Origin of the sequence: Defluviicoccus vanus (genome assembly GCF_014672695.1) — a bacterium.
GTDB lineage: Bacteria > Pseudomonadota > Alphaproteobacteria > Rhodospirillales > Defluviicoccaceae > Defluviicoccus > Defluviicoccus vanus.
On record NZ_CP053923.1, the window covers coordinates 3,396,136 to 3,453,806 of the forward strand.

A 57,671-nucleotide genomic window follows, 5' to 3' on the forward strand; every position below is an offset into this window, starting at 1 on the left:
CCCTTGCCCTTACCGATCTGCTGCCGCAGGTGTCGGCACTGGCGCACGTGGGCATGCTGTTTGCCTTCGTCGTCGTCGCCCTGATCGCCGCCGTCTACGCGTGGCCGGCCCTGCGTCCGGTCAATCGGCAGGCGGCGATGCGCCGGCTCGACCGCGATGCCGCACCGGCGCAGCGGCCGCTCGCCGCCACCGAGGACCGTCTGGCAGCCGGGGAGGGCGACCCCCTCAGCGTCGCTTTGTGGGCGCGGCATCGGCAACGGATGGCCGCGGCGGCACGGCAACTCCGTGTCCGCTGGCCGGCGCCGGATATGGCCCGCCACGAACCATGGGGCATCCGCGCCTTCGTCGTGCTGCTTCTCGTCATCGGTGTTGCCGCTGCCGGCGGCGACTGGCAGCCGCGATTGCTGCGCGCGGTATCGCCGGCAATCTGGACCGCAGGGCCGCCAGTGAGCGTCGAACTCTGGATTGCTCCCCCGGCCTACACCCGCCGGCCGCCCATCTTCCTGCGTGCCAGTCGTGGTGGTGGTGACGATGCCGCCGCGGCAACGCCGTCGGCGCCATTCGCGGATCTGGCGGTGCCGGTGGGCAGCCGGCTGGAGGGCAGAGTTACCGGTACCGACTCCACGGTGCGGCTGCAACTTGGCGACAGGGAGTTCGAGTTTACGCCACTTGCCAATGAGGCGACGGCGCCGGCAAGCCAGCGGGTGGACGCGGTAATCGAGACCGGCGACCGCATTGTCGTGCGTGGTGGCTACCGGGAGCTTGCCGCTTGGCCCTTGCGGCTGATCGCCGATGCGCCGCCTACGGCGAGCTTCCTCGAGACGCCGGCGGTGAAGGGCAACGGCCTTCTCGCTCTNCGCCATCAGGCGACGGACGATTACGGCATCAGCGAGGTCAATGCGATCATCCGACCCGAGCCCGCGACGGATGATGGCGAACTGCGCCTGGCGTTGGCGCTGACCGAGCCCGGCGCAGCAGTGATCAATGGCCACGACCTGCAGGACCTGTCGGCACACCCCTTGGCCGGCCGGGCAGTGTCGATCCGGATCGAAGCGCGCGACGGGATCGGCCAGACCGGGCTTAGTGCGCCGGTGACGATGACGCTGCCGCAACGCACCTTCTCGCACCCAGTGGCGAAGGCGATCATTGCCGAGCGCAGTCGCCTTGAAGCTACGGACGACGCGACGCGTCAGATGGTGGCTGGCAACCTTGATCGCATCGCCGCCAACCGGGAGGCTTACGCCGGCGACGTGGTGGTGGCGCTTGGACTCGCCGTCGCCAGCGCTCGGCTGCAGCAGGATCACGCCGCCACCGCGGTGGCGTCGGTGCGGGCGCTGTTGTGGGATCTGGCGTTGCGTCTGGAGGATGGCGGCGTGCCGGCGGCGGAGCGGCGGCTACAGGCAGCGCGCGAACAACTGATGGAGGCGCTGCAACGGAATGCGCCGGCGGAAGAGCTCGCACGGCTGATGGACCAGCTGCGCGACGCACTCAACGACTATCTTGCCGAGGTGGCGGCGGAGATGGCGCAGCGTCAGCCGGCTGCCATGCCGATGCTGGGCGAGATGCAGCGGGCGGAGGATCTGCAGGCTCTGCTCGATCAGGCGGCGGAACTGGCGCGCACCGGTTCGCGCGAGGCGGCGCAGGCGCTCCTCGGCGAACTGCAGCGTATGCTCGACGGCATTCGTCTCGGGCTGCAGCAGGGACCAACCGGTGAACGGCTGGCGCAGGCGGCGAAAACGCTGGAGGCGCTGAAGGCAATGGCGGCGGAGCAGCAGGCGCTGCTCGATCGGATGTTCCAGCGTTTGCGCAGCCAGCAGACGGACCGTCGCGGCGGCCGGCGTGAGGGCAGCGCCAGCAGCAATGATGCCGATCTGCAGCTTCAGCGCGGCTTGCGCCAGCAACTGGGCGATCTGGCGGACGAGTTGCAGGCGCAACTGGGCGGCATTCCCGATGCGCTGGGCGCCGCCGATCAGGGCATGCGCGATGCCATCGGCGGCATGGCCGGCAACCGGATGCAGGCGGCGGTGGACGGCGGCGGCCGCGCCGTCGATGCGCTCAATCGCGCGCTCGATCAGGCGGGGCAATCGCTGGCACAGCAGTTGAGTGGTGTGGTCGGGATCGCGCCCGGCGGCCAGGGCGGCGGCGATCCCTTCGGTCGCGGCGGTGCCAACGGCCGCCGCGGTTTCGCTGCCGATACGGTGAAGATCCCCGAGCAGGCAGAGACGGAGCGGTGCAGNGACCTGCTACGCGAACTGCGCCGGCGCGCCGGCGAGCGCGACCGCTCCGGCGACGAACTCCGCTATATCGAGCGACTGCTGCGCCAGTTCTAGGCGCTTGATCCCGGGCTTTGATCGAGCCGGTTCAGCGTGACGCGTGGGGCCGGGTTGATCACGCCTCCGCCGCCGCGCGCGCGCTGCCGCCATGCCGCGTACATCGATAGCTATGCGGCCGGGGTAGGGGCGTCGTCGCGGCAGATCCAGCCGCCGCCGAGTAGGCGGTCGCCCTGGTAGAAGACGCACGCTTGGCCGGGGGCGACGGCAGCGAAGGGCGCATCGAGCGTCACCGTTGCCGTGGCATCGGCCGCATGCCGCAGCGTTGCCGGCACCGCTGCCATCGTCGAGCGCATCTTGACCTCAATGCGATCGGTGTCGCCGTCCGCCGCCGCAGTGCCGAGCCAGTTGACCTCGCGCAGGCGGAGGTGCTGGCGGGCGAGCGCAGCTTGCGGCCCGACGACGACGCGGCCGGCCTCCGGTTCCAGGCGGATGACGTAGAGCGGTTCCGCTGCAGCGATGCCTATGCCGCGCCGCTGGCCGACGGTAAACCGTCCGACGCCGCTGTGCCGGCCAAGCACCCGCGCGTTGACATCGACGATTTCGCCCGGCTGCATCGCTTCCGGCCGCAGGCGGGCAAGCAGCTCGGCGTAGTTGCCGGTGGGCACGAAGCAAATGTCCTGACTGTCGGGCTTGCCCGCCACCTTCAGCCCGTGGCGCAGGGCGATGGCGCGTGTTGCATCCTTGCTCAGTTCGCCCAGCGGGAAGCGCAGGTAAGCGAGCTGGGCGGCGGTGGTGGTGAACAGGAAATAGCTCTGGTCGCGGTGCAGATCGTGGCCGCGATAAAGGGCCGCGCCCCCGGCGTCCTCCTGGCGGCGGACGTAGTGGCCGGTGGCGAGTGCATCGGCACCCAGTTCGATCGCCGTCGCCAGCAAGTCGCGAAACTTTACCCGCTGATTACAACGTACGCAGGGGATTGGCGTTTCGCCTTGTTGGTAGGCATCGGCGAAGGCATCGATCACCTCGGAGCGGAAGCGCGCCTCGTAATCGAGAACGTAATGGGCAATGCCGAGCCGGTCGGCGACGCGCCGGGCGTCGTGGATGTCCTGGCCGGCGCAGCAGGCGCCCGGCTTCGCTACCGCCGCCCCGTGATCGTAGAGCTGCAGGGTGATGCCGATCACCTCGTAGCCCTGTTCTGTCAGCAGCGCTGCCGTTGCCGAACTGTCGACGCCGCCGGACATGGCGACGACGACGCGCGTTGCCGCCGGCGCCTTGGCGATGCCAAGGGAATTGAGCGACGACTGGGCGTGACCGGCGACCGGTGGCCACTGAAAAGTGAAGGGCGGCAAGGGAAATGGGCTCCAAAAGCTAGATGGCCACATTGTAACGTCGTTTACGGTTGGCTAGTTATAAGCTTGCGGCGACCTTACCACCATCGGCCGCTAGGTTATACGCAAGGCAGGCGAGGCAAGCACCCTGCCAGCCACGGCCGTTGCAGATCGGAGACACGCCTCGTCGTCGTAGGCAGCGTCAAACCTGATAGACTCATCATTCAAAAATGGAAGGCAGGTCAGCAGATGAAACTCAGCGCACGCAATGTGATCAAGGGCACGGTGGTCGACCTTAAGACCGGGCCGGTCGGCGCCATGGTGCACGTCGATGTGGGCGGCGGCACGATTATTACCTCGACGATTACCGCCGAGTCGGTGAGCGACCTGGGGCTTGCCGCGGGCAAGCAGGTCTCGGTCATCATCAAGTCGTCGTCGGTGATGCTGGCAGTCGACTAACGATATTAAAGGGTCTCGGGGGGATGGGATCAGCATTCGTCGGTAGCGGCGAGGCCCATCTCCCAGAATGCCGCCTCGAGCCGGGTGGCGTCGCGGAAGGCCTGTGTCAGTGCCGGCATCCGGCCAGGACCACCGCGCCGCGCCATCCCCTCGTCCATCTGCTGCACGTGGGCAGCTGCCAGTGCCTGGTAGTCAGGATCGGCGTAGGTCTCGATCCAGCTGCGGTAGGGATTGCCGACGAGGGCCGTTTTCGCGTCGCTCACCAGCCGATGGCCGATCTCGGCATAGCCGACGATGCAGGGCGCCAGCGCCACCTGCAGATCGAGCAGATCGCCGGCGAGGCCCCGCTCAAGGACGTAGCGGGTATAGGCCAGGGTGGGGCCCGCCTCCGCAGCCGCCGCCAGATCATCGCTGCCCAGGCCCCATTGGGCGCAATAATCCACGTGCAGTTGCATCTCCCGATCGACGATGGCCGAGAGCCCGGCGGCAGCGGCGCGGATCTCCGCCAGCGTCGCCGCCTTGAAGGCAGCAAGACCGTAGGCGCGGGCCAAGTGGACGAGGAACAGGTAGTCCTGGATCAGGTAGTGACGGAACGCCGGTTCCGGCAGACTGCCGTCGGCAATGGCGCTGATGAAGGGATGTTCGGTGTAGGCACACCAGTCATCGGCGCAAGCTTGGCGCAGGTGCGCAAAAAGAGAGGCGGCAGGCGGTGCGTCGGACATTCTGACCTCGTTCAGTCCTCCGACATCATGTTGCGGGTGCCGGCAGGAAGGGTAACGGTCAGGCCATCGAGCGAGTCGGTGATCCGAATCTGGCAGCCAAGGCGTGAAGTATGGGTGAGGCCGAAGGCCAGGTCCAGCATGTCTTCCTCCTCGTCAGTGGGTGGGTCGAGCAGGTCGTACCATTCCGGATCAATGATCACATGGCAGGTGGAGCAGGCGAGCGAACCTTCGCAGGCACCTTCCAGATCAATGCCGTGCCGGTGAGCGACTTCAAGGACCGATAGGCCCAGAGGTGCCTCAACCTCGGCACGTGTTTTGCCGTCGGGTGAAACGAACGTCATTTTCGGCATGAAGTATTGTTCTCCTGGTCGCAGCCGAATTCTCCGGCCCGGCTGATGCCGCATGACACGCGTTCGGTCAAGTCAGGCGATGCCTCCGGTCTTTGCCGGCAGTCGTTTGCCGGTGCGAGACCCGGCTTCGCTGCCGGAAATGCCTTATGCCAGCCATGCGGCTCAGGCTTGGCCGTTTCGCTGGTCGCTTGTTGGCAGGCGCCCCATTATGGGTGGGGCGATGGACTCAGACGTGGAACGACTCGCCGCAGCCGCAGCGGCCCTTTTCGTTCGGATTGCGGAAGACGAAGCCGGACTGCATCTGGCTTTCCTGGTAATCCATTTCGGTGCCGAAGATGAACATCGTCGCCTTCGGATCGATGAAGATCGTCGCACCGTCAACATCCATCACCTCATCCGCCGCCTCCCGTGCGTCGGCGAAATCGAGGGTATAGGACAGACCGGAACAGCCGCGCGAACTGACGCCGATCCGAAGTCCGGCGGCCGGGTTGGCACGGCCTGCAAGGATCGCCTTGATTCGGGTGACGGCAGCAGGGGTTACGGTGATCGGCGACGGTCGTCCACTCATCACACTTTGATCCTCAGTCTAGTCCATAGTCCATGTAGCTCACAACGTGCTCCCGGTGCCTATTCCACCGTACCCAGGCGGCGCCAGCCGTCGACCGACCGGCGTGCCTGTAGCCGGTTCACTTCGGCGGCAAGGCGTTCGATCGCATAGTCGACCTCCTCCTCCGTCGTGAAGCGGCCGAGACCGAGACGCAGGCTCGCGTGAGCGGCTTCATTGCTCAGCCCGAGCGCCCGCAGCACATACGACGACGGCTCGATCGACGCGGATGTGCACGCCGATCCGGAAGAAACCGCCAGGTCGCGTAGCCGCACCATCAGTTCCTCGCCGTCAACCCCGGGAAAACACAGATTGAGATTGCCGGCCAGGCGACGATCCGCATCTCCATTCAGATAAATGTGCTGCAGGCGCGCGACAAGGCCATTGAACAGCCGATCACGCAACTTCCTCAAACGGTGTGCCTCTTCCTCCATTGTTGACGCGGCCAGAACACAGGCACTGCCGAAGCCAACGCAGAGCGGCGTCGGCAAGGTGCCGGAGCGCAAACCTCGTTCCTGGCCGCCGCCACTCAGCAGCGGGGCGAGACGAACACGCGGGCGGCGGCGGACGTAAAGGGCACCGATCCCCTTTGGTCCGTACAGCTTGTGGGCGGAGATGCTGAGCAGGTCGATGTTCATCGCCGTCACGTCGAGGGGAATCTTGCCGACAGCCTGCGCCGCATCGGTGTGAAAATAGGCGCCCTTGGCGCGGCAGATGGCGCCGATCGCGGCCAGTGGCTGCAGCACGCCGATCTCGTTGTTCGCCGCCATGATCGTCACCAGCAGCGTCTGCTCGCTGACGGCTGCCTCCAGGCGATCCAAATCGATCAGTCCGTTTGCGGCCACCGGCAGGACGGTGACGGTGAAGCCGTCCTGTTCCAGCGCACGGCAACTCTCAAGGACGCACTTGTGCTCGGTAGCGCAGGTGACGATCTGCGACCGATCACCCTGGTGGAAGCGGGCGATACCCTTGATCGCCAGGTTGTTGGCTTCGGTGGCACCGGAGGTAAAGATGATTTCCTTGGCATCGGCGCCGATGATTTGTGCCACCTGTGCCCGCGCCGTCTCCACCACGGTCTCGGCGGCGGTGCCGAAAGCGTGGCTGCGGGAATGCGGGTTGCCGAAGATCTCGGTAAAGTAGGGCAGCATCACCTGAACGACGCGCGAATCCGTGGGGGTCGTCGCCTGGTAGTCCAGGTAGACGGGGGTGACCACGGCGTCGGCAGCGCGGCTGCGGTCGCGCTCGGGAACTTGGTTCGGGACGTGCGCGGGCATGTTCATCCGTTCGACCCAGGAGCGTCAGCTCAGCCGGAGATGGTGAGCGAAGACGGGGTGGGACACGTGTCCGGCGCTAGCCGCGGTTCCACCCTGCCAGAGCCCTCCCCGGAGCAGACTTCCCCGGAGTTCTCCAGCGAGTGGTGATGGATGGCCTTCCACGCGGCGACAAAGCGATCCACATCGTCGGCGGCAGTCGTCCACCCGAGGCTAACACGCACCGCTGTCCTAGCAAGATCCTCACCAACCCCCATCGCTCGCAGTACGTGACTGATCTCGATCTTGCCGGAGGAACAGGCCGCACCGGCACTGACGGCAATCCCGCGCAGGTCGAAGGCGATCACCTGCGTTTCCGCCGGCAGCCCGGGCGTTGCCAGGCAACTGGTGTTGGGCAGGCGCGCCGTATCGGCACCGAAGACGCGGGTGGTGGGTGATGCGGCGAGGATTTCGCTTTCGATGCGGTCACGCAGCGGGGCGAGACGGGCGGTATCGTCAAGCCGTGCCGCAGCGACGGCGGCGGCGCCGAAGCCGGCGATGCCGATCATGTTTTCCGTTCCCGCCCGGCGACGGCGTTCCTGACCACCACCGCGCAGGAGGGGTGCAAACGGGAGCGCCGGGTCGACGACCAGGGCGCCGACGCCGGGTGGGCCACCCAGCTTGTGCGCCGATAGCGACAGCATCTGCACCCCCAGTTCGTCTATCTTGATCGGCAGCTTGCCGGCGGCCTGTACCGCGTCGCAGTGGACGAACGCCCCCAGCCGTCGCGCCATCGCGGCAATCGCCGCCACCGGCTGTAGTGCGCCGGTTTCGTTGTTGGCGAGCATGACGGATACCAGCGCCGGCGGCGGAGCGGCGCGCAGGTGCATGTCCAGGGCGTCCATGTCGACGACGCCGGCGGCGGTTACCGGAATGCGGATAGCACCGGCCACCGCCTCGCCCACCGACGCATGTTCGATTGCCGAAACGAGGACCGCTGCCGGCCTGGTAGCGGTCAGCGCCAGCGTATTCGCCTCGGTGCCGCCGCTGGTGAAGATGACCCAGGCGGGATCAGTCTCCACCAGCAGCGCTACCTGTTCGCGCGCGTCCTCCACAAGGCTTCTGGCAAGGCGGCCGAAGCGGTGGACAGAAGACGGATTGCCGACGATGCCTAACGCACGATTGACCGCAGCGACCGCTGCGGGTCGCATGGGAGTGGTGGCATTGTGGTCGAGGTAGAGCGANNAGCGGGCATCGTTGCGCAGGCATCGGTTTGCCGGTCAGGGCTAACTGGCGTGCCGGCTAACGGCGACCTCAGCCTCGGCATGGGTCAATTCAGCGGGTGAGAGTTCACCGCGCGGCAGCTCGCTGCGGCCCATGGTAAAGAGCATCCGGCTTGAACCGAGCACGCGCCTCTGACAGACGTCGGCCAGGGATACCGCGGTGAGATAGAGGTAGATCTGGTTGCCAAGCTCTTCCCAAAGGTCGTGCGTCAGACAGCGGCCGCGGTGGGAGTGGCAGCCCTGGGGTGAGCCGGGGGTACAGCGGGTGGCTTTGATAGGCTCGTCAACAGCAAGAATAATATCGGCGATACGCATGTCTTCGGGATCGCGGGCAAGCATGTAGCCACCGCCCGGTCCGCGCACGCTCGAGACGAGACCGGCACGGCGCAGCCGCCCGAACAATTGCTCCAGATAAGATAGCGAGATTTCCTGACGTTCCGCCACTTCAGCGAGTGCAATCGGTTTACCGTTGCTATGGTGCGTCAAATCCGCCATCGCCATGACGGCATAACGCCCCTTTGTGCTTAGTTTCACTTTTCGTTCTCCCCTTCCCGCGATTGAGGCTCCTCAGCCGAACAATCGGCCATGCGCGACCGGTCCCGCCCGGCCTCGCCGACACTGTTTTCCCCTGATGTGATGGCCTCGTCCTCGTCCTCCTCTTCGGGAGCCCTTCTTTCCAGTTCTGCCAGTCGGCTGGTGATTGCGTCGAGCCGGTCGAGCAGGCAAGCAACTTGAGCGCGAAGGTTGTCGATTGATGTCACCACCGGATCGGGACAGCCGCCCGCCGGAGTGCCATAAGCGGAAAATCGGCCGGACTCGGCGCGATCGCGCGGCATCACCACATGGGCGGGAATGCCGACGGCGCTCACGCCGGGAGCCACGTCGCGGGTCACCACTGAATTGGCGCCAACACGTGCGCCTTCGCCGATGGTGATCGGTCCAAGAATCTGCGCGCCGGAACCGACGATGACGCCGGACTTGAGCGTTGGGTGGCGTTTCACCGATACTTGGCTGCGCGAATCCACCGCGGGTGAGATGCCGCCCAGGGTAACGCCCTGGTAAAGCGTCACGTCGTCTTCGATGTCGGTGGTCTCACCGATGACGACGCCGAAGCCGTGGTCGATGACGAATCGGCGGCCGATGGTTGCCCCAGGGTGAATTTCCACCCCGGTGAACAGCCGGGCGACATGGGAGACGAGGCGGGCGGGCAATCGCCAACCCCAGCACCAAAGCCTGTGGGCGAATCGATAAACATAAATCGCATGCAAGCCCGGGTAACACAGCACGATCTCGATTCGAGACCGAGCCGCTGGGTCACGGGCAATAAAGGCGTCGATGTCCTCGCTCAAGCGCTTGAAAAGCATTTTTTTATCGGTAAAGTTAAAGCCCTTTGAAGGCCGTCAACTGTTAGATGCAGATAGCCCGCCAAAAGTTCACGGAAACATCCAAGGTATATATGATGCCTGACTAATACGATCAAGTTTTTTGGTGCAATACGTCACAGCAAAGTGCGGTAATTGTCATATAGTGTGACGTCGCTGCGGCGGCGGGACAACAGAACACGAACAAAAAATGACAGAGGTCATCTTCAACGGAACCGAGGGTCGGCTCGAGGGACGCTATCATCACTCGAAGCAGTCCAATCCGCCGATCGCGCTCATCCTGCACCCGCATCCTTTGCAGGGCGGGACGATGAACAACCGCGTCGTCTTCGCGCTGTTTCAGGCCTATCAGCGGCGCGGGTTTTCCGTCCTGCGCTTCAATTTCCGCGGCGTCGGTCGGTCGCAAGGGCGCTTCGATGGCGGCCAAGGCGAACTGAGCGATGCTGCCGCGGCACTCGACTGGATGCAGAACGTCAATCCGAGTGCCTCGGGCTGTTGGATCGCCGGCTACTCCTTCGGGTCCTGGATCGGCATGCAACTGCTGATGCGCCGGCCGGAGATCGATGGCTTCATCGCCGTCGCCCCGCCTGCAGGTGCGCTCGATTTTTCCTTTCTGGCGCCCTGTCCCGCCTCCGGCCTGCTCGTTCACGGCAGTCGCGACGACATCTATTCAGCCGAAGCAGCGGAAAAACTGGCCAAGAAGCTCAGCCACCAGAANAACGTCGTGGTCGAATTCTCCCCGGTGGAAGGCGCCGATCACTCATTTTCCGATCATATGGCGCAGGTGGTTGCGGCCGCGGACAAGTATCTCGACCGGGTGCTGGCGCGCGTCGCCTAACGTTACGTTACCTGAGGTTAGGTCGGCTTGATTAGATCGTCTGACTGGCTGCGCGGTGCGGCCGGAACAGTCGGCCGCCGGTCGTCGGCTGCGGCACGCCGGTGGTGGTGGGCAGGCTGAGCGGCAGGCCCATCAGCGAACGGATGGCGAGAAAGGCAAACGCCTCCGCCTCCAGGTAATCGCCCCGCCAGCCGACGCTCTCCACCGCCGCGACCGGTGCTTCGACCGCCGCCGCAAACATCCGCATCAGCGTCGGGTTATGGCGGCCGCCACCGCAGACCAGCCATTGCCGCACCGGAGCGGGAAAAAAGGCCATTGCCGCGCGCAGCGACTGGGCGGTGAACGCACTCAAGGTGGCGGCACCGGCGGCGGCATCGATGCCGTGCAACGATTGCAGCACTGCGGCGAAGTCGTCGCGATCCAGTGACTTCGGCGGCCGTCGTGCGAAGTAGGGATGCTCCAGCCAGACGCGGAGCCGTTGCGCGTCGATGCGGCCGCGTCCCGCCAACTCGCCGTCGGCGTCGTAGGGCGCGCAGGTGGTCCGCAGTATCCAGTCGTCGAGCAGCGCGTTGCCCGGGCCAGTGTCGAAGGCAAGCACCTCCGGCACGTCGCCGGCGCTGATCCCAGGGCCGATCCGAGTGCCGATCCAGGTGACGTTGGCGACCCCGCCGACGTTGAGTACCGCGAGCGGCCGGTTGAGGTCACGCGCCAGCGCCAGGTGATAGAGCGGCGCCAGCGGCGCGCCTTCGCCGCCGGCCGCCACGTCGGCGGCGCGGAATTCGGCAATCACCGCCACACCCAGGGCATCGGCCAGCCGCTGGCCATCGCCGATCTGGATCGTTTGCCGTGCTCGCGGCTGGTGCAGCACCGTCTGCCCATGGAAGCCGACCACATCGATGGCGGAGGCAGCTATGCCGGCGGAGTCGAGCAGGGCGGTCACCGCGGCGCGGTGCAGGTCGGTCATCTCGTCAATCACCGGTGCGGCGTCGCCATCCGGCAGCCGACCAAGCAGGCGACGCAGGCGCTCACGGAAGGCCGGTGGATAGGGGATGGTCGCGGCAGCGCCACGATCGAGGATTCGCACACCGTCACTGACGAGGATCGCCGCGTCGATGCCATCGAGTGAGGTGCCGCTCATCAGCCCGATGGCTGTCAGCGGTCGCGTCGGTACGTTGTCGCCCTGCATCGGCCGCATCTCCCTTCTCGCCCGGCGGGCGTTGTTCCACCTTGTCGCTCCATGCTACATCGCCGGCACGGCGGTTGAAGCCTGCCGCGACACTCCCGCGCGAGGGCCCATGGACAGCGTCCGATCCGAATTTCTCCAAACCGTCATGGCGCGGGGCTACCTGCATCAATGCACCGATCTGAGTGCGCTCGATGCGGCCGCCGTCGCCGGACCGGTAACCGCCTACATCGGCTTCGACTGCACCGCGCCCAGCCTGCACGTGGGCAGTCTGGTGTCGATCATGTTGTTGCGCTGGCTGCAGAAAAGCGGTCACAAGCCGATCGTCCTGATGGGCGGCGGCACCACACGGATCGGCGACCCCTCCGGCCGTGACGAGTCGCGCAAGCTGTTGAGTGATGCCGACATCGCCGCAAATCTCGCCGGCATCCAGCGCATCTTCGCCCGTTTCCTGCAGTTCGGCGACGGGCCGCTGGATGCGGTGATGGTCAACAACGCCGACTGGCTCGACCAACTGGCCTACATTCCGTTCCTGCGTGACTACGGACGCCACTTCTCGGTCAACCGGATGCTCACCTTCGATTCGGTGAAACTGCGATTGGACCGCGAACAGCCGCTGTCGTTTCTCGAATTCAACTACATGGTCCTGCAGGCCTACGACTTCCTCGAACTGGCGCGCCGCCACGGCTGCCGGCTGCAGATGGGCGGCTCCGACCAGTGNGGGAATATCGTTGCCGGGGCCGAACTGGCGCGCCGGGTGGACGACCGGTCGCTGTTTGGGCTGACGACACCGCTGATGACCTCCGCCTCGGGGGCGAAAATGGGCAAGACCGCCGCCGGTGCGGTCTGGCTCAGCGCCGACATGCTGTCGCCGTACGACTATTGGCAGTTCTGGCGCAACACCGAGGACGCCGATGTGGGCCGCTTCCTGCGCCTGTTCACCGAACTGCCGCTGGCGGAGATCGAGCACCTGGAGCGGCTGGAGGGTGCTGAGATCAACGCCGCCAAGGCCATTCTCGCCAATGAGGCGACGCGGTTGTGCCATGGCGAAGAGGCCCGCGCCGCGGCGGAAGCGACGGCAAGGCAGACCTTCGCCGACCAGGGTGCCGGGGAGGCCCTGCCCACCATCGAGGTGGCGGCCGAGGAACTGCAGCGCGGCATTGCTGCCTACGAGCTGTTCCGCCGCGCCGGCCTTGCCGCCTCCAGCAGCGAGGCTCGCCGTCTGATCCGCGGTGGTGGTGGCCGCATCAACAATCAGCCGCTTGCCGATGAGACGCAGCTTGTGACGAAGGGCGACATCGATGCCGACGGCCGCATCAAACTTTCCGCCGGCAAGAAGCGGCACGCCCTCGTTCGCACCGCCTGACCTTCGCCGCTGTCGCGCGCGGCGGCGGATCAGCCGGCACGGCCGCTGCGGTGGTAGCGGATGATGAAGCCAATGATGACGACGACGATGGTGGTGGTGCTGATGATCAGGAACCAGCGCGCCGCGGGCGGCACCTTGGCATGACGCCCGCCTTGCGGCAGATAATCGAGATCGTGACTGGCCTTGGCGGGCAGCGACGCTTCACTGGCGTCAGCAAGCATCAGCGGCTGATCGTGGGCGGACGTAAGCACCGGCGAGCTGGCGAGCGCCCGCCCTGCGGAGCCAGCGACCGGCAGCCAGGCGGCAGTAAGCACCACGGTCGTGATCACGATCAGCACACAATGCAGCGCACGCATCCGCAACCCTTCAGTCCTCGTCACCCAACCGGTGCGGCGGTAGCACCGATGACAGCCTCTCTAACCGCTGATCCAGAGCCTGGCAAGCAGCCGCTTGACGCTACAACACCCTGGATGACCTTGCGTTTGCGCCATCGCCCGCGCTGGGGCCAGCCAAGCGGCACGCCGGTTCAGGGCGAGTTTGCGGGCAGCATCTGCAGAGTATTGTTTGTGGGACCGATCCAGCTCTGAATGAGTTCGAGAATATAGCGAATGAATGAGGGCAGCACGATGCTGTAGGGATTGACCTGCATCTTCGGATCATCGAGCTGTCCGCTAAGCTGGTAGGTGGCGGAAANAACACCACCGCCATCCTCTCCGCCGGTAAGCCAGCCGCCGATAAGCGGCAGATTTCCCAGCGCGTTGTTGGCCCAGAAGAAGGGAATGAGCGTTCCGCTCATCTCCACCGTGTTCTGATCGAGATCAACCGTGCCGCTGCCGGTCATGCCGAGCGTCGAGCCGGAGGCACGGGCACTGCGCAACTCGATGACGTTGTTGTTGATTGCAAATGAAGCGCGCAGCGACGTGAAGCCGATGCCGCGGCCTGAAAGCACGTCGCGTAGCCCGGTGATGGCGAGCAGGTCGAGCATACGGGCGAGCACGGGGGCCCTCACCAGATGGAACCGGTTGACCCGTAATTCCCCCGTAAGCTGTATATTGTCGGCCGAAACAATGCCGGTGGCGCTGCCGGTGAGCCGACCGCCGCGCATGTCGGGATAGATGCCGAAGGCGGCGAGCGTGCCACCGACGTCTTCGGCAGCGAACGAAATCGTACTGAGATCGCCCTCCGCTGGTCGCATATCGAGGCTGAAGGGTGCTCCATTCTCGGTAGCGCCGCGGGCGGTGGCGAACTGCCACTTGCCATCGGTATGCATAGCGTTGACGAGAAGTCCCCGCAGTGACTGGTCGCTGCCGATCCACGTTTGCTGCACGTCGGCGGAGATCAACAGGTTTGGAACCTTGGCGGCAGGTTGCGCCGCGTCACTCTTGGCGGAACTCTGACNTTCCCCCTCGAGGAACGGCGCAAGATCGAGCGACTTGCCGGAGAGCGTGATGTCCCAGCCCTTGCCGCCCATGTTATCGACCATCGCCGTCAGCTGCGAGCGGCCGAGGACGAAGGGATCGAGACGCAGACTCTCCAGTTGGCCTGCGTCGGTGAACAGTGCCCAACCCTGGACGTTGGCATCGCCGCCAGTGAGCCGGATGCTGCGCAACGCTTGCAGTTTGCCGCCGAAGAGCGCTGCCTGCACCTGCAACGAGGTGGCCTTGCCGGCGGGCTTCTGCCAGCTAATCTGGGGAATTGCCACCGCTGCATTGGTCAAGTCCAGGTTTGCCTCAACGGAGGCATTGCCGTCGTCGCGCTCCTTGTAGTGGAGGTCGGCGTCGAACCGTCCGCCATCCAGGTAGGGGCTGAGGTCGATCGTGCGCTCCAGTCCCTGGCGGACCGCGGCGACCGAAGCGTGGTCGGCACGAAAATCGATCCGCCGCTGCAGTGGAGTGGCCGGCCGGAAGTCCTCCACCCAATCGAGGACGCCACGTACGCCATTGATGGCGAGCGTTCCCACTGCTTCGAGGCTGCGCTCCGTCACCGCGAACCGCAGGTTGCCCTCGCTCAGGGAGATACCGATCGGTGGGGGCAGAGCAATACTTACCCCATTGGTGATCGCCGACACCGCCACCTTCATCTCATCCGCGTCCAAATCCTCCCGCAGCGGAAAGTTGAGATTGATCCGGGCCTCGAAGTGACCACCAGCCGCGTCGGGACGGAAACTCTCCGGGTCGAGAAAGTCGAGCGGAGCGGTTTCCAACAGCCGTACGAGATCGGAGGCCGCTCCTTGGACGTTAAAGTTGATGGCGATCGTCTGCTCGTCGGCATCGATGCCGGCGATGACGACGCTTCCGTCCGAAATCGTCATGCCCTCAACGAGGGCGTGCTGGATGTCGACGGTGAGCGTCTTGAGGTTGAGCCCGACGACCGCGCGAGCCTCACGGACCGCTGGCAGCGGCGGCAGATAGTCGACCACCGCGCCTTCGACCGGAATCGTCAGCTGCAATGCGGTTACTTCCGTGGCACCGTTGTTGGGACCGAAGGACATCTGCATCGTTGCCTGCTGAACGGTGCCGGCGACCAGATGCGTGTTGATCCATTCGTAGGCATCGGCAGCCATCTGCGGCGGCCAGTAGGCGCGCACCAGGGGCACGGTCAGATCCAGCATCTGCAGATCGAGGCGTCCGCTCGCCGCGCCGGGGAGGTTCGCGATCTCGGCATTCGCGCGCAGTCGGGGACCATTGAGGGCGATGTCGAGCATGGGGATCACCAGCCGGCCCTTGTCGTAGCTGGCCTGTGCGTCAATCGAACGCAGAGGAATCGACTGCTTGACCGGCGCCGGCAGCGACACCATCGCCGTTTCCGGCAGGCGCAGTTGCAGCGATTGCAGCGTCCAGCTTTCGACCGCGGGCTGCCCGGACACTTGCAGCGACAGCGATTGAATGGGGATCGTCTGCGCAGCATCGGCGATGCCAAAGTGTTTTGCCAGTGCCGGAGTGAGGGCAAACTGGCCGGTTTGACTGGCCGCCTCGACGGTGACGGTCTGCAGCGCGCCATCGGCGCCGATCACCGCTGTTGCGGTACCGCTCAGCGGCATGTCGATGAGCGCCAGCGGCGCAAGTGTCGCGGCCAGCGGCGCCATGGTGTTGGGGCGGATGCTATTGAACAGGAGCACGGCGTTGGTGATCGCAGTCGTCGTGTCGCTGCGGACGGCAAGCGTGGCACTCCCTGGCGTCTCTTGCTGGTCGAAGGTGATCGATGCATCCCCTTCGAGGCTGCTGCCGCGGCGCAAGAGGCCCAGCGTCGTGATCGTTCCCCGCCAGAGAACATCGTCGGGCGTGCGCGCGAGGGTGACCTCGGCATCATTGATGGAGAGGGCGTCAATGAAGCGGAGGGGACTGGTGTCGAGCAGCTGGGCGATGGTCGCCGGTTCTTCCAGCGGGACCTCGACGGGCGGCGCGTCGCTGGCGGCGGGCAGTTGGACCGCCAAGCGAATGCCGCTGGCGCTCAAGCGACTGGGAACGGGGGTGCCGCTGATGAGGGACGCAACACTGATGGAGCCGCTCAGAGCCGCCATGTGCAAAGCGAAACGACCGTCGGTGGCGTTGGCGTCCACGTTGCCTAGGGTCAGCACCGGACCCTCCGCCAAATCGCGCCAGACGAGGTCGGCCTGCTGCAACCGAATGTTCACCTCCGCGTTATGGGTGCTGATCGCCGACTGGACGTAGGGGATAAGCCACGCCAGATTAATTGGTCCGAAGGCCAGCCGCGCCGCGATCATTGCAATCACGAAGACGACAACGGTCAGCAGGGCGAACGTTGCCGACAGTAATCGGGAGAGCAGCTTCGGTCGCCGCCGACGCGGTGCGGTGGCGATTTTGTCGTTCGCCGCGTCCGTTACCCCGGAGTAAGCTGGGAGATCTGGTTCTTGAACGTCTTGCGTCACGGTCGATCAATGATGAGCATGGGGTTGGCGATTGATCCGCAGGCTATGCCCGCCAGCGCCGATGCCGAACGGGCTCGCGTTGGCATGGAGCGATGGCTGACGGCGATCGAAGTGGCAGGGGATGCGCCGGCTATGGCGCGTGCCCGGGCGTTTGCCAATGATCCTGATGCGATAAAGGTGCTGCATGCGCTGTTTGGCAACAGCTCATTCCTCACCTTTGTGGCTGAACGTGAACCGCTGCTGATGGAAGCGATCCTGCGGGGAGGCGCCGACGCCGCCGTTACCGCGGTGATGGCGGACGTCGCAGTGGCGACGCGTGACGCCATCGCCGGCACGACGCCCGTCGCATCGCTGCGGTTGGCGAAGCGGCGGCTAGCGCTGGCGACGGCCGTTGCCGATATCTGCAACCACTGGTGTCTCGATCGCGTCACGAATGTCCTTTCTGACTTTGCCGATGCCGCGGTTCACTGCGCGGCGACTTATCTGCTCGTCCAGGCAGCGGAAAAAGGCATTCTCGATGTTGCGGACCGTGCATGTCCCACACAGGACTCGGGCCTGATCATCCTCGGCATGGGCAAGCTGGGCGGTCGTGAGCTGAACTACTCCAGCGACATCGACATTGTCGTTTTTTACGACGCCGAGCGCATGCGAACCAATGATCCAGAGGGCCTGCAGCATAATATGTTGCGTCTGACACGCAACCTGGTGCGGTTGATGTCGGAACGGCGGGCGGAAGGCTATGTGTTTCGCACCGATCTGCGGCTGCGGCCCGATCCCGGGGCAACGCCGGCAGCGATCTCGGTGCTGGCGGCGGAAGAATATTACGGCAGCATCGGGCAGAACTGGGAACGCGCCGCCTTCATCAAGGCACGACCGATTGCCGGCGATTTGGCTGCCGGCCACCGTTTCCTCGCCTGGATGCGCCCGTTCATCTGGCGCAAGAATCTCGATTTTGCGGCGATCGCCGATATTCATTCGATCAAGCGGCAGATCAATGCGCATCGCGGCGGTACGAGCATCCGCCTCGCCGGCCATAACATCAAATTGGGCCGTGGTGGGATTCGCGAAATCGAATTCTTCGTCCAGACGCAGCAGCTGATCTGGGGTGGCCGGCTTCCCTCCCTGCGCCTGTCGCGCACCGTCGACGCGTTGAACGCCCTCGCCGAAGCCGGCAAGACTGACCACGATGTCGCTGAGCAACTGGCCGGCGCCTATCGCTATCTGCGGCGAATCGAGCACCGGCTGCAGATGATTAACGACGAGCAGACGCACGAGTTGCCGGAGGACGCGGAGAAGCTGCGCCAGTTCGCCATCTTTGCCGGCTACGCCAATACCGAAGCCTTCGGTAGCGAGATGCTGGCAACCCTTCGCCTCGTCGAGGGGTACTATGCGGAGCTGTTCGGCGACTCGCCGGCGCTGACCGCGGTCAACGGCGGTGCCGGCGGCAACCTTGTCTTCACCGGAGGCGAGGTCGATCCGGAGACGCTACGGACGCTGGAGCGGATCGGATTCAAGAACCCGCAGACGGTGGACGCGACGGTGCGCGGCTGGCACCACGGCCGTTATCGTGCCACCCACAGCAATCGTGCGCGCGAACTTCTCACCGAACTCATGCCGTTGCTGTTGAAGGAGATCGCCCACACTCCTGATGCCGATGCGACGTTGATGGCGTTCGATCGCTTCCTCGCCGGACTGCCGGCCGGGGTGCAGCTGTTCTCGATGTTTCACGCCAATCCCGAACTCCTGGCGCTTGTGGTCAAGATTCTCGGCTTCGGCCCGGGCATGGCCGATGTCCTTGCTGGCCGGCCGGCGGTGCTTGAGCGGGTGATCAGCGATCCCGATTTCTTTCGCCCGTTGCCGCATCTGGCCGACCTCGAGGCGGAACTGGGAGAGGGCCTCGACCGTGCCGGCGATTGGGAGGAGATGCTCGACTTCGGCCGCCGCTGGGCCAGCGAACGGCGGTTCCAGGTGGCGGTACAGCATTTGTTCGACCAGTGCGACATCGAGGCCGCGACCTCCGCCTGGAGCGATATTGCCGAAGGCAGCGTGCGCCAACTGACACCGCTGGTGGAAGCCGACTTCGCCCGCATCCACGGTCGGGTGCCCGGCTGCGATTTCGCCGTCGTCGCCATGGGCAAGCTGGGCAGTGGCGAAATGACCGTTCGCTCCGATCTGGACCTGATCTTCGTCTATTCGACACCGGCGGAAGGGGCTGTGTCCGATGGCGAGCGACCGCTGCCGGCGCCGCACTATTTTGCCCGCCTCAGCCAGCGGCTGATTGCCACCCTGACCGTGCCCACCGCCGAAGGCCGGATGTTCGAGGTGGACATGCGGTTGCGTCCCTCCGGCAATGCGGGACCGATCGCGGTCAGTGCCGAATCGTTCCGCCGCTATCAGCTGCACAGTGCCTGGACCTGGGAGCATATGGCGCTCACCCGTGCCCGGGTGGTGGCCGGACCACCGCGCCTGAAGGCAGAGATCGAGGACTACATTCGTCTCAGCCTGACCCGACGTCGTAACGAGCGCACCCTCGTTGCCGACGTGGCGGCGATGCGGGCGCGGATGGCCCGCGAGCACCGCGGCAGTTCGATCTGGGACGTCAAGTACGTCCGCGGCGGCTTGGTGGACGTGGCGTTCATTGCCCAGTATCTGCAACTGCTGCATGGGCATGGCCATCCCGAGGTATTGTCGCCATCCACCTGCGAGGCCATTCGCCGCCTGAACCAGGCGGGCCTGCTCAACGCCGCCATCGCCAATGACCTGATCGAGGGGCTTCGCTTGTGGCACGCGGTGCAGAGCAGGCTGCGTCTGGCCTTTGCCGCTCCAGTCGCCGTGCTCGGCGGCGAGGATGCGCCGAAGTCGCTGCAGTTGGCGGTCAAGGGACTCTGTGGCCTTGAATTTGCTGAACTGGTCGAGCAGATGGAGCAGCAGGCTTCCCGGATTCATCACTACTTTATCAGCTTGATCGAAGAACCGGCGNNGCGGCAATTGCCCTGGCGGTGAGAGGCTAAAGGCGTTAAGCCCGACAATAGCAGGCCGGCAACAGGAGGATTGTGATCGTCCATGAGCATCGCTGAAGGCGACACGGTGCCCGACTTCGCCTTGCCGACCGACGCNGGGGGGACCCTGACGGCGGCAGATCTATGCGGAGCCACCACGGTGCTTTACTTCTACCCGCGCGACGATACGTCCGGCTGCACCAAGCAGGCTGAGGCGTTCCGCGACGCCGGCGCCGCCTACGCCGCGGCCGGGGTCCGGGTGATTGGCGTTTCCCCCGACAGCGTGGCCAGTCACGATAAGTTCAAGGCCAAACACGGGCTTGGCTTTGCGCTCGTCTCCGATCCGGACAAGGTGCTGGCCCAGGCCTTCGGCGTTTGGGTGGAGAAGAGCATGTACGGACGCAAATATATGGGGATCGAGCGCTCCACCTTTCTCATCGATGCCGCTGGGGTGGTGCGCAAGGTCTGGCGCAAGGTGAAGGTCCCCGGGCACGCGGCCGCGGTGCTTGCTGCTGCCGGCGCTCTCGGCTGACACCAGCCGATGTTTGAGCCAATACCGGAGTTGATCCCCGGGCTTGATCTAATCTGCCGGAGCGGTGCAGAAGCACGTTTCAACAAGGAGAAACATCCATGAGCGAGCCCTCGATCGCGACCGACGACGTCGTTGCCGTACTCAATCAGATCCTTGAGGCGGAACTGGCGGGCGTCGTCCGCTATACCCACTATTCGCTTATGGTCTTCGGTTACGGCCGCATTCCCATCGTCAAGTGGCTGCGCGGTCAGGCGGACGAGTCCTTGCTGCACGCGCAGCAGGCGGGCGAGTACATCACCGCACTGGGCGGCCATCCGTCGCTCGGCATCGGCAAATTGCTCGAAAGCGAGAAGCACGATATCGGCGCCATCCTGCGCGAGGCGCTGGAGCACGAGCAGGCGGCGCTGGCTCTCTATCGCGAGCTGCTGAAATTAGTCGCCGATCGCGACATCATGCTCGAAGAATATGCGCGGACGATGATCGCCCAGGAGACGCTGCACTCGAGCGAAGTCAACAAGATGCTTCGCATGCCGGGTGATCTCGTCCCCTTCGCCATGTAAGGCCGCAATGGGAGCGCTCGCGATGTTGGCGCGTGTTCTTGCCGGGCGTGCCGGCTGCGCGTGCGGCACTCTGTTGGGCGACCAAGAGCGATGAGCTATCCCCGCCTTGCCGGTAAGCGCATTTTGGTGACTGAGGCCGATGCGTTCATGGGGCCGATGCTGTGCCAGGTGCTCGCCCGGCATGGTGCCGAGGTCATCGCCGATGCCGGGACCCTCGCCGATGATCCGCAGCGGCCGGCCGCCATCGTTGCCGCGGCGGGTACCATCGACGTCCTGGTTGCCAACCTCGCCATCCCGGCACCGAGCACACCGGCGGTCGAGGTGTCCGAGGCCGAGTGGCGGGCGACTTTCGCCGCCCTGGTCGATCCGCTGCCGCGGCTGGTTGGTGCCGTCCTGCCGCAGATGCTGGCACGCCGGTCGGGGAAGATCCTGCTCATGGGCAGTGCTTCGGCACTACGCGGAATGCGACGCGCCTCCACCTACAGCGCCGCTCGCGGTGCCCAGTTGGCCTATATCCAGGCCGTCGGCGTTGAGGTCGCGCCGTACAACGTTCAGGTCAACGCGATTGCGCAGAACTTCGTCGACAATCCCACCTACTTCCCGCCGGAGGTCCAGGCCGATCCGCGGTTTCAAGATCGCCTGCGCCGCGAGGTGCCGCTCGGCCGATTGGTGACAGCAGGCGAGGACGCGGAGTTTGCCGCCTTTCTGGCGAGCGATGCCGCCGACCATTTCGTTGGCCAGGTCTTCCCTGTCTGCGGCGGCTGGGTCGGCCGCTAAGGCGCGTGCGCGTAAGTATCCGGTCGGGCTGTGGTCGCTCGGGGCGACTGATTGCTGTACGCTCGGTGGACGCTGGGCTATGTTGCAGCGCAACGGGCGCTATGCCTTAAGTTCGACAAGAAAACGGTACGGCTGCACAGCCATGCTCATCCTGGCATTGCAAGTCTGGCAGGTGCTGCGGAAGGACTAGCCGAAATGAACGTCCAATCCGGGAACGGTGGCTCCAGTCGGGGGCGCTGCTGAGCATGGTGCTGGCGTTGCTGTTGGTGGGAAGCGTGGCGTTCGCTGCCGATGAACCCGTCCAGCCGCCTGACACCACGGCATCGGCGCCACAGGATGTGGACGGCAGTGGAAACGGTATCGGTGCGGCAACGCCGGCGGATACGCCCGCTGCCACGGCGGCGGATGACGAGGTGGAGCCCTATTACCCACCGTCACCGCCGAANNGGATTTACTGCCGACGTCGCCACAGGTCCTGATGCTGCCGTTTCCCTTCTACAACGAGAACTTCGGGGCTGCCGGCGGCCTCGTCTATGGCTTGAGCGGCTTTCCCGAACCGCAGTCCCGTGTCGTCGCCACCGTCTTCGGCGGTAGCCGTGGTTCGGCAATGATGTTCCTCGCCGGCCAGGATTTGCGGACCCCGTGGGCGGAACGCGTGTTCATCGATCCGATTTTCTCCGTTGGCTATTTCCAGGACGTCGAAGCCTTCGTCGACGGCAATCCCGGCTTCCCCGATCAGCGGGCCGGCAGCAACTCGTCTTCGAAGCACAACTACATCGACGGCAACGGCTGGGATTATTTCTGGCGCGCCCGCACCCGCTATTTGCTGCCGATCGGCAGCGGTCGCGACGTCATCATTCCCGACTACGAGGTCGAACGCGGCCTGCTAGTTTCCGGTGCTACCGGTGCCACGTCCTATAATCCCTTGGACAGTGGCCGCACCTTCCTGTCGATCCGCCCGTTCTATCGCAATCAGCAGGTTGACAGCCACGATATCGAGCAGGACGAGTTCCGCACCAACGGTCTCGATTTTTCGGCAATGTGGGACAACCGCGATTTTCCACCCAATCCATCGCAGGGTCAGAGCTTTCGCTTCGAGCTATCGCGCGACTTCGGTCTGTTCGACAGCGACTCGTCGTGGACGGTGCTGTCCGGTGAGGCCGACCAGTATTTCGATCTGGGCACCTCCGACTGGTTTCGCCAACAAGTGCTGGCGCTGAACTTCTGGACCGCCAGCTCGCCGACATGGCGGGAGAAGCCATCTGGCGCCATCGCTAATCGACCACCGCCCTATGCCGGCGCGACCCTCGGCGGTCTATGGCGGATGCGGGCATTTCCCTCGCAGCGGTTCAGCGATGAGTCGGCCATCTACTATGCTGCCGAACTGCGGATGATCCCCGACTGGAACCCGTTCGACAACTGGCCGGTGATTCAGGAGGTGCTGGGCGTGAGTTGGCTGCAGGCGGTGCCGTTCGTCGAGGTGGGTCGTGTTGCCCCGAGCTACAATCTGCAAACGCTGCACAGCAGCATGAAGTGGGATGCCGGCTTCGGCCTGCGCGCCATGGCGAAAGGCTTCATCATCCGTACTGATGCCGCCGGCAGTGACGAGGGCTTCTCCGTGCAGATGATGATCAGCCAGCCCTTCCAGTTCTGATCGTCACTGCCGCCGCGTCTCCGCCCGCTGGCGTGCGGAGCGGGGAAAGGCGCGATAAGGACGACGACGGTGTCACTGCTTGCGCTTGATGCGGCTGGTGAACACTTCAGTAAACGTCAGTTCCAGCAGGTCGCCCACCTTCAAACTGCGCAGACGCTGCTGCATCTCCGGTGTCTTGACTTCGATGGTCCGCGGCTGGCGGTCGGCACCCTGCACGGTGGTGGTATTGGCGGCAAGATCGATGGCGGTGATCTCGTTGACCAGTACCAGCTGCTGGCTCCAGGCTCCAGGCTCCTCCTTCGGCGCTACCCCGGCCTTCCTGGAGGCACCGAGCACCGCCGATCCGGGCGGCAGGACCCGCGCGGACACCGTCTGGCGGATGCCGATCAGCAGCGTGTCGCCCTGTCGGATGCGCGCCATGTCGACGTTCGGCGCCAGTTTCATGGTCGTCGTCTGCCCTTGCGCCGTGCGCAAGGTGAGCGTACGCGCGGTGGGGTCGATCGCCTCGATGACTGTTTCCAGTTCCCCTTGCTCTTCGGCGAGCACCTGGGACTCGCTCGCGGCAGGACTGGCGGCCGCTGCCGTCGATGCCGGCGTTCCAGCGCTGCCGTCGCCCGCGCACGCCGATAGCGTGAGCAGCAGGGCACCCGCGGTGATCAAACCCTTCAGGGAAGAGAGTGCGGCCTTCATCGGCTCTCCTTGCGCCGCTGAGAATCGCAGCCCAGCCGCTCATTTGCCAAGAATGTGGCGCCGCGGCGCCGCGAAACGATCCCCCGTCGTCGCTCTGGCGGTGGGAGAGCGCCCGCACAGTGACCCAATCCTGCCCAATTTACCAGTATGGTGCCGTTTTTCATTGCCCCAACGCGATGTCTTGTTGTGCTTGCACTGCGGGCAGCTGGCATCGGCATCTCGACGTTTCTCGATCCGCCGATCGCCTGAACGCGGGCATCGAGCGAGCGCAGCGCCGACGTTCGCTCCATCCGTTGCGACCCCGTCAGGCTGCCGAGTTCCGCGCAGAGCCTCCTGAACGATTTGACGTCCATGATCGCGCCTCCAGCCAAACGTTGCGCCAACCCCGCGCGCACCATTGCCTCCAGAACAAAGCAGAAACAATGCTGTTTCCAGGCATGGCCAAAATTTTTCGGCCGGATTCTGAGTCAGCGAGCACTCGCCACCTGCCGCATCAGCAACAGCGATTGGCTCATTTGGAGTGCGAATTTAGTTGCCTATCATGTGTAGTATTTCTACCTAATGGGATGGCCGGTTGAATTGACTCTCGTTTGCGGTCCGTGGTGGGCCAGTCCGGGCGGGGGCGAAATCTCGCGCGGGCGGGGTGCTGAGACTAAAGAGCCCGCGAACACGCAGCGTCGGCGTAGCCGAGGACGTCCGGTTGCGCCCGACGCCGGGCGCGTAAAGCGCACGAGATCATGAAGGGTGGGAGGTGCAATCATGATCGCCAACAATCCCAAATCGAATGATCGCGGCATCATCAATGTCGAGGACTTTGATCACGCTCATAATGAGCTCATCGACCTCTGCAAACGCATCGACTGGGCGTGTTCAAACGACACGACGGTTTTCGGCATTCGTGAGCGTATCCGCACGTTTCTCATGTACGCACGCTGGCATTTCGCCGAAGAGGAAACATGGATGCGAGCGATCCATTATCACGGGTTCGTTGATCATCAGGCTGACCACGCGCAGTTGCTGCAAGACGCCGCCGATTTCATCGATAGCTTCGGACCGGCGCTACGTCGACAGGATGGCTCGGCCGTCGCCTGCTACTTCCGATTCTGGCTCAACCGGCACATGAGCGAAAAGGACAAGCAACTGCGGGCGTTCATGGGCTCCACCGCCTGAGACGGTATCGGGCTGAGACGGCATCGGGCCTAGTTTACCCGCTGTCTAACGCTTTTTGCCGCTACCGCTGCTGCCGGTCAACTGCGAGACCGAGGGCAAGGGCGGCATGTTGCGGACGGCGATGACGGCTTGGTTGTAGGCGTCCATCAAGGCGGCGGTGGCCACCTTGCCCTCCGGGGTCTTGCCGTAGGCTCCAATCCCTCCAATGCCACCGACGCCGCCGGCGGCGCCGAAGAGGCCGGCACCGATGTCGATGTCACGTGCCGTCGCCGAGCCGTCGGCCGCCGCTACCTGCAGGCCGGAGCGATTGTCGACAATGGTCAATACGGCCTCCGCCGAGGTGAACTTCAAGGCGCCGGCGACCGCGCCGGCGATCAGGCCGCCCCAGCCGGGGATCGCGCCGAGGCCAGCGCCGGCACCGCCGCCACCGGTATTGCCGGAGAAGATGATGTTCGGGGTGAGCGACAGATCGGCCGCGACCACCTGCCCGCCGCCGAAGTTGGAACCGGAGCGCATCTCGCCCGATTTCATCAGTGCGCGTTCACGCATCATCGAGTCGAAGGCCTGGCGTTCGACCACCAGGAAGCATCCCGATTGCTGCGCGATCAGGCGCAGGACCGGGATCGGTGATGACAGACCGTACTGCGCCAGGCCGGGAATGTTCGACTCGATGAGGGCGATCGTTCCGAGCGGTTGGCTGCAGGTTTCCAGCTGCGCCGACGCGTTCGTTGCTCCTTCGGGTCCGGCGGCGCCTGTGGCCGGCCCGCCACCAGCTCCCATCGTTGTCTCGGAAAGGCAGCCGGAGACGAGGAGCGCCGGGAAAACGAAGACGAATCGCTTGAGCATCGCAGCCCCCGTTAATAAAGTGTTATTGTGGGCGGGGTCTCTCCGGTCGTTGTAACGATTGACCCCTAACAATAATTTATTTTTATCTCAGACTAGGAATGCGGATCAATAGTAACGCGCACATTTTCCGTCGCCGCAGGGAGTGGCGATCTCTTGCGGTTGTGGGCCAATTTTAGATATAAACGCGGAAGTTGATATCCGGGAAGATGTTATCCATTGCCTCCAGCGCCGCCAACATTTGCGAGTCGATGGCGTCGCCGTCGGCGGCATCCATCAAGGCGTGAAAACGTGCCAGATGGTCGCCGATGCGCTGGTTGGCGTAATCAATGGCGGTACCGGTTTTCATGATGAAGGCCCAGTCCGACGCCTGCGCCAGCAACAGCGAGCGCGCCGCTTGGTTGAGCGCCCGTTCGGCCGGGCTGCCGGCGGGAACCTGACGATGCGTCGATGCCGCGGCCTGCATCCGTCCCGCCGCCTGATGCAGGTGGCGGTAGATCCAGTCGTTGCCCGGGTTGAGCCAGAAGCTGCTGTAGCCACGGTCGCCCCAGCTGCAGGCGGAGGGGGTTGCCACCTGCAGCCGCCGGTGACGGCTCAGATAGTCGGATGGCGTCACCAGTTCCACCGTCGACTGATCGTAGGCGGTCTTGCGAATGACGTAGTCGAGCCACTGTGGTCCCTCGAACCACCAGTGGCCGAAGAGCTCCGCGTCATAGAGGGCGACGACGATCAGCGGTGGTCGGTCCATATGCGGTGAAAACCGCTCGGCGGCCTCGGTCTGTCGGCGGATGAAATCATCCGCATGCACGTCCGCCCGTTCGCGTGCCCGCTCCGGCTCGTAGGGATCCTTCTGTTCGGTCGCGCCGGTAATACGGAAATACTTGAAGCCGGTGAAGACGCGGGTGTGACCGTCGAGAATGTAAGGCTGGACGTATGCGAAATCGGCATCGAAGCCGACGTCACGGTAGAAGTCGCGATACCAAGCATCGCCCGGATAGCCTTCGTGGGCGCTCCATACCTGGCGCGATGACGCCGGATCTCGGGCAAAGGCGGCGACACCGTTGGCACAGGCCAGCGGCGCCAAATAGCCGTAGCGGGGACGCATCGAGGCATTCTGTACCCCGTGCGTATCGACAAAAAAATAACGGCCGCCGGCGGCGGCAACTTCATCTTCCAGCCCGGGGTAATAGCCGCACTCTGGCAGCCAGAATCCCGGCAGTGGCTGGCCGATCAAGCGCCGGTAGGTCTGGGCGGCGATCTGTAGCTGTGCCCGGACCGAAGACGGCTTGGTTTTGAGGATCGGCAGATAGCCGTGCGTCGCCGCGGCGGTGATCAGTTCGAGCGCACCTTGCTCCTGCATCGACCGGAAGGCACCGATCAGGTCACCGTTATAGCGGTCAACGAACCACTCTTCGGTTTCGTGCAACAACCGGCGGTACATCCGCGCCACTTCGGTCGTCCGTGGGTCGCCGTGATTGCGGATGATCTCCTTGTCACCCAGCTTCATCATCTTGCGCAGGTGGGCGAGATAACGGGCCTTGAGGAAGTCGTCGTCCAGCATCGCCAGCAAGGGTGGCGACAGCGAAACAGTCAGCCGGAACGGTACACCATCATCGATCAGGCCTTGAAACACCCGCAGCAGCGGGATGTAGGTGTCGGTGATGGCCTCGAACAGCCATGTCTCTTCGAGGAAACTGTCGTACTCCGGATGGCGGATGAACGGCAGATGCGCGTGCAGAACGAACGCCAGATAACCCCGGGCCAAGGGTTCCCTCCCTCTATTCTTCCCCCTCGCCGTTCTTGGCGAGGAGCAGCGAGAGTACCACCGCGCCGTTGGGCAGCGGCCGGTTGATGGTGAAGGTGCCGTCCGGGCGAATGGGTACCGGGCGACCAAACATCTGCAGCTTCAAGCCGGGCTTGGCTCGCCCGAAGATGTGCAGTTCGGCGTTGACCTCGAACTCCACCGGTCCGCCGGCGACGGCAAAGCTGGAGAGCGCCAGCACGTTCTCGAGCGGCAGCGGTACCGGCGCCGGACCTTCGCTGGCAGCAGGAGTCGGCTCGGCTGCGGTGGTCGGCGCATCGTCGCCACTGTCGGCGGTTGAGCCAGAATGCTCCTCGCTCGGCAGTACCTCCGGCGCGGCTTCGGCAGCCTCCGGCTCGTAATAGGGGAAGGGCGCGAGCGGAGCGACGGCTTCGGTTTCGTGCCGGGCGATGGCGGTGGCAATCTCATCGGCAGCGAGCGCGAACGGATGCTCGATCGCCGGCGCCGCTGCCGGCACCGGTTCCGGGGCAGGGACGGTCGCGTCCTCTGGCGGCACCTGCGGCACCGGTTCGCCGCGGTCGATGCAGGGCACGCTTGTTGCCCCTTGCAGACCAGGAGCAAGGGGGCGCCGAATCCGGTGGCTGGCACGGCGGTGGCGACTGCCGGCGGCATAACTGCGGTTGCCGTCATCTCCGCCGCGATCGGCGGGGTAACAACGGTCGGCTGCGTATGCGCGGCAACTGCCCGGCTCGCGACCGGCAGCGATTCGTTGGCAACAGCGGGTGACGGTAACACTGACGGAGACGTTGATGGGGCTGCAGCGGCCGGCGTGATGGACGGGGCGTGCGGCCCGGGGGTACGGGCAGCGGCGGCGGTAGCTGGAGGAGCGGGCAAGGCAATTTCGCGCCACGTATTGTCGTCGGAGACGCCGCCGCGCGGCAGGTCAATCACATTGAGCGGGGCAAGGGTAGCCAATGCGCCGTCGGGCAGGCGGAGACCGATCGTCCCCTGATAGCGGCGCGCGTCATCCCAGATATCGACGTAGAACTGCCCTTGCAGGCCGATCACTTCGATATCGAAGGCTCCGCTGGATTTGCCCTGGGGTGAAACCTCGGCGATCCGCAGCACCAGCGGCGGGTCTTCGTCAAAGGCGGCGACTTCGCTGCGCATGCGGGCGATCTGATCAGGCGGGATATTCCAGAACGCATGCAGGTGGCGCGGGTCTACATCAAGCAACACCAACTCGCAGTTCGCCGACGCTCTAGGAAAGGCTCCGCGCACTGCCTCGGCAACTTGACGCAACGTTTCCTGTGTCAGCTCAGCCGGAGCGCCTGGATTTTTGCTTGCGACACCCGCAGTGTCCGCAACCGCCTGAACCTTGCCATTGCTCGTGATCACTCTTCGCCCAATCCCTGATCCGCGGTTGCAGGCACGCGCCGTCCGCCGCCGGCCGCCCCAGCGATCGCGATGATCACCTTGCACTCGTAGCACATACCGGCAGCATAGGCACATACCCGGTTTGACGCGCGTCGGCAACTCCTTGCCCTTGCGTTCACGCTGTGGCTTTTCGCCGCTCGCGCGACGGGGCATCATGCTCTGTTGACCTTTTTTTCCATCACGAAGCGCGCAGGCGAGCCGAGGTTCCACATGAACAAGACCGACTATGTGCTGCAGGCGGGGCTGGAGCCGGGGCTGCGCTTTGCGTCGCTCCTCGATGGCCGAGGCGGCTGTATTGATCTCGGCTGGGAAGAGGTGGAGCGCTGGCGGAGCGAACACGGGTTCCTTTGGATCCACCTGGAACGGGACACGCCGCAAGCGACTGCCTGGATTCAGGGAAAAAGCGGCGTTGATCCGCTGGTGGCGGAGGCGTTGCTGGCCGACGATCTGCGGCCACGGGTGGAGGCCTTTGACGACGGGCTGCTGGTGGTGCTGCGCGGCATCAACCTCGCGGAGAGGGAAGAGGTGGAACTGGTGCCGATCCACATGTGGATCGACGAGCACCGGCTGATCAGTCTGCGCGACAAGGACCATGCGCTGTGCGCACTGCGTGATATCCGCCTGATGTTGAAGGCGGGTCGCGGTCCGCGCAAGGCGGGGCTGCTGCTAGTACAGATTGCCGAGAAGGTGGAGCGCGATCTGGAGCCGGTCCTCGACCAGCTAGATGCCCAGGTGGAACAGATGGAGGATGAAATCATCGGCAAGGCGGCAGCGGAATTGCGTCACACGCTGGCAGACCTGCGTCGCCGCTCGGTTCACCTACGCCGCTATTTGGGGCCGCAACGCGAAGCCCTTTATCGCCTGCGCAACGAGGACACGCCGATTATTGACGATCGCGACCGCATGCGCTTGCGCAGCGTCATCGACCGGGTTGCGCGCCACCTGGAAGATCTGGATGCGTTTCGCGACCGGACGACGATCCTGCACGAAGACCTGGCGGCGCAACTTTCCGAGAGCATTGCCAAGACATCCAACCGCTTGACCGGCCTCGCGGCGTTGCTGCTGCCGCCGGGTCTGATTGCCGGCATGCTGGGAGCCAACATTGGCGGCATTCCCGGTCAGAGCGATCCCTATGCCTTTCTGGAAATGATTGGCTTGGTTGCCCTGGTCGCCGGCATCCAGTGGGTGATCCTGCGCCGTATGCGCTGGCTGTGAACGCTCCCTCCGAGTGGATCGGAAGTGGAACATCGAGTTAGCGATTCGTTCTGATTCGTGTTTTGTTGCGGGTGATTCGTCGTCCCGATTCGTCACCATCTCGATTTGCCTGTTGCAGATTCGCCTGAACGCCGAGCGATTCGCCTGGATGTGATGGAGAGGGAGAACATCTTGCTAACGGCCGCCGAAGACTTGTTGCGGTTTGCCGCCGACGAACGGTTTTGCACCGTTCTCGCCGATCCGCCCTGGCAGTTCGTCAACCGCACCGGCAAGATGGCACCGGAGCATCGCCGGCTGCGGCGCTACGCGATGATGTCACTGGCGGAGATCGCCGCCTTGCCGGTGGCGGACGTGGCGGCTGAACGAGCCCACCTCTATCTCTGGGTGCCCAACGCCCTGCTGCCGGAAGGTCTCGAGGTGATGCGATGCTGGGGGTTCACTTATAAGACCAACCTCGTCTGGTACAAGGTGCGCAAGGACGGCGGCCCCGACCGGCGCGGCGTCGGCTTCTATTTCCGCAACGTCACCGAACTGCTGCTGTTCGGGGTTCGTGGTCGCAATGTTCGCACTCGGCAGGCGGGTAGGACCCAGCCAAACCTGTTCACCAGTTGCAAACGTGAGCATAGCCGCAAGCCGGAGGAGCATTACGGACTGATCGAAGCCTGCAGCCTGCCGCCTTACCTTGAGTTGTTTGCCCGTCATCACCGGCCGGGTTGGCGGCAATGGGGCGACGAATCGCCGGACGCGGTGGCACCGGCACCGCTGCTGCCGTTGCTGCCGTTGCTTGACGTCTGGCCCGGCGAAGCCGGCTGAGTCGAGGCGTCGCGCCAATCTGGATACGCCAAAGCGGATGCGTCAGTGCGGATTGGCGGTACCCTGGACGATCGACAGCATGCGCACGAGATCGATGGTGGTGCGGGCGTTCATTTTCCGCAGCACCCGCTGGCGATGGTCGGTGACGGTGGCGACGCTGAGGCCGAGCACATCGGCTATTTCCTTGTTGCGCTTGCCCTCGACCAGTTGCTGCAGCACTTCGCGTTCGCGCGGTGACAGCGCCGCCAATCGACCGGCGATGTCCACGCTCTGACTTTGCCAGCGCTGCCAGACCGCATCCTGTTGCAGGCCATGCTGGATGCGTTCGAGCAGTTCCTCATCGTCGAAGGGCTTTTCAAGGAAATCGATCGCTCCGGCCTTCATCGCGCGGACGGCAGTCGGCACACTGCCAAAGCCGGTGATCATGATCGCCGGCCGATAGTCACTGCGATTGGCCAGTTCCTCAAGCAGGTCGAGCCCGGTCATCCCCGGCATCCGCATGTCAAGGACGAGACATCCCCGCTGCGTCGGATCGTAGCGCTCCAGGAACTCGCGCGCCGTCGCGTAGGTCTCAACCCGGTGACCGGCGGATTCGATCAGATAGCGCAGCGACTTGCGCATCCCCGGGTGGTCATCGATGACGAACACCACCGGTTTCGCTGCCGGTTCCGGCTCCGTCGTCGCCGTTTCACCGTCGTTCAGCCTGTCATCGTCATCCGCATCGTCCCAACTGCCGCCGCCAGTGGTCGGTTTAGGCGGGGGCATGAATCCCCTCAACGGCCGGTAGAGTAAAGTGCACCGATGCGCCTCCGTCTGCGTTCGTCTCCGCCCATATGCGACCGCCATGAGCTTCGACCACATTACGACAAATGGCGAGGCCCATCCCCANNTTCCTTGCGGCTTGCTGGTGAAGAAGGGATCGAAGGCACGCTCGACATTGGCGGCATCGAAGCCACGACCGGTATCGGCGACACAGACAAGGATACTGCTGCGGCTGACGGTGCCGGTGGATATGCGCAGAACGTGCTGGCGCATCTCGATCTCGGCCATCGATTCCATGCTGTTGCGGATGAGGTTGAGCAGCAGTTGTTCGAGTTCGACGATGTTGACGGCGACGGGGGNGATCTCGTCGCAGAGATCGAGCACAACATCGATGGCGAGGCGTGCCAGTTCCCGCCGCGCCAGCGCCACCACCGAGTGCACGAGGTTATTCGGGCTGAGCGTCACCCGTTGCTGCGGTGCCTTGCGGACGAACCGGGCCACGTGCTGAATGATGTCCTTCGCCCGCTGCGCCTCGTCGTGCGCATCCTTGAGCGCGCCGACGATCTCGTCAGCATCCCAGCCATGGGTTGCCAGCCGTCGCAGCGAACCGTTGCAGTAATTCACCACGGCGGCGATCGGCTGGTTGAGTTCATGGGCCAGTGCCGCCGCCATCTCACCCATGGCGGCGATGCGCATGTAGCGCATCAGCTGCTGCTGGTGATCGCGCGCTTCCTCTTCGGCGGCGATGCGATCGGAAATATCCTCCTGCAGTGCCACCACATGGGTGATCTCGCCGCTGTTGCTCTTCACCGGGGCGAGGCTGGCCGAGGCCCAGAACAACTCGCCGTTCTTGCGACGGTTGCGCAGCTTGCCGGTCCAGGTCCTGCCTTCCTTCACCAGGGACCAGATCGCCGCGTCCTCCGCCTCGGAGCGATCGACGGAGCGCAACAGCGCCGGCGTGCGGCCGATCACCTCCTCAGCCTCGTAACCAGTGACCTCGACGAAGCGCGGGTTGACGTATTCGATCACCGCGGCGGGGGTGGTGATGATGACGATCGCCGGGCTTTGTTCGACGGCGCGGGTCAGCATGCGTAATGCATCCTCGGCCATCCGTCGCTCGGTGACATCGCGCGAGAAAATCGACACCGCGATCGGATTGCCCTTGGGGTCCAGGACGGGGTGGGCACTCACGTCCATGATGCGGCCGCGCCAGGGAAACTCCCGCTGCACCCTGGCGCCGCGGTCGAAGACGCCACGGATCAGGGAACGAAGATGTTCGCCTTCCTCCGGCTGCACCAGGTCGATCAAGGATCGGCCGACGACAGCGCTTGGCTGCAGATCGAAGCAGGCCGCTCCGAAGCGGTTGATCGCCAGCACCACGCCACCGTCGTTAAGCATGGCAATCAGTTCGTCGACGGAGTCGATCATCACCTGCAGCGATGCGCGGCTCTGGCGAACCACATTTTCGAGCCACTTGCGTTCGGTGATGTCGCTTCGCAATCCCACTGTGCCGCCATCGGGGTGCGGCGCTCCTTGACCAGGAGCCAGCGGCCGTCTTGCAGCTGCTCTTCGCCAACGAATTCACTGCCACGTCGCCCATCAAGGCGGCACTTGATCCAGTCGGCGGCGGGCATGTCGAGTTGAAACTGACCGGCGGCAACGGCAGCGCGCAGCAAGTCTTCATAGGCGACGCCCGGCTGCAGCATCGTCGCCAGTGAACTGTAGTAGGAGGCGTAGCGACCGTTGATCATAACCAGGCGGTCGTTGGCGTCCCACAGCGCGAAGCCTTCGCTGATCGACTCGATGGCATCGCGCATCCGGTCGCGTTCGGCGCGCAGCGCCTCCTCTGCCGACCTCTGGATCGTTGCATCGTTGACGATCCAGAGGATGCAGGAGCTGCGGCCGCGACTGCCACCGAGCGGCACGAGCGTCGTCCGCCACCAATTGCCCAGGGCGGTGGCGGTGACACAGCCGTCCCATTCGACGGTGGTGCGGGTGCACAGACATTCGAGGCAGTAACGGCAGAGGCTATCGGCGACCCCGCGCGAAAGGACGTCTTCCAGGCTGCGGCCGCTGAGGTTCCCGTCCGCATGCAGGACTTCGTCCATCATCCGATTGGACTGGCCAAAGCGGAAATTACCGTCCGGGAGCGGCTCGATCAGGCAGGCGGATACGCGCATGCGATCGAGAACCAGCCCGAACAGTTGGCGTTCGACGCTGCCGATTGGGTCCACGACGGGTTGTATGATTGCACTCATGCCGGATCCCCTGAGTTTTTCCGAAAAGAGCGTAGGTTATTGGATAAAACTCGTTCCAATTATCCGCACGATAGATGTAATTCTGGCGGTGGAATGAGCTGCAAAATGCACCCAATGTCCTCGCTAATTGTTGTCATCGTCGCTAGAACATTTAGTTCGTTCAGATTAATACATTATTATCGCCGCGTAAACGGCACAGTATTTCTCTGTCGGGTCAGAGCCTTCCTCTTGCGGCCCGGGCGGTCAAACTTCTCCAGCTGCTGTGTGGACGAAGATTCAGACGTTCTCCCCTCTTGCTGCGACTATACCCAAAAGGGGCAATAAAGGAAATAGGGCATAAGCAAGGCAGCGCTCAGCGGGATGGAGTGCGACAGGTGTGGCCTGAATGGGGAGGGAAATCCCGGCGTGGCGGTCATTCCATGGCTCACGGCCGCCGCCGCAAAGGCGTAAACTGGAGGCAAAGCCAAGGCGGCAACAAAAGCCAATCCGGGATCAAACGACGGGAGCAGACGCGATGGCCACAATGACCGAGATCGAACCGCAGCGCAGGGCGCAGCGAGGCATGGATGTGCCGCAGGAACAGGAGATGGCACAGGGGGTGACGATACGGGCAGCGCTGGCGGGTGGTGACGAAGACATTCTGAGCCCCGACGCGCTCGCCTTCGTTGCTGCGCTCGAACGCCGGTTCGGTGTCGTCCGCCTGCAGCTGCTGGCCCGTCGCGAGGAGGTTCAGGCCGGACTCGACCGGGGCCGGCGACCGGGTTTCCTCGCCGAAACCGACCACATCCGTCACGGCAACTGGCGGGTGGCACCGGTGCCGGTCGACCTGCAGGACCGCCGGGTGGAGATCACCGGCCCGGTGGAGCGCAAGATGGTAATCAACGCGCTCAACAGCGGCGCCAACGTCTTCATGGCCGACTTCGAGGATTCGCTGACGCCAACCTGGCGCAACCTGATCGACGGCCAGGTCAATCTGCGCGACGCCATCGCCGGCAGTATCACCTACGAAGACCCGCAGACCGGCAAGTCATACGCGCTGGAGCAGCCGCGGGCGGTGCTCGTCGTCCGCCCGCGCGGTTGGCACCTGGAGGAGGCGCACGTGCGCGTCGATGGTCGGGCGATGTCGGCGGCGCTGTTCGACTTCGGCCTCTATCTCTTCCACAATGCCCGCACCCTGCTCGATGCCGGCTCCGGCCCGTACTTCTATCTCCCCAAGCTCGAGAGCCACCTGGAGGCGAAGCTGTGGGCGGATGTCTTCACCATCGCCGAGCAGTTGCTTGGCCTGCCGCACGGCAGCATCCGGGTGACGGTGCTGATCGAAACCATCCTCGCCGCCTTCGAGATGGAGGAGATCCTTTATCAGCTGCGCGACTACGCCGCCGGCCTCAACTGTGGCCGCTGGGATTACATCTTCAGCTTCATCAAGAAGTTCCGCAACCGCTCCGACTGTGTGCTGCCTGACCGCAACGGCATCACCATGGCCGCACCGTTTCTGCACGCCTACAGCCGGCTCTTGATCAAGACCTGCCATCGCCGCGGCGCGCATGCCATCGGCGGGATGGCGTCATTCATCCCGGTGAAGACGGATGCGGCGCTGAACGAGGCAGCGATCGAACGCGTCCGTGCCGATAAGCTGCGCGAGGTGGGCGATGGCCACGACGGCACCTGGGTGGCGCATCCGGGGCTGGTGGATGTCGCCAAGGCGGTGTTCGACGAACACATGCCGGGGGCAAATCAAGTGGCGACGATCCGCGACGAGGTGCACGTGACTGCGGCCGACTTGCTCGCGGTGCCGGCGGGGGAGATCAGCGAGGAAGGCCTGCGCAACAACCTGCGCGTCGGCATCCAATATATCGAGGCCTGGCTCGGCGGCCTTGGCTGCGTGCCGCTCTACAACTTGATGGAGGACGCGGCGACGGCGGAGATCTGCCGCTCGCAGGTGTGGCAATGGCTGAAGCACAAGGCGCGGCTCGCCGACGGCCGGCCGATCAACGAAATGCTGGTGGGCGAGCTGATCGACGACGAGATGACGAAGCTGCGCACGGCGCTAGGAGTGAAGCGGTTCGACGAAGGTCACTTCACCGCCGCGATCGCCCTGTTCCGCCAGGTGGCGACCCCGCCCGAGTTCATCGATTTCCTCACCCTGCCGGCCTACGACCGGGTAGTGTAGAAGCGAGGTGTATCACAGCGCCGGGCGGCAATGCGGCCGAAACTACATGACGTCAACGTCATAATTTTGTTATGGTTTTGCCCAAAAGAAGCCTTCCCTGTTCCTGCGCTCTGGCTTACGATCCTATCCGCATACCTTTGGGGGAGGTGGCTCGGCTGACTGCACTCCCCTGCGGATGGGAGGGATCAAGCCGTGGCAACCTTCGTCGGCTCCGACGCAAACGAAACCATCACACCTTCGAACGTCTCCACCACCGTCACCCGCACCCCGCCCGGCAGCCTTCCCAGCACCGCCGCCGACTCCATCGACGGCGGCGGCGGCAATGATACGATCGTTGGCGGCTTTGCGGACACACTCCTAGGGGGCAGCGGCAACGATAGTATTCAGGCGAATGATGGGAATTCTTCGGGCTATGGTATCGACATCTCAATTTCCGGTGGGGACGGGAGCGATACGATAGTGGCAAGTGGAAGTTTGCCATCTAATTCATTTGGAACAATAAATATCAATATTTCTGGGGGCGGTGGCAATGATAGCATGTCCGGCTTTGTGGTCGGACAAATTCAAAGCCCAGATTATCTATTTCCAGGACAACTTAGTATTCGAGGAGGGGATGGTAACGACACCATCGCCGGCGGCTACAGCGTAGCCGGCAATGTCTCGCTGTTCGGTGACGGGGGCAATGACAGCCTGACCGGGCAAGGAAGTGGTGGCGAGACATTCGACGGTGGCACCGGAAACGATACGATCCTCGGCCTCGAAGGCGCGGATGTGCTGATTGGCGGTGTCGGTAACGATTCCCTCGACGGTGGTGACGGCTTTGATTTTGCTGACTATCAGGCGTCCGGCGGTGCGGTCAGCGTTTCGCTAGCACTGACGACAGCGCAGAACACACAGGGCGCCGGCATCGATACCCTGATCCGTATCGAGGGGGTCAACGGCTCCGCGTACAACGACACCCTGTCCGGCGACGCCGGCGCCAACGTCCTCAATGGCGTAGCGGGCAATGACTCGCTCACCGGTGGTAGCGGCGCAGACACTCTCCTGGGTGGCGCCGGCGATGACAGCCTGAACGGTGGGGACGGCAACGACCTTCTCGATGGCGGAGCCGGCAACGACGTGCTGAACGGTGGCGCCGGCGTCGACACCGCGATCTACGCGTCGGCGACGGCGGGAGTCAGCGTATCGCTGGCGATCGCCGGAGCGCAGAACACCGGCAACGGCCTCGATACGCTCATTTCGATCGAAAATCTCACCGGCTCGGACTTTGACGACACGCTGATCGGCAACGCCGGCAACAACGTGCTGCACGGGCGGTGGCGGGCTCGATTCCCTTGATGGCGGTGCCGGCAACGATACCATTGAAGGCGGGAGTTCAGGTGGAACGATCAGCGGTGGTGCCGGCAATGACAGTCTTCATGCTGAAGTCGGAGGTGCATGGTACGTGGCAACCGGAAATCTTTCGGTGTCCGGTGGTGACGGAAGCGATACCATTGTCGCGTCTGATACAGCATCATACTACGGAAGTATTGACGTTTCCATTTCCGGCGACGGTGGAAATGACAGCATCAATGGGCATGCTGCCGGAACGATAATCTCTGGTCGTTGGTATGATTATCCTGTCTATGGCAATATCACTGTCCATGGTGGCGACGGCAACGACACCATCACGGCCGGCTACAGCCTCTATGGCAGCGCGTACCTGTCGGGCGACAACGGCAACGACAGCCTGATCGGCCAGGGTTGGGACAGCGCCAGCGGCCTGGGCGGGATTGAGACGTTGGATGGCGGCGCCGGCAACGATACCATCCTGGGGATGGCAGGGGCCGACGTTCTGCGCGGCGGTGCCGGGAGCGACTCGCTCGACGGTGGTGATGGCCTCGATATCGCCGACTACCAGACCGCCGGGACAGGCGTCAAAGTTTCCCTCGCCCTCACCACGGCACAGAACACGATCGGCGCCGGCCTCGATACCTTGGTCAACATCGAAGGGCTGAGCGGTTCCGCTTACAACGACACCCTTGCCGGCAATTCCGCAAATAACCTGCTCAGCGGCGGGGCTGGCAACGATAACCTCAAAGGCGATGTCGGCAACGACACCCTCGACGGCGGTTTGGGGAACGACACCCTCGACGGCGGCAATGGCAACGACACCGCGAGCTTTGCGTCGGCGACGACCGGGGTGAAGGTGTCGCTCGCGGTCAGTGGTGCACAAGCCACCGGTAGCGGTAGCGACACGCTGATCAGTATCGAAAACCTGCAAGGGTCCGCCTTCGCCGATACGCTGACGGGCAACGCCGGCGACAATAGCTTATCGGGCGGGGACGGCAACGACTCCCTCGCCGGCGGCGCCGGCAACGACACCTTCGATGGCGGCAGCGGCAGCGACACGATCGATACCGGTGGCGGCGCCGACTCCATCACCGGCGACTACGACAGCATCATTGGCAGTGCGGCGGCCGACACGATCCAGGCCTACACCCTGGGCGGGTATCTCAATATCTCGGCCGGCGATGGCGGCGACAGCATCAACGCCAATGCCAATGGCGTTTGGCTGCCTTGGAATGATGTCGACGGCGGTTCGGTAGCCGTGGGAGGTGGGGCTGGAAACGATACCATCGTCGGTCGCAGCGAGGCTGGCCTCGTCTCCATCTCCGGTGGCGATGGGAACGATATTCTCACCGGTTCCGCCTATGGAGGCTACTATGCCAGCTGCTCCATCCATATCGATGGCGATGGCGGGGACGACACGATCACCGCAGATGCCAGCTATGGCGACGTGCTGCTGTCTGGTGGCGATGGCAATGACAGCATTGTCGGCAGTGTGGGCGGCTGGGGAGGGTCATATACTCACGGCGTAACGATATCCGGCGGGGCTGGCGACGATACGATCACCGGGTCGAGTATCCTTGGTGAAACATTCCTTTACGGCGATGACGGCAACGACAGCGTCACCGGTGCGGCCGGCGATGAAACTCTGGACGGCGGCGCTGGCAACGACACCCTCGATGCCGGTGAGGGCAACGACAGCGCGCAGGGCGGCACCGGCAACGACTCCGTCAACGGCTGGGGCGGCAATGACACCCTCGTGGGCGGCGCCGGCAACGATACGGTCGAGGGTGGTGCCGGCAACGACTGGCAAACCGGCGACGACGGCCATGACTCGCTCAACGGCTGGGACGGTAACGACACCCTTTTTGGCGGCGCCGGCAACGACACGCTGATCGGCAACGTCGGCCACGACAGCCTGATGGGCGATGCCGGCGACGACAGCCTCTACGGCGGCAACGGCAACGACACCCTCCTCGGTGTGTGACGGCAACGACACTCTGGCTGCCCGGGAGGGCAACGACAGGCTCGACGGCGGTGCTGGCAACGACAGTCTCGATGGCAGCGCCGGCAACGATTACATCGACGGCGGCGTAGGCTTTGACCAAGCGGGGTACCAATCGGAAGCTGCCGGGGTCAAGGTCTCGCTGGCACTGGCCGGGGCGCAGAACACCGCGGGCGCCGGCGTCGACACGCTGGTTGGCATCGAGGGGATCACCGGCTCGGCCTACAACGACACCCTGACCGGAAACGCCGCGGATAATCTCCTCGACGGCGCTGCCGGCAATGACATTCTGAACGGTGGCGAAGGCAGCGACACCCTTCTCGGCGGCGACGGCAACGATACATTAACCGACCTCAACACCACGTACGGGAGCACCTTGTCGGCCTTTGTCGATGGTGGCTCGGGTGACGACAGCATTGATGCCAGCGTGCGTTCGGGTGATCTGTATGTCGCTGGAGGAAGCGGCAATGACACCTTGAGCGTCTATACCGCATACGCCGATTATTCCACCGAGCAGTTTGTCTACGGTGGTGACGGCAACGACAGCATTGATGCGGGCTCAGAGTACGGAAATTTGGTCGTCTACGGTGACGGTGGAGACGACACCATTTCCGCGCGACTCGGCGGCGTCATCTATGGCGGCAGTGGCAACGATTATATAGTTTCTCGCGGCACTGCCAAAGTGGCGGCGAGTGTCTACGGTGACGACGGCAACGATACCATCGACGCCTGGGGCAGTCTTGGATATGTGGGCCTCCACGGTGGAGGCGGCGATGACAGCATCAGCGCCGTTGGTGTTGCCGATATCTGGGGGATGCCGGCAACGATATCATCGTCGCTAGCGCCTACTTCGAATCGATCCAGCTGTTCGGCGGCGACGGGGACGATACGCTGCAAGCCGGCAGCGTCTATGGCGAGGTGCTGCTTTCGGGCGACGCGGGCGACGACAGCCTGACCGGTGACGGGCAGAAGGAGACCCCTCGACGGCGGCATCGGCAACGACACGCTCGATGGCTACGACGGCGACGACAGCCTCAACGGCGGTGGCGGCAACAACGTGCTGTTTGGTGGCAGCGGCAACGATACGCTTGTGGCCGGGGATGGGAATGACTCGCTTGATGGCGGCTACGACGACGACTCGCTGAATGGCTGGGGCGGCGCCGATACGCTCTCTGGCGGGGCGGGTAACGACCAGATCGACGCCGGCGCCGGCAATGATTGGGCGTCGGGCGACGACGGCGATGACTCGCTCAACGGCTGGGACGGCAACGACACGCTGTTCGGTGGGACCGGCAACGACACCCTGATCGGCAACGTTGGCCACGACAGCCTGATCGGCGATTTCGGTAACGATAGCCTCTACGGCGGCAACGGCAACGACACCCTGGTCGCCGGCGACGGCAACGATACGCTGCTCGCCCGGGAAGGCAACGACAGCGTCGACGGCGGCGCCGGCAACGATTCCCTCGATGGCTACGACGGGGCGGATACGCTGATCGGCGGTGCGGGAAGCGACCTGCTCAGCGGCGGCACCGGCGCCGACAAATTCGTCTACACCGCGATCGGTGACTCCGCGGTGGGCGTCAATCACGACACCATTCTCAGCTTCGATGGCGTCGGTGCGGTGGCGGGGGACCAGATCAACCTGGCGGCGCTCGATGCCAAGTCGCTCGTGGCCGGCGATCAGGCGTTTACGTTCATCGGCACCGCGGCGTTCACTCACGTTGCCGGGCAGTTGCACGCGGTGGCGACCAATGGTGGCGTCGACAGCCTGATCCAGGGCGACGTCAACGGCGATGGCGTTGCCGATTTCGAAATCCTGGTCAAGGGCGCCACTGCAGCAGCGTGGGTGGCGGGCGACTTCATCCTCTGAAGCGCCTCCCCGCACCCGGGGCTGTGTTGCGACAGTCCCCGGCAGCAGGGCTACGCGCCTGAGGCGAAGCGACGGCAACCCTCAGTTACGGATTGATCGGCAGCGGCTCCTTTTTTCTCTCGCTTACGGTGAACTTCTGCTGAGATAGTTCACTGGGGGGTGAGCGGGGCTTGCTTCCCTCTTTCCGTCAACTGAGGGACCAAGCAATGGCCACGTTCACCGGGACAGCCGCCAACGAAACCATCACCCCCGGCTTCGTTTCCGCCACCGTCAGCCGCATCCCGCCCGGCAGTTTGCCCGGCGCCGGGGCGGATTCCATCGACGGCGGCGGCGGCAACGACAGCCTCGATGGGGGAGTGGTAACGATACGATCTTTGGCGGCACCGGCAACGATACCGTCGTCGGCAGCGCCGGCAGCGACGTAATCGATCTTGGTGCGGGTGACGATCGCTTAGTCAACGCGGTCAGCGGCAATGACGCCACGATCATCGGCGGCGACGGCAACGACGTTATCTTGAGTGACAGCGGCAGTCGCTTCGATGTGGTTTCTATCGTTGGCGGCAGCGGCGACGACAGCATCGCCGCTGTCGGCGTCTCCGTCCACGTGAGCGGCGATGGCGGCAACGATACCATCTTCGGCGGGTATTCTCCCTCCGGCAAATCTGCCACCAACTACCTCGACGGCGGCGCTGGCAACGACAGCATCAGCGTCTCCACATTGTATCATGGTGACTTCACGCTTGTCGGTGGTGCCGGCAACGATTGCCTGCATGCCTATTGCGGCTATGGCGCAGGGCTATTTAGCTTAGTTGGCGGTGACGGGGACGACAGCATCTCGAGCAGTACTTGGTATGGTTCTGTTTACGTTCAAGGCGATGGCGGCAACGACACCATCACCTGCGAAGGCAAAGATCCAGACCTTCACGTTTGGGGAGGCACCGGCGACGACAGCATTGTCGCCAGCGGCTTCCAAACATACAACGCTCAATTGTATGGCGAGGACGGCAACGATACGATCGATGCTGTTAATTCTGAGTTCAGGTTTAGTGTCTTCGGCGGCGCCGGCAACGATAGCATTACCGGTGACGGCGGTGTTTACGGTGGCGCCACAATCGATGGCGGCGCGGGCAATGACACGCTTCTCGGCTATGCCTATATTGGCCGAGTCTACGTTTCCGGCGGCGACGGCAACGATTCGATATCCGGCGCCGAAGGTGGCGCCTTCGGCTATCATTCTACCATATCCGTTTACGGCGGCGACGGTGACGACACCATCATCGGTCTCAGTCACTACAGCCTCGATGGGTCGGTGTACCTGTCCGGCGACGCCGGCAACGACAGCCTGCGCGGCGGTGCAGCCGACGAGACGCTGGACGGCGGGACCGGCAACGACACTCTGGACGCCGGCGGCGGCAACGACCGGGCCTGGGGCGGCGCGGGCGACGATTCCATCTCCGGCGGCAGCGGTAACGACGGGATCGCCGGTGACGCCGGCAACGACCGGGCGTCGGGCGACGACGGCAATGATACGCTCAATGGCTGCGCCGGCAACGACACGCTCGCCGGCGGCGCCGGCCGGGACGTGCTGGTTGGCAGTGCCGGCAACGCAGCCTCAATGGCGGCGACGGGCCGGATGCGCTGAATGGCGGTGCCGGGGCCGATGTGCTGCGCGGCGGTGCCGGCGACGACACGTTTGTCTACACCCTGATTACGGACTCGGCCGTCGGCGTCACTCACGACACCGTCCTCGATTTCACCGGCGTCGGCGCGGCGGCGGGGGATCGGATCAACTTGGCGCAGATCGATGCCAACGCGCTTGCGGCCGGCGATCAGGCCTTCAACTTCATCGGCACCGCTGCCTTCACCCACGTCGCCGGCCAATTGCACGCGGTGGCGGCCAACGGCGGCGTCGACAGCCTGATCCAGGGCGACGTCAACGGCGATGGCATCGCCGACTTCGAGATCCTGGTCAAGGGTGCCACTGCTGCCGCCTGGGTGGCGGGCGACTTCATCCTCTGAGGTCCGTCGGACAAGGCAGTGGCACGGCGATGCCGCCACGCCACTGCCGTTCCGGCGCCTGAACGGCGGGCTAACGCTGCATTTGGGGCAACTGATCGCCGGCCGGCGCAACCACGGCCTTGGTCTTTCCCCGATCGCCGTACAACGGCTACTATGGCCGCTATGTCCCCTTCGCCGCAGGTGTCGATGCTGCCGCTTTGTCTCTTCGATTGCGACGGAACGCTGGTTGACAGCCAGCATACGATTATCGCCGCCATGCAGGCGGCGTTTGCCAGCGTCGAACGCGAGCCGCCGTCGGCGCAGGCGATCCGCGAGGTGGTGGGCCTGTCGCTCACCGATGCGGTGGCCGTCCTCCTCGGTGCCGAGGCCGCCGAGACGCGGCGCGTCGCCGCCGCCTACGTCGCTGCAACGAAGTCGATGCGTACTCCCACGGACGGTCTTGAACCGATATTTCCCGGTGTTCGTGACGGTCTCGATGTCCTTGATGCCGAGGGGTGGCTGCTCGGCATCGCCACCGGCAAGTCGCGCCGGGCGCTTGACGATACGCTCACCGAGCATGCCCTGACCGGACGTTTCGTTACCCTGCAGACGGCGGACCGTGCCGCCGGCAAACCGGCACCTGATATGGTGTTTCGCGCCATCGCCGAGACGGGTGGCGAACTATCGCGCACCGTGGTCGTCGGCGACTCGGTGTTTGACATGCAGATGGCACGGCACGCCGGCGCGACAGCGTTCGGTGTCGCCTGGGGCTATCATCCGGTCGACGCACTGCGCGCGGAAGGTGCTCAGGCAGTAGCCAGGACCTTCCCGGAACTGCTGCTGCTGCTGGCCGGCTGGGTATCAACCAGCCGTTAGCAGCGCCGGGCTTCCATTCCCTTATCGGCTTTCCTGCCACCGCGGATGACCGCTCGGTGCGCCTTGTCGTGTGCGCAACGAGGGGGCGAAAACGCATGGCGCGCATATTTTGCCACGGAATTGTCGCAAAAGCACACATCGGCCCTGTTAGGGTAATGTAGGCCCCTTATAAGGTAGCAGTGTAGACCATTTGGGCGCCGATAACAGATTTATAGACGTATTGTACAAAAGGTGAGATCCCAAAATGGGTCATAAACACCCCATAGACCACAATAAGCTTAACAAAACAGCCACGATCCATTAGCGCGAATAACATTTGAAGTATTTAACGCCAGCTCGCGATAGCGGTATATATGTGTACATATCAAATCGTACATACATCTTTCAAGGGTATGTGTGATGATAGTGAAGGGGCGGGACAGTATTCCCAAAACGTAAAAGATGCTGTGACCGCACAACTAGGGGAAGTGTCTAAACGATCCCTTCATGGTGGTCTCAATGGGATGGAGGTGTGAAATGAACAGGACGTTTACTTCGGCATTTGCACTCGCAATCGTGTTGTCTGGTGCTGTTGTCCTGTCGACAAGCGCTCGTGCCGATGATGAGGGTAAAAACAACAAAGACAAAGCCGTCTGCTACAAGGTGCTCTACCAAAAGGGCAATAGTGGATGGGCTTATGACACTAAAGATCGGCTGGTTCTTAATATCCTGAAGCACAGCGATCTTACGAAGGACGAAACCGCCTATTCCGTGCACGGGAAATTCGTCGATGTCGGCGACTATGGCAGATACAACAGAAAAAGCAGGACGAACATGAACGTTGCGACGGGGACTGTCGTGACGAAGTCTCACTCAGACAGTGGCTACGGCAGCAAGTCTGACTCCGGTGCCCGCCCTCAGGAATCCCCTCATTTTGAGTTTTGATACGGATCAATGGGTTGCTACGGATGAGCTTTGCGGCGGCGGTCGGTTATGCAGGGTGAGAGGAAGGTTTCGAGGGTTGGGGTGGGGAAGTGAACGGGGTAGCGCGTCCTGAGTTTCGTTTGACCGACGTTCGTCGGTTTCTTGATGGGGTTTTCGCGGGGCATGTTCACGCCAAACGGATCGCGTCGCTGGCCAACGGCACGCTGGGGGTGATGACCGGTGCGTCGCTGGCGGTTTCGATGATCGGCCATGCGTTGGCGCAGGCGCGGGGATTGCTGACCAAGCATGCGGTCAAACAGGTCGACAGGCTGCTGAGCAACGCGGCGTCTCCGTCTGGGAGATGTTCGGGCAATGGGTTCCGGAGGCGGTTGGCGGCCGCAAGGAAATCGTCGTCGCCATGGACTGGACCGATTTCGACGCCGACGGGCAGGCGACGCTGGCGCTCAATCTGGTGACCGGGCACGGCCGGGCGACGCCGCTGTTGTGGCTGACGATGCTGAAGGCGGAACTGGCGGGCCAGCGCAACGCCATCGAGGATGCGTGTCTCGGCCGCCTTGCCGGGGTGTTGCCGGCGGGGACGACGGCGACGATCCTCGCCGACCGCGGCTTCGGCGACCGCAAACTGTTCGATTATCTGACGAAATTGGGCTTCGCCTATGTCATCCGGTTCCGCGGCGACATCCGCGTCGACGCCGCCGACGGAGAAAGCCGGGCGGCGGCCGAGTGGGTCGGCAAGGGCGGCCGGGCGCGCCATCTGCGCGGCGCCTCGGTCACTGCCGCCGCGCAACCGGTCGGCGCCGTCGTCTGTGTCCACGCCAAGGCGATGAAGGAGCCCTGGTGTTTGGCGACGAGCAAGGCAGACGCATCGGCCCGCGAAATCGTCAACCTCTACGCCAGACGCTGGACCATCGAGCCCAGCTTCCGCGACACCAAGGATCTGCGCTTCGGCATGGGGCTCGGCGCCGTGCGCATCGGCGATCCGCAGCGCCGCGACCGCCTGCTCCTGCTCAACGCCTTCGCCGTGCTGTTCCTCACCCTGCTCGGCGAGGCCGGCGAAGCGCTCGGCATGGACCGCCACCTCAAGGTCAACACCGCCAAACGCCGAACCCATTCCCTGTTCCGCCAGGGCTGCATGCTCTACGACCTCATCCCGGCCATGCCCGAACCCCGCCTCCGGCCGTTGATCGAAAGGTTCCTCGAAATGCTAAAAAACAAACCAATCACCGCCCAACTGACGAACATAGCTTAAATGAGGGGATTGATGAGGTGCCCGCCTGGGCGTGGAGACCGCTGGAGGTCTCTACAAGACGACCAATCATACGTTTGATTGCAGCAATAGCGATGACAAGGCCACGCCTGAGAGCTGGGAAAAGTGCGCCTTGGACGGTTACGAAGGTTACAGCTTGGCGACGGCCGACCGGAACGACGATAACTGCAACTTCTTCCAGGACGGCTCTGGCAGCGGCTATAATCACCACTAGAGCGGAGGCCGATCTGAGTGAATCGTTGGGGATTCCCATTGGGGGCTGGTTCTGATTCAAGATGTCTGCCGGAGGAGGAGGCCGGTGGACATGTCGACAGCGCTTTCCCTCGATCTTCGCGTCCGGGTTCTCAAGGCGGTGGCGGAAGGCGCGAGCCATCGCGCGGCGGCGGCGCGGTTCGGCGTCAGCGCCGCCAGCGTGAGCCGATGGCGGGCGCTGGAGCGGACGCAGGGTGATCCGCGCCCTGGCCCGCTCGGCGGCGACCGCCGCTCCGCCCGCGTCGAGGCGCAAGGCGCGCTGATCCGGCAGCTGATCGAGGCGACGCCGGACGTCACCACCGAAGAGCTGCGCGCGACGCTGGCCGAGCGGGGCCACGGTTTCGGCTACGGCACGCTGCAGCGGTTCTTCCGCCGCCACGGGCTCACGCGCAAAAAAGACCGGCCATGCGACCGAACAGGACCGCCCCGACATCCTGAAGCAGCGCGAGGCGTGGTTCGACGGCCAGATCGACCTGGCCCCGGAGCGCCTCGTGTTCATCGACGAGACCTGGGCGAAGACCAACATGGGCCGTACCTACGGCCGCGCGCCCCGCGGCGAGCGGCTGCGCATGGGCTTCCCCATGGCCACTGGAAGACCACGACCTTCGTCGGCGCCCTGACCATGCGCGGCATGATCGCCCCCTTCGTGCTCACCGGAGCGATCAACCGCGACGCCTTCGATGCCTATGTCGAGAAGGTGCTCGTCCCCGAGCTCCGCCCCGGCGACATCGTGATCATGGACAACCTGTCCAGCCACAAGGGGCCGCGCACCGATGCGCTGATCAGACGCGGGCGCCAGCCTCCTCTTCCTGCCGCCCTACAGCCCCGACTTCAACCCCATTGAGAAGGCGTTCGCGAAGCTCAAGGCCCTGCTCCGCAAGGCCGCCGAGCGCACCGTCGAAGCCCTCTGGGCCGCCATCGGCCGCTTCGCCGACGACTTCACCCCAGCCGAGTGCGCAAACTACTTCAGCGCCTGCGGATACGATCCAGACTGGTAGGATTCCGCTCTAGTAATACGCATACGCGCGTCTGGAGTAGCGCCAGCCCTCTCCGAACGGCATGCGGCGCCAATGATAGCTGAAAGGCTGCGACCTGAGGGGTCGCAGCCTTTCTTGTCAGATCGGCAAGGGATGCCGGATTGCTTGGTTTGGAGGACTGCCGGGACGGGCACCACGCGGACGCGGCCCATGATCGGCGAGCGACGATACGGCAACTGCGACAATGGCGAGGACGATCGCCCGGCGCTATGATCGCGACGCCGGACGATGCGCCGTCGCTTCCCTGCCGTGTGCCGTCCGTACCTGCCGCTCCTTTGCCGACCAGGGACCTGCCTCACAGCCGGATACGCGCGATGCCCCTGCCACCTCGACGCTTCTATCGAACCGTAACCGTAGCCGCGGCCGATGACGGTCATCGCGTGCTATTGGACAATCGCCTGGTGCGAACACCGGCTGGGCCGGTTCTTGCCGTGCCGGGCGCTGTGCTGGCCGAAGCGATCGCCGCTGAGTGGCAGGCGCAAGGCGAGAGTATAGACCCGGAGACGATGCCGCTCACCCGCTTGGCCTTCACCGCGCTCGACCGGGTGCGGCAACAGCGTGCGGCGATGATCGAAAGCCTCCTCGTCTATGCCGGCAGTGACGTCCTTTGCTATCGCGCCGAGTCGCCGCAGGAGCTTAGAGCGATCCAGGAGGCAAATTGGCAGCCGCTGCTCGATTGGGCGGCGGAGCGGTTGGGCGCGTCGCTCGCCGTGACCGTGGGTGTGGTGCCGCTGCGTCAGTCGACGGCGGCGGTTGCCGCCCTTGCCGGCGCCGTCAATGACTGCGACGACTTGGCGTTGACCGGTCTCGCCAATGTGGTGCAGACGGCGAGTTCGCTTGTGATTGGCCTTGCCCTCCTGCACCACAGAATCGATGCGGAAGCCGCCTTTCGTGCCGCTTTTCTCGACGAATGCTACCAGGCGGAGCGCTGGGGCAGCGATCCGGAGGCGGCGGCGCGACGCGAGCGGCTTGCTGCTGACATCGCTGCGGCGGCGCTTTTTCTCCAGCTATCGCGCCGCAATGGGGCGGCTGGCTGAGGCCAGTGGCACGGAACTGGGAGACGACAACGAACCGGCACGGCGAACATCGCCCGCCGGAGGGATGAGAGGTGGCAGTGGGCGAAGCGGGTGTGCCGCGTAAGACGGTGCAGGTGCGGATCGAGGGTCGCGTGCAGGGGGTCTGGTACCGAGGCTGGGCTGTGCAGGAGGCATTGACGCGTGGCCTCGCCGGGTGGGTGCGCAATCGCAGCGACGGTTCGGTGGAGGCGATGTTTTCCGGCCCGAAGGACGTGGTTGACGCCATGCTCGAGGCGTGCTGGCAGGGCCCGCCGTCGGCGCGCGTTAGTCGGGTGACGTCAAGCCCGGCTCCCGAACCCGAAACACCCGGCTTCCACCCGATGGCCACCTTATAAAACGCAGCAAAGTCGAACTCGCCGTGCAGGGAGATCGCCGCGCGGGCGCGTCCCGGGTGGCGCGACGAGCCCCAGTCCCGGCGGCGACGCCCGGCTCAGCTGGTATGCAGACAGAGCCGGTTGCGACCGAGGCGTTTCGCCGCATAGAGCGCCCTGTCGGCAAGTTCGAGGGTGTCTTCGACGCTGCGATCGCTGGTCAGTGGCGCTACGCCGATGGATACCGTGGACGCGACCACCTCGCCGCTGCGCAAAGGGACCTCCCAGCCGGCAATCTTCAGCCGCAAACGCTCGACCACCGACCACGCCAGCCGCAGGTCGGTATTGGGCAGGCAAACGATGAACTCGTCGCCACCATAGCGAAAGGCTACGTCGTAGGGTCGCACGCTCGCCGCCAGCAGCGAGGCGATGCTGCGCAGAATGGTATCGCCGGCGAGGTGGCCGGCGGCGTCATTGATCGCCTTGAAACGATCCAGGTCGATGACAGCGACGCAGCAGGGCTGACGATTGCGCTCGTGCCGTTCGCGTTCGATCTGCAGATGCCGCAACAAGGCGTTGCGGTTGCCGATGCCGGTCAGCGGATCGATGTTGGCGAGCAGAGTCCAGGTTTCGCACAGCATTTGGCGCAGCGCGTTGTTGACATCGATCACCGCGGCCAGAAACTGGGGACAGCCGACACCAAGCCGCTGTGGTGTTGCGGCGACGCAAGCTGGGAGCAGCGTTTCCGCCATCGTTTGCAGCCGCTGCACCAGATCGTCGATTTGCGCCAACAGCGGGCTATTGCGGTGAACGGCACGGTGTGAGCCGGAAAACCAGAGTCTGTCATCCCACGGCCGAGGCGGCGGGATGGTGGACGAGCTCGGTCCCGGCGTGGTGCCGGCCTTCGCCGCGGTGTCGATACACAGTTGCGACCAGCGGCAAAGGTCGCCCATGATCCGGTCCAGATCCTCGGCCGCGCGCATGAGCTGATCCGGTTGGATCAGTCCGGCCAGCGCCGCCGGAAGATCGTTCCCGGGGGCGGCAACGAGGGTCCACTGATCGACCTTGCTATGCCTATGGTTGCCATCAGCGGCGGCATCAAGCCGCTCGGCTTTGCCGCCCGCCGTATCGGGTCGGTCCCCGGGGTCTGATCCATGCGGCGCGGTCACCCCAGGCCTCCCATGCGACGACACCGACAACGGGATGAGCGTTGCCGAGGGAAGCGGCGACCGCCAAGCGCGCAGCCATGTGCTGCAGACGCGGCGAAAATAAACGATCGACTGGTCACGTTATTTTGTCAACTTATAGCGCTGCGGTATACTGTTGTGATAGTTGCGATCAAGCGCCGTATTCATACACCGATCGCGCCCACTCATGGACGTACTCGAGTCTGATTGTCGCAATCTGGCTGCCGCATGCCACGTGCGTAAGGCAAGCACCAAAACCTCCCTCGATGTCCATCCCGCGTTTTCTGAACCTATCCTTCTGCAAGTGTAGTGCGGCGAAGCGACAATTGGCTGTGATTGCTGTCAAATATCGAAGAAAAGGTTTCCCGCAGCGCCTGATCGAGTTCGTCGAGGCTGGCGACGACACCGAGCGCGGCGAGTGAGGTGACGCCATAGGCGGCAAGGCCGCAGGGGACGATCCCGGCGAAGTGGCTCAATTCGGGATCGAGGTTGATGGCGATTCCATGATAGCTGACCCAGCGGCGGACACGCACGCCAAGAGCTGCGATTTTCGCCTCGCCTGCGGGGGTTGTCACCCAGATTCCGACCCGGTCCTGCCGCCGCTCACCGGCGACGCCGAAGCGGGCAAGGGCAGCAATGATCCAGGCTTCGAGGCTATGCACGAACGCGCGGACGTCTCGGCCGCGGCATGCCAGGTCGAGCATGACGTACGCCACCCGCTGCCCGGGACCGTGGTAGGTATAGCGACCACCGCGGCCGCTGGCATAGACAGGAAAGCGGTTCGCATCCAGTAGTTCGCCTTCGCCGGCGCTGGTCCCAGCCGTATAAAGCGGCGGATGCTCAAGCAGCCAGATGGCCTCTGCCGCGGTGCCGCGACGAATCGCCGCCACCCGCTCTTCCATGACGCGTACCGCTTGCGGGTAGTCCACCGGCTCGTCACTGATCAGCCACTGCATCGGCAACGGCATCCCGTGTTCTCCGGGTGCGTTGGCGGGCAGGCCGGGGCTATCGGGGTTGGTCAGGTTCGACACGCGCGGGGAGAACTCCCTCTTTCTTGGTTAACTCGCTGTCGATCGGCGATCAGGCATCCCGAGCGCTTGATCGCACGCCAGCATTTTGCTATCTCCGCATACATGAAATGGCTCCTGCGCCATCTTCAAGAATTATCATGCGGTCGTGGCGGAATGGTAGACGCGCAGCGTTGAGGGCGCTGTGGGGGAGACCCCGTGGAAGTTCGAGTCTTCTCGACCGCACCAATTCGCGAAGCTGCTGACGGCTTCTGACCCCCAGATGGGATCTGGCGTCGCCGTCGGTCTCGCCTTCGGGCACGTATAACCTTCCACAGCTGTTTCTTGCCGCGGTCACCGCGGTATCCGTAACCGTCGGGAGTGGGCGCCGATGCGGCAGGACCTTTCTGACCACGCGCCGGAAACTGAACTTGCCGAGAATCAGGAGGTCAGCCACGACCTCCTGCCACGGCGGGTGGAAGCAATCCGCGAGGCCCTCGCCGCCGAAGACAAGGCAAAGGTTAATGCGCTGCTGCTAGCGCTGCACGATGCCGACGTCGCCGCGTTGCTGGAAAACCTTTCGGTGGAAGACCGCCGCGACCTGGTACCGCTCATCCGCCTGGAGGAGCGGCCGGACGTACTGGCGGAACTGGACGAGAACGTCCGCGACGAAGTGATCTCGCAACTGAGCGTGGCAGAGACCGCGGCGGCAGTTGCCAGTTTGGAAACCGACGACGCAGTCTATGTCCTCGAAACGCTCGATGCGAGCGAGCAGCGCCAGGTGCTGGCATCAATCCCGCGCCTGGAGCGGCTTCTCCTTGAAGAGGCGCTGAGCTACCCCGAGGACAGCGCCGGGCGGCTGATGCAGCGCGAACTGATCGCTGTGCCGAACTTCTGGAGCGTCGGCGAGACGATCGATCACTTGCGCTACATGCACGCGCAGATGCCGGACCGTATGCCCTATGCCTTTCATGAGATTTACGTCGTCGATCCGGGCCATCGGCTGGAGGGCAGTGTAAGCCTCGACCGGTTGGTGTGTGCCGCGCACGCGGCGCCGCTGGCGTCGATCATGATCCGCGAGCTGCGGGTGTTGCGGACCGATACCGATCAGGAAGAAGTCGCGGTGCTGTTTCGCAAACGCGATCTGATTGCCGCCCCTGTCGTGCACGATACCAGCGGCCGGCTGGTGGGCGTAATCACCATCGACGACGTGGTCGACGTTATCGACGAGACCTATGAAGACGAGATCATGCACTTGGGCGGCGTCGGTGCCGACGACTTGCACCGCCACACCCTGGCGACGGCACGCGCCCGCTTTACTTGGCTGCTGGTCAACCTCGGCACTGCGGTGCTTGCCTCGCTGGTGATCGGGATGTTCGATGCGACCATCGAGCACATGGTGGCGCTGGCGGTGCTGATGCCGATCGTCGCCTCGATGGGCGGCAACGCCGGCACCCAGACCTTGACTGTCTTCGTTCGCGCGCTCGCGATGCGCGAACTGACGACCAGCAACGCCCTGCGTGTGATCGCGAAGGAACTGCTGGTGGGGTTGATCAACGGCGGCCTGTTTGCGGTGATCGCCGGCGGTATTGCCTGGCTCTGGTTTGACAGCCCGTTCATTGCCGGCATCATCGGTGCGGCAATGATCATTAACTTGGTGGTGGCAGCATTAGCCGGCGCTATCATCCCGCTGGTGATCGAGCGCCTGCGGGTCGACCCAGCCGTCGCCTCGGCGGTGTTTGTAACCACCGTGACCGACGTGGTTGGTTTCTTCGCCTTTCTCGGCCTCGCGTCCTGGTTCATCCGCTAGTTGCCGAGAGGCAGGCGGGATCAGGGATTGCCAGGAGTCGAATTATCAGGGGTCGAGCCGGGTAGAGCGGCTGGCGCCGGCGGCGCCGCTGGCATTGGTTGCGCCTCGCTACCGGCAAGCGCCCATCCTTGCGTGCGCATGCAGCCTTCGAAGGATCGCCGGTTTGGGAAGCTCACCATGGAGGCAGCACCGGTAACGCTCACATTGGGCGTGCTGTAGGTGACCGCGTCGGCGGTGCGCTGATCGAAGCTTGAATTCATCGAGCTGAACGACTGCATCTGCAGGGTTCGCCGGCACATGCTATAGGCACTGCCGAAATTACCCTGATTGCCTTGACCGACCCAGCGGTAGCCGCTCTGCTCGCCGCTTTGCATGAGCTCCGACGTCTCGTTGCTGCCGCTAGCGCAGCCGGCAGCGGCGAGCGCCAGCGCGATTGTCATCAGGCGCCACCGACCCCGGTTAAGGTCAGCGAAGGATCGGATGATGTTCAATGCCTTGCCCTCCATAGACCGCACGAGACTATCCAATCGCACATTTTGCGTGTCCGGGTAAAGAGGGGTGAGGCGATAAGCGGACATGGTGCGGCGGGTTTTGATCGTGTCGCGTTTGTAGATCGATGCGCGGGCTCCGCCAAAGATCGGCAGCGCCGTTTCCTGGTCTGTGGTGATGTCACGCTGGCCCGCGGCGCCCGGCAAAGGTGGCGGTGGGGATCAGCAGCAGGGCGAGGAAGGTGACCAGGTGAAAGATGCTGGCGGTCTGATTGCCCACCAGGGCGGTGATGACCAACTCGAGGCCGAAGATCGCCGCAACGCCGAGCCAGCCGGGTAAGCCCATGTCGCGTAACCGTTTTGCCTGCAGGTTGATGTTGGCGAAGCTAATTGCCGCACCGATCACGATCGTTGCCACCAGCAGCAGCGAGATCGCCGTGCTGCTCAGGTGCTGCAGCAACAGTTCCTTGGCCTTCTCCGCATCGCCGCCGGTGATGGCTTCGCTCAACCCTTCGCTCCCGCCCAAGAGGACGGTGAAGGCGACACCAATGGCAAAAACCAGGAGCAGCAGCAGCAGGCAGTAGCCAAGATAGGGCAGGCGTTGCAAGCGGCCGTCGCGCACGTCGCCGAAAAGTGCCGTTAACATCTCGTGTTACCCCCGCAATCCATTGAACTCTTGCATCCTTCGTCTCGCCGTCCATCGACGTGCCGGCGCGAAAGCGCCCCCGCTCACCCGCACTTTGAATAGCCACAACTGGTGCACGTATCGCAGCCCTCCTGGCGCATCAGCGATGGTGATCCGCACTTGGGACAGTGGCGGAACCGGCGGTCGCTGACGGCGGTCAGCTCGTCGCCGACGACCTGACGGGTGGGTTCGATCAGCGGCGCATGCCGACGTTCCGGCGCCGGGATAAAACCGGTGTCAATCATGTGCTTTTCAATCACCTCGCCGATGGCGGCGAGCAGGCTCGGCACGTAACGGCCGCCCATCCACTGGCCGCCGCGCGGATCGAAGACCGCCTTCAGTTCCTCGACGACGAAAGAGACATCGCCGCCGCGGCGGAAGACGGCAGAGATCATCCGCGTCAGCGCCACCGTCCAGGCGTAGTGCTCCATGTTCTTCGAGTTGATGAACACCTCGAACGGCCGCCGCCGCCCGTCCTGGATAATATCGTTGAGGGTGATGTAGATGGCGTGGTCGCTCTCCGGCCAGCGAACCTTGTAGGTCTGGCCCGGCAGCGCCTCCGGCCGGTCGAGCGGACGAAACATCTGCACGATGGCGCCGGAGTCGCCCAAGTCCTTCGGCCGCGGCTCCATCACCGGCGCCGGCAGCGGCAGCTCCGCCTGTGCCGCGGCAGGCCGTGCCTTCGCTGGTTGCCGGACTTCGAGGACCGCACCGGTGACGTCGTTGGGGCGATAGGTAGAACAGCCTTTGCACCCAAGCTCGTAGGCGTGCAGGTAGACGTCCTTGAACTCGTCGAAGGAGATGCCTTCGGGGCAGTTGATGGTTTTCGAGATCGAACTGTCGATGTAGGTCTGTAACGTCGCCTGCATCACCAGGTGGTCGGTGGGGCTCAGCCCCTGCGCATCGACGAAGTAGTCCGGCAGCGGCGCGCCCTCGCCCTTGAGGCGGCGGAACAGCCGGTAGGCATAGTCCGAGACCTCCTCCTCGCGGCGGTTGCCATCCGGCATCAGCACATGGCGGACATAGCGAAAGCTGAACACCGGCTCCAGCCCGGACGACACGTTGTCGGCAAAGAGCGAGATGGTGCCGGTGGGAGCGACCGAGGTGAGCAGCGCGTTGCGGATGCCATGGCGGGCGATGGCGTCGCGCACGTCGGCGTCGAGGTGGGAGACGGTTTCCCCGGCGAGGTAGCTGTCGCGCTCGAACAGCGGGAAGGCCCCCTTCTCGCCGGCGAGGTCGGCCGACGCCAAGTAGGCCGCCCGCTGCAGCGTCGCCATCCAGCGTTCGGTCAGCGCCACCGCGCTCTGGTCGCCATAACGGGCGCCACAGAGGATCAGGGCGTCGGCAAGGCCGGTGATGCCAAGGCCGATCCGTCGCTTTGCCCGCGCTTCGTGCTCATGCTCCGGCAGCGGAAAACGCGAGACATCGATCACGTTGTCCAGCAGCCGAACCGCGGTGGCGACGAGGTGGGAAAGCTGGTCGGCATCGATGCGGGCAGCCGGGGTGAAGGGATCCTGCACCAGCTGCGCCAGGTTGATGGAACCAAGGAGGCAGGTACCATAGGGCGGCAGCGGCTGCTCACCGCAGGGATTGGTGGCGTGGATGGTTTCGCAATAGTGAAGATTGTTCAGACGGTTGATCCGGTCGATGAAGATGACGCCCGGCTCCGCATAGCCATAGGTGGCGCGCATGATCCGGTCCCACAGCTCGCGGGCGCGCACCACCCGGTAGACGGTGCCGCGGAAAGCCAGTTCCCATGACGCATCGTCGCGGACGGCTTGCATGAATGGATCGGTGACGAGCACCGACAGATTGAACATGCGCAGCCGCCCCGGTTGGCGCTTCGCCTCGATGAACGCCTCGATGTCGGGATGGTCGCAGCGCATCACCCCCATCATCGCCCCACGTCGTGAGCCGGCACTCATGATCGTCCGGCACATGGCGTCCCAGACGTCCATGAAGGACAAGGGGCCGGACGCGTCGGCGCCGACGCCGACCACCGGTGAACCCTTTGGCCGCAGGGTGGAGAAATCGTAGCCGATGCCGCCGCCCTGCTGCATCGTCAGCGCTGCCTGTTTCAGATGCTCGAAGATGCCACTCATGTCGTCGGGAATGTCGCCCATGACGAAGCAGTTGAAGAGCGTCACCCGGCGACCGGAGCCGGCCCCCGACAGGATGCGGCCGGCGGGCAGCAGCTTGAAATCGGCCATTGCCTGAAAAAAGCGTTCTTCCCACCTGACCGGATCGGCCTCGACGGCGGCGAGAGCACGGGCGACGCGCCGCCAAGTGTCGGGAATGGATTTGTCGAGGGCACTCCCATCCACCGCTCGCAACCGGTATTTCATGTCCCAGATCTGCTGAGAGACGGGAGTGACCTGCACCATCGCGGTTCTCGCTGCTGAAGGGCTTGGTTGCTGCTGGCGGCTTGTTTCGGCACCGAAGCTCAGCCACCGGCTACTTTACGTGTTGCCCGGCTCCGCGTCAATGTTCACGTTACGTTCATGGCGGGCGCCGACATGTCGCCGGCCTTAGTCTGGCGTTGGCCCCGTGGGAAGCGGCTCGCCGTCATTGGCGCTCAGTCGCAAGGTGGCATCGTCGATCCGCGTCGCCAATTCCTTCAGGAACGCGTCGCGGGAGAGGCCGCGGGGTATCGCCGGCAGGAACTCGATGGTGACCAGCCCCGGCCGCTTGCGCAGGCTGCGGCGGCCCCAGCGCAAGCCGGAATTGAGCGCCACGGGTATCAGCGGCACGTCGATGCGCTGATAAAGGGCGGCGATGCCTGGTTGATAGGGCACATGCGCATCGGCTGCCACCCGTGTGCCTTCGGGAAAGACGATGATCTGCGAGCCGTTGGCCAGGCACGCCGCCACTGCCGGCAGCATTGTCCGCAGCGCTCGCGCCCCGGCACTGCGATCGATGCCGATGTTACCCAGCGTCTTCAGGTACAGGCCGAACAAAGGCACCTGCAACAGCTCGCGCT

The 57,671-nt window shown here is 64.1% G+C and carries 51 protein-coding genes, 1 tRNA gene and 3 pseudogenes (2 of these 55 only partly in view); 29 read left to right on the forward strand and 26 right to left on the reverse strand.

What is annotated here, in order from left to right; all coding sequences use genetic code 11:
* Positions 1-2,330: the 3' portion of a DUF4175 domain-containing protein gene (locus tag HQ394_RS15425; protein ID WP_190260966.1), read on the forward strand. It extends 121 nt beyond the left edge of the window; the window shows 2,330 of its 2,451 coding nt (coding positions 122-2,451); its start codon lies beyond the left edge, outside the window; the stop codon is at positions 2,328-2,330.
* A gap of 110 nt (positions 2,331-2,440) precedes the next feature.
* Here HQ394_RS15425 and mnmA read toward each other — a convergent pair whose 3' ends face one another.
* Complete coding sequence (gene mnmA, locus HQ394_RS15430; RefSeq protein ID WP_223291630.1) at positions 2,441-3,619, reverse strand: tRNA 2-thiouridine(34) synthase MnmA; 1,179 nt, start codon at positions 3,617-3,619, stop codon at positions 2,441-2,443.
* A 228-nt stretch (positions 3,620-3,847) separates the two neighbouring features.
* Between mnmA and HQ394_RS15435 the strand changes: the two genes are divergently transcribed.
* The gene (locus HQ394_RS15435) at positions 3,848-4,057 is read left to right on the forward strand and encodes a TOBE domain-containing protein (protein ID WP_190260968.1); all 210 of its coding nucleotides are present in this window, start codon (positions 3,848-3,850) and stop codon (positions 4,055-4,057) included.
* Between the two features lie 29 nt (positions 4,058-4,086).
* Here the strand turns inward: HQ394_RS15435 and HQ394_RS15440 are convergent, their stop codons facing one another.
* From HQ394_RS15440 to cysE, 7 genes are all read right to left on the reverse strand, one after another.
* Complete coding sequence (locus tag HQ394_RS15440) at positions 4,087-4,779, reverse strand: TenA family protein (RefSeq protein WP_190260969.1); 693 nt, start codon at positions 4,777-4,779, stop codon at positions 4,087-4,089.
* Between the two features lie 11 nt (positions 4,780-4,790).
* Entirely contained in the window at positions 4,791-5,129 is a 339-nt protein-coding gene (locus tag HQ394_RS15445) for a ferredoxin family 2Fe-2S iron-sulfur cluster binding protein (protein ID WP_190260970.1), read from the reverse strand.
* Positions 5,130-5,355: 226 nt separating this feature from the next.
* Entirely contained in the window at positions 5,356-5,697 is a 342-nt protein-coding gene (locus HQ394_RS15450) for a HesB/IscA family protein (RefSeq protein ID WP_190260971.1), read from the reverse strand.
* A 59-nt stretch (positions 5,698-5,756) separates the two neighbouring features.
* On the reverse strand, positions 5,757-7,007 hold the full coding sequence (locus HQ394_RS15455; RefSeq protein WP_190263341.1) for an IscS subfamily cysteine desulfurase: 1,251 nt from the start codon (positions 7,005-7,007) through the stop codon (positions 5,757-5,759).
* A gap of 29 nt (positions 7,008-7,036) precedes the next feature.
* Positions 7,037-8,248, reverse strand: coding sequence for a cysteine desulfurase family protein (locus HQ394_RS15460; protein WP_223292113.1), 1,212 nt, complete (start codon positions 8,246-8,248; stop codon positions 7,037-7,039).
* A 21-nt stretch (positions 8,249-8,269) separates the two neighbouring features.
* The gene (locus HQ394_RS15465; RefSeq protein ID WP_190260973.1) at positions 8,270-8,800 is read right to left on the reverse strand and encodes an Rrf2 family transcriptional regulator; all 531 of its coding nucleotides are present in this window, start codon (positions 8,798-8,800) and stop codon (positions 8,270-8,272) included.
* Positions 8,797-9,630, reverse strand: coding sequence for a serine O-acetyltransferase (gene cysE, locus HQ394_RS15470; RefSeq protein ID WP_190260974.1), 834 nt, complete (start codon positions 9,628-9,630; stop codon positions 8,797-8,799). The genes HQ394_RS15465 and cysE overlap by 4 nt, the downstream gene beginning before the upstream one ends.
* A 208-nt stretch (positions 9,631-9,838) precedes the next feature.
* Here cysE and HQ394_RS15475 point away from each other — a divergent pair, with 208 nt between their 5' ends.
* Positions 9,839-10,486, forward strand: coding sequence for an alpha/beta hydrolase (locus HQ394_RS15475; RefSeq protein WP_190260975.1), 648 nt, complete (start codon positions 9,839-9,841; stop codon positions 10,484-10,486).
* Positions 10,487-10,517: 31 nt separating this feature from the next.
* On the opposite strand, the gene HQ394_RS15480 is transcribed toward HQ394_RS15475, so the two are convergent.
* Entirely contained in the window at positions 10,518-11,672 is a 1,155-nt protein-coding gene (locus HQ394_RS15480; protein ID WP_190260976.1) for an anhydro-N-acetylmuramic acid kinase, read from the reverse strand.
* A gap of 109 nt (positions 11,673-11,781) precedes the next feature.
* Between HQ394_RS15480 and tyrS the strand changes: the two genes are divergently transcribed.
* Entirely contained in the window at positions 11,782-13,035 is a 1,254-nt protein-coding gene (gene tyrS / locus HQ394_RS15485; protein WP_190263342.1) for a tyrosine--tRNA ligase, read from the forward strand.
* A gap of 29 nt (positions 13,036-13,064) precedes the next feature.
* On the opposite strand, the gene HQ394_RS15490 is transcribed toward tyrS, so the two are convergent.
* A complete protein-coding gene (locus HQ394_RS15490; RefSeq protein ID WP_223291631.1) occupies positions 13,065-13,391 on the reverse strand; it encodes a hypothetical protein in 327 nt (108 codons plus the stop codon).
* A 170-nt stretch (positions 13,392-13,561) separates the two neighbouring features.
* A complete protein-coding gene (locus tag HQ394_RS15495) occupies positions 13,562-16,759 on the reverse strand; it encodes a YhdP family protein (protein WP_456151632.1) in 3,198 nt (1,065 codons plus the stop codon).
* Positions 16,760-16,969: 210 nt separating this feature from the next.
* Here HQ394_RS15495 and HQ394_RS15500 point away from each other — a divergent pair, with 210 nt between their 5' ends.
* From HQ394_RS15500 to HQ394_RS15525, 5 genes are all read left to right on the forward strand, one after another.
* A complete protein-coding gene (locus HQ394_RS15500) occupies positions 16,970-19,927 on the forward strand; it encodes a bifunctional [glutamine synthetase] adenylyltransferase/[glutamine synthetase]-adenylyl-L-tyrosine phosphorylase (protein ID WP_456151633.1) in 2,958 nt (985 codons plus the stop codon).
* A gap of 60 nt (positions 19,928-19,987) precedes the next feature.
* The gene (locus tag HQ394_RS15505) at positions 19,988-20,455 is read left to right on the forward strand and encodes a peroxiredoxin (RefSeq protein WP_190260980.1); all 468 of its coding nucleotides are present in this window, start codon (positions 19,988-19,990) and stop codon (positions 20,453-20,455) included.
* Between the two features lie 98 nt (positions 20,456-20,553).
* The gene (locus tag HQ394_RS15510; protein ID WP_190260981.1) at positions 20,554-21,015 is read left to right on the forward strand and encodes a ferritin-like domain-containing protein; all 462 of its coding nucleotides are present in this window, start codon (positions 20,554-20,556) and stop codon (positions 21,013-21,015) included.
* 90 nt (positions 21,016-21,105) lie between these two features.
* Positions 21,106-21,792 (forward strand): SDR family oxidoreductase, encoded by a 687-nt coding sequence (locus HQ394_RS15515; RefSeq protein ID WP_190260982.1) that lies wholly within the window; start codon positions 21,106-21,108, stop codon positions 21,790-21,792.
* A gap of 478 nt (positions 21,793-22,270) precedes the next feature.
* Positions 22,271-23,446 (forward strand): BamA/TamA family outer membrane protein, encoded by a 1,176-nt coding sequence (locus HQ394_RS15525; protein ID WP_190260984.1) that lies wholly within the window; start codon positions 22,271-22,273, stop codon positions 23,444-23,446.
* 72 nt (positions 23,447-23,518) lie between these two features.
* Here the strand turns inward: HQ394_RS15525 and HQ394_RS15530 are convergent, their stop codons facing one another.
* Complete coding sequence (locus HQ394_RS15530; RefSeq protein ID WP_190260985.1) at positions 23,519-24,136, reverse strand: hypothetical protein; 618 nt, start codon at positions 24,134-24,136, stop codon at positions 23,519-23,521.
* Between the two features lie 759 nt (positions 24,137-24,895).
* Between HQ394_RS15530 and HQ394_RS15535 the strand changes: the two genes are divergently transcribed.
* Positions 24,896-25,306: a bacteriohemerythrin gene (locus tag HQ394_RS15535; protein ID WP_190260986.1), complete on the forward strand. Its 411-nt coding sequence runs from the start codon at positions 24,896-24,898 to the stop codon at positions 25,304-25,306.
* A 45-nt stretch (positions 25,307-25,351) separates the two neighbouring features.
* Here the strand turns inward: HQ394_RS15535 and HQ394_RS15540 are convergent, their stop codons facing one another.
* The 4 genes and pseudogenes from HQ394_RS15540 to HQ394_RS21275 form a co-directional block, all read right to left on the reverse strand.
* Positions 25,352-26,152 (reverse strand): CsgG/HfaB family protein, encoded by an 801-nt coding sequence (locus tag HQ394_RS15540; protein ID WP_190260987.1) that lies wholly within the window; start codon positions 26,150-26,152, stop codon positions 25,352-25,354.
* A 172-nt stretch (positions 26,153-26,324) separates the two neighbouring features.
* Positions 26,325-27,914 (reverse strand): glycoside hydrolase family 57 protein, encoded by a 1,590-nt coding sequence (locus tag HQ394_RS15545; RefSeq protein ID WP_190260988.1) that lies wholly within the window; start codon positions 27,912-27,914, stop codon positions 26,325-26,327.
* Positions 27,915-27,927: 13 nt separating this feature from the next.
* Entirely contained in the window at positions 27,928-28,503 is a 576-nt protein-coding gene (locus tag HQ394_RS20145) for a hypothetical protein (protein WP_223292144.1), read from the reverse strand.
* A 383-nt stretch (positions 28,504-28,886) separates the two neighbouring features.
* Positions 28,887-29,504: pseudogene (locus HQ394_RS21275) on the reverse strand (DUF4912 domain-containing protein); the annotation flags it as partial.
* Positions 29,505-29,558: 54 nt separating this feature from the next.
* Here HQ394_RS21275 and HQ394_RS15560 point away from each other — a divergent pair.
* Together HQ394_RS15560 and HQ394_RS15565 are read left to right on the forward strand one after the other, a co-directional pair.
* Entirely contained in the window at positions 29,559-30,563 is a 1,005-nt protein-coding gene (locus HQ394_RS15560) for a CorA family divalent cation transporter (protein ID WP_190260991.1), read from the forward strand.
* 171 nt (positions 30,564-30,734) lie between these two features.
* Positions 30,735-31,376 carry an MT-A70 family methyltransferase gene (locus tag HQ394_RS15565; protein ID WP_223291632.1) on the forward strand — a complete coding sequence of 214 codons (642 nt, stop codon included), beginning with the start codon at positions 30,735-30,737 and terminating at the stop codon, positions 31,374-31,376.
* 42 nt (positions 31,377-31,418) lie between these two features.
* Here HQ394_RS15565 and HQ394_RS21280 read toward each other — a convergent pair whose 3' ends face one another.
* The 4 genes and pseudogenes from HQ394_RS21280 to HQ394_RS15575 form a co-directional block, all read right to left on the reverse strand.
* Complete coding sequence (locus tag HQ394_RS21280; RefSeq protein ID WP_223292114.1) at positions 31,419-32,141, reverse strand: response regulator transcription factor; 723 nt, start codon at positions 32,139-32,141, stop codon at positions 31,419-31,421.
* Entirely contained in the window at positions 32,128-32,259 is a 132-nt protein-coding gene (locus HQ394_RS21285; protein ID WP_223292115.1) for an ATP-binding protein, read from the reverse strand. The genes HQ394_RS21280 and HQ394_RS21285 overlap by 14 nt, the downstream gene beginning before the upstream one ends.
* 35 nt (positions 32,260-32,294) lie before the next feature.
* Positions 32,295-33,566, reverse strand: a pseudogene (locus tag HQ394_RS21290) (PAS domain S-box protein); the annotation flags it as partial.
* Positions 33,566-34,396, reverse strand: a complete 831-nt coding sequence (locus HQ394_RS15575; RefSeq protein ID WP_190260994.1) for a PAS-domain containing protein — start codon at positions 34,394-34,396, stop codon at positions 33,566-33,568. The gene HQ394_RS15575 and the pseudogene HQ394_RS21290, both read right to left, overlap by 1 nt.
* Before the next feature lie 514 nt (positions 34,397-34,910).
* Between HQ394_RS15575 and aceB the strand changes: the two genes are divergently transcribed.
* The 15 genes and pseudogenes from aceB to HQ394_RS15655 all read left to right on the forward strand — a co-directional run bounded on the left by aceB (position 34,911) and on the right by HQ394_RS15655 (position 49,538).
* Positions 34,911-36,566, forward strand: a complete 1,656-nt coding sequence (gene aceB, locus HQ394_RS15580) for a malate synthase A (protein WP_223291633.1) — start codon at positions 34,911-34,913, stop codon at positions 36,564-36,566.
* 192 nt (positions 36,567-36,758) lie between these two features.
* Positions 36,759-37,904: a calcium-binding protein gene (locus HQ394_RS15585; RefSeq protein WP_190260995.1), complete on the forward strand. Its 1,146-nt coding sequence runs from the start codon at positions 36,759-36,761 to the stop codon at positions 37,902-37,904.
* A gap of 106 nt (positions 37,905-38,010) precedes the next feature.
* Positions 38,011-39,882, forward strand: coding sequence for a calcium-binding protein (locus HQ394_RS15595; RefSeq protein WP_190260996.1), 1,872 nt, complete (start codon positions 38,011-38,013; stop codon positions 39,880-39,882).
* Positions 39,824-40,855 (forward strand): calcium-binding protein, encoded by a 1,032-nt coding sequence (locus HQ394_RS15600; RefSeq protein WP_190260997.1) that lies wholly within the window; start codon positions 39,824-39,826, stop codon positions 40,853-40,855. Before HQ394_RS15595 ends, HQ394_RS15600 begins: the two co-directional genes overlap by 59 nt.
* A gap of 3 nt (positions 40,856-40,858) precedes the next feature.
* A complete protein-coding gene (locus tag HQ394_RS15605; RefSeq protein ID WP_190260998.1) occupies positions 40,859-41,773 on the forward strand; it encodes a calcium-binding protein in 915 nt (304 codons plus the stop codon).
* A gap of 206 nt (positions 41,774-41,979) precedes the next feature.
* Positions 41,980-42,198, forward strand: coding sequence for a hypothetical protein (locus HQ394_RS15610; protein WP_223291634.1), 219 nt, complete (start codon positions 41,980-41,982; stop codon positions 42,196-42,198).
* The gene (locus HQ394_RS20170) at positions 42,144-43,415 is read left to right on the forward strand and encodes a calcium-binding protein (protein WP_407644751.1); all 1,272 of its coding nucleotides are present in this window, start codon (positions 42,144-42,146) and stop codon (positions 43,413-43,415) included. Before HQ394_RS15610 ends, HQ394_RS20170 begins: the two co-directional genes overlap by 55 nt.
* Positions 43,412-43,792: a M10 family metallopeptidase C-terminal domain-containing protein gene (locus HQ394_RS20565; RefSeq protein ID WP_407644752.1), complete on the forward strand. Its 381-nt coding sequence runs from the start codon at positions 43,412-43,414 to the stop codon at positions 43,790-43,792. Before HQ394_RS20170 ends, HQ394_RS20565 begins: the two co-directional genes overlap by 4 nt.
* 186 nt (positions 43,793-43,978) lie before the next feature.
* Positions 43,979-44,647: an HAD-IA family hydrolase gene (locus HQ394_RS15630; protein ID WP_190263345.1), complete on the forward strand. Its 669-nt coding sequence runs from the start codon at positions 43,979-43,981 to the stop codon at positions 44,645-44,647.
* A gap of 516 nt (positions 44,648-45,163) precedes the next feature.
* Positions 45,164-45,571, forward strand: coding sequence for a hypothetical protein (locus HQ394_RS15635; RefSeq protein WP_190261000.1), 408 nt, complete (start codon positions 45,164-45,166; stop codon positions 45,569-45,571).
* A 119-nt stretch (positions 45,572-45,690) separates the two neighbouring features.
* Positions 45,691-46,820, forward strand: a pseudogene (locus tag HQ394_RS15640) (IS4 family transposase).
* 322 nt (positions 46,821-47,142) lie between these two features.
* Positions 47,143-47,934: an IS630 family transposase gene (locus HQ394_RS15645; RefSeq protein WP_263053736.1), complete on the forward strand. Its 792-nt coding sequence runs from the start codon at positions 47,143-47,145 to the stop codon at positions 47,932-47,934.
* Positions 47,930-48,088: a hypothetical protein gene (locus tag HQ394_RS20570; protein ID WP_263053803.1), complete on the forward strand. Its 159-nt coding sequence runs from the start codon at positions 47,930-47,932 to the stop codon at positions 48,086-48,088. Before HQ394_RS15645 ends, HQ394_RS20570 begins: the two co-directional genes overlap by 5 nt.
* A 353-nt stretch (positions 48,089-48,441) precedes the next feature.
* Positions 48,442-49,164, forward strand: coding sequence for an ATP12 family chaperone protein (locus HQ394_RS15650; protein ID WP_190261001.1), 723 nt, complete (start codon positions 48,442-48,444; stop codon positions 49,162-49,164).
* A gap of 71 nt (positions 49,165-49,235) precedes the next feature.
* Positions 49,236-49,538, forward strand: coding sequence for an acylphosphatase (locus tag HQ394_RS15655; protein WP_407644704.1), 303 nt, complete (start codon positions 49,236-49,238; stop codon positions 49,536-49,538).
* A gap of 95 nt (positions 49,539-49,633) precedes the next feature.
* Here the strand turns inward: HQ394_RS15655 and HQ394_RS15660 are convergent, their stop codons facing one another.
* Together HQ394_RS15660 and lipB are read right to left on the reverse strand one after the other, a co-directional pair.
* On the reverse strand, positions 49,634-50,683 hold the full coding sequence (locus HQ394_RS15660) for a GGDEF domain-containing protein (RefSeq protein ID WP_190261002.1): 1,050 nt from the start codon (positions 50,681-50,683) through the stop codon (positions 49,634-49,636).
* Positions 50,684-50,991: 308 nt separating this feature from the next.
* Positions 50,992-51,657, reverse strand: a complete 666-nt coding sequence (lipB, locus tag HQ394_RS15665; protein ID WP_317629042.1) for a lipoyl(octanoyl) transferase LipB — start codon at positions 51,655-51,657, stop codon at positions 50,992-50,994.
* A 214-nt stretch (positions 51,658-51,871) separates the two neighbouring features.
* Between lipB and HQ394_RS15670 the strand changes: the two genes are divergently transcribed.
* Both HQ394_RS15670 and mgtE read left to right on the forward strand, forming a co-directional pair.
* Positions 51,872-51,957, forward strand: a tRNA-Leu gene (locus tag HQ394_RS15670).
* A gap of 142 nt (positions 51,958-52,099) precedes the next feature.
* Positions 52,100-53,518 (forward strand): magnesium transporter, encoded by a 1,419-nt coding sequence (gene mgtE, locus HQ394_RS15675; RefSeq protein ID WP_190261003.1) that lies wholly within the window; start codon positions 52,100-52,102, stop codon positions 53,516-53,518.
* A gap of 20 nt (positions 53,519-53,538) precedes the next feature.
* Here the strand turns inward: mgtE and HQ394_RS15680 are convergent, their stop codons facing one another.
* The 4 genes from HQ394_RS15680 to HQ394_RS15695 all read right to left on the reverse strand — a co-directional run.
* Positions 53,539-53,958 carry a hypothetical protein gene (locus HQ394_RS15680; RefSeq protein WP_190261004.1) on the reverse strand — a complete coding sequence of 140 codons (420 nt, stop codon included), beginning with the start codon at positions 53,956-53,958 and terminating at the stop codon, positions 53,539-53,541.
* 229 nt (positions 53,959-54,187) lie between these two features.
* The gene (locus HQ394_RS15685; RefSeq protein ID WP_190261005.1) at positions 54,188-54,652 is read right to left on the reverse strand and encodes a DUF805 domain-containing protein; all 465 of its coding nucleotides are present in this window, start codon (positions 54,650-54,652) and stop codon (positions 54,188-54,190) included.
* An 83-nt stretch (positions 54,653-54,735) separates the two neighbouring features.
* Positions 54,736-57,075, reverse strand: a complete 2,340-nt coding sequence (locus HQ394_RS15690; RefSeq protein ID WP_190261006.1) for an adenosylcobalamin-dependent ribonucleoside-diphosphate reductase — start codon at positions 57,073-57,075, stop codon at positions 54,736-54,738.
* A gap of 144 nt (positions 57,076-57,219) precedes the next feature.
* On the reverse strand, positions 57,220-57,671 hold the 3' portion of the coding sequence (locus HQ394_RS15695; protein ID WP_190261007.1) for a lysophospholipid acyltransferase family protein. The gene runs 295 nt beyond the window's last position; the window shows 452 of its 747 coding nt (coding positions 296-747); its start codon lies off the right edge, out of view; its stop codon occupies positions 57,220-57,222.

Excerpts from the sequence above, each read along its gene's own strand:
- HQ394_RS15435 (WP_190260968.1), top strand. The coding sequence starts at position 3,848 with ATGAAACTCAGCGCACGCAATGTGATCAAGGGCACGGTGGTCGACCTT.
- HQ394_RS15440 (WP_190260969.1), bottom strand. The coding sequence starts at position 4,779 with ATGTCCGACGCACCGCCTGCCGCCTCTCTTTTTGCGCACCTGCGCCAA.
- HQ394_RS15445 (WP_190260970.1), bottom strand. The coding sequence starts at position 5,129 with ATGCCGAAAATGACGTTCGTTTCACCCGACGGCAAAACACGTGCCGAG.
- HQ394_RS15450 (WP_190260971.1), bottom strand. The coding sequence starts at position 5,697 with ATGAGTGGACGACCGTCGCCGATCACCGTAACCCCTGCTGCCGTCACC.
- HQ394_RS15455 (WP_190263341.1), bottom strand. The coding sequence starts at position 7,007 with ATGCCCGCGCACGTCCCGAACCAAGTTCCCGAGCGCGACCGCAGCCGC.
- cysE (WP_190260974.1), bottom strand. The coding sequence starts at position 9,630 with ATGCTTTTCAAGCGCTTGAGCGAGGACATCGACGCCTTTATTGCCCGT.
- HQ394_RS15480 (WP_190260976.1), bottom strand. The coding sequence starts at position 11,672 with ATGCAGGGCGACAACGTACCGACGCGACCGCTGACAGCCATCGGGCTG.
- HQ394_RS15490 (WP_223291631.1), bottom strand. The coding sequence starts at position 13,391 with ATGCGTGCGCTGCATTGTGTGCTGATCGTGATCACGACCGTGGTGCTT.
- HQ394_RS15510 (WP_190260981.1), top strand. The coding sequence starts at position 20,554 with ATGAGCGAGCCCTCGATCGCGACCGACGACGTCGTTGCCGTACTCAAT.
- HQ394_RS15515 (WP_190260982.1), top strand. The coding sequence starts at position 21,106 with ATGAGCTATCCCCGCCTTGCCGGTAAGCGCATTTTGGTGACTGAGGCC.
- HQ394_RS15525 (WP_190260984.1), top strand. The coding sequence starts at position 22,271 with ATGCTGCCGTTTCCCTTCTACAACGAGAACTTCGGGGCTGCCGGCGGC.
- HQ394_RS15530 (WP_190260985.1), bottom strand. The coding sequence starts at position 24,136 with ATGAAGGCCGCACTCTCTTCCCTGAAGGGTTTGATCACCGCGGGTGCC.
- HQ394_RS15535 (WP_190260986.1), top strand. The coding sequence starts at position 24,896 with ATGATCGCCAACAATCCCAAATCGAATGATCGCGGCATCATCAATGTC.
- HQ394_RS15540 (WP_190260987.1), bottom strand. The coding sequence starts at position 26,152 with ATGCTCAAGCGATTCGTCTTCGTTTTCCCGGCGCTCCTCGTCTCCGGC.
- HQ394_RS15560 (WP_190260991.1), top strand. The coding sequence starts at position 29,559 with ATGAACAAGACCGACTATGTGCTGCAGGCGGGGCTGGAGCCGGGGCTG.
- HQ394_RS21280 (WP_223292114.1), bottom strand. The coding sequence starts at position 32,141 with ATGCCCCCGCCTAAACCGACCACTGGCGGCGGCAGTTGGGACGATGCG.
- HQ394_RS21285 (WP_223292115.1), bottom strand. The coding sequence starts at position 32,259 with ATGGGCCTCGCCATTTGTCGTAATGTGGTCGAAGCTCATGGCGGTCGC.
- HQ394_RS15575 (WP_190260994.1), bottom strand. The coding sequence starts at position 34,396 with ATGAGTGCAATCATACAACCCGTCGTGGACCCAATCGGCAGCGTCGAA.
- aceB (WP_223291633.1), top strand. The coding sequence starts at position 34,911 with ATGGCCACAATGACCGAGATCGAACCGCAGCGCAGGGCGCAGCGAGGC.
- HQ394_RS15600 (WP_190260997.1), top strand. The coding sequence starts at position 39,824 with ATGCCGGCGACGACAGCCTCTACGGCGGCAACGGCAACGACACCCTCC.
- HQ394_RS15610 (WP_223291634.1), top strand. The coding sequence starts at position 41,980 with ATGGCCACGTTCACCGGGACAGCCGCCAACGAAACCATCACCCCCGGC.
- HQ394_RS15630 (WP_190263345.1), top strand. The coding sequence starts at position 43,979 with ATGCTGCCGCTTTGTCTCTTCGATTGCGACGGAACGCTGGTTGACAGC.
- HQ394_RS15635 (WP_190261000.1), top strand. The coding sequence starts at position 45,164 with ATGAACAGGACGTTTACTTCGGCATTTGCACTCGCAATCGTGTTGTCT.
- HQ394_RS15645 (WP_263053736.1), top strand. The coding sequence starts at position 47,143 with ATGTCGACAGCGCTTTCCCTCGATCTTCGCGTCCGGGTTCTCAAGGCG.
- HQ394_RS15650 (WP_190261001.1), top strand. The coding sequence starts at position 48,442 with ATGCCCCTGCCACCTCGACGCTTCTATCGAACCGTAACCGTAGCCGCG.
- lipB (WP_317629042.1), bottom strand. The coding sequence starts at position 51,657 with ATGCAGTGGCTGATCAGTGACGAGCCGGTGGACTACCCGCAAGCGGTA.
- mgtE (WP_190261003.1), top strand. The coding sequence starts at position 52,100 with ATGCGGCAGGACCTTTCTGACCACGCGCCGGAAACTGAACTTGCCGAG.
- HQ394_RS15680 (WP_190261004.1), bottom strand. The coding sequence starts at position 53,958 with ATGACAATCGCGCTGGCGCTCGCCGCTGCCGGCTGCGCTAGCGGCAGC.
- HQ394_RS15685 (WP_190261005.1), bottom strand. The coding sequence starts at position 54,652 with ATGTTAACGGCACTTTTCGGCGACGTGCGCGACGGCCGCTTGCAACGC.
- HQ394_RS15690 (WP_190261006.1), bottom strand. The coding sequence starts at position 57,075 with ATGGTGCAGGTCACTCCCGTCTCTCAGCAGATCTGGGACATGAAATAC.